The sequence below is a fragment of the Corynebacterium sp. UMB10119B genome (genome assembly GCF_030228125.1).
Classification (GTDB): Bacteria; Actinomycetota; Actinomycetes; order Mycobacteriales; family Mycobacteriaceae; genus Corynebacterium; species Corynebacterium pseudogenitalium.
The window spans coordinates 343,563-401,233 of record NZ_JASPBG010000001.1; the positions used below are offsets into that span (position 1 = coordinate 343,563).

Genomic DNA, 57,671 nt, shown 5'->3' on the forward strand with positions numbered 1-57,671 from the left:
AGGATTTACCGCTGCGGGTGCAGGTTGACCCTCTGCATATTGGATAGTGTTGCGCCCGTGGAGCCGAGAGGTGGGTAGACTATCGATCCATGACAGTTCGCAGGCTTCGATTGCTCGGGGATCCTGTGCTCAATGAAGTAGCTCAAGAGGTTACTGAGTTTGGCGCTCGGATTCGCACGCTGGTCAATGACATGTTCGACACAATGGATAACGCAGGTGGTGTTGGCTTGGCTGCAAATCAGATTGGCCACAGCCAGAGGGTGTTCGTCTTCGATTGCCAGGGGCTTCGGGGACACATTGTGAACCCGTCGTGGTCGCCGCTTTCTGGGGATAGTCAGCTGGGTACTGAAGGGTGTCTGTCCATTCCCGGTGTTAGGGCCGATGTGGAGCGATATCGCTCCGTAGTCTGCAACGGTGTCGACGCAGAGGGACATCCGTTGTCGATCCTGGGAACAGGACTCCTCGCGCGGTGCATTCAGCACGAGACTGACCACCTTGACGGCGTTGTGTTCTTGGAGCGTCTGTCTGCGGAAGAAAAGAAACAAGCTATGTCACAAGTTCGAACATCAACGTGGTGGAAGGAACGGTAATGCGTATTGTGTTTGCTGGGACGCCAGAACCTGCAGTCGTGGCGCTGGAGGCGTTGCTTCATTCAGAGCATGAAGTAGTTGCGGTGCTCACGCGCCCTGACGCGCCGAAGGGGAGGGGGCGGACGCTTCACCCGTCGCCCGTTAAGAAAGTTGCGCTTGAGCATGGCATTGAAGTACTTGAGCCGAAGACATTGCGTGGTAATGCAGAAATCGTCGAACGTCTACGTGCGATTGCTCCAGATGCGATTCCCGTCGTAGCGTACGGCAACCTTGTTCCGCCTGAGCTGCTCGACTTGCCTCAGCACGGGTGGGTGAACCTCCACTTCTCGCTTTTGCCTGAGCTCCGGGGAGCGGCTCCAGTCCAGGCTGCAATCTTGTCGGGATTGACGACGACCGGTGCCACGACATTCCGCATCGATGAGGGACTCGATACAGGTCCAGTTCTGGCTACGTTTGAGGAAGCGATTTTGCCTACCGATACCGCGGACGATCTCTTGACCAGGCTTGCGTACAAGGGTGCTGACTTGCTTGTTGCCACGATGGATGGTCTCGCCAGTGGCAGCATAGTACCGGAACCCCAGCCCGTGGATGGCACATATGCCCCGAAAATTCAGAGCAAGGATGCTCGGATTCAGTGGGATTGTGACGCCGAAGTAGTTGATCGTACGATCCGCGCATACACGCCAGGACCTGGTGCGTGGACAATGCTCGGTGAGCAGCGTGTCAAAATCGGGCCGGTGTCGATTGGTGACTCGGATACGCTTGGCGCGGGCGAAGTGGCCGTCGAAAAGAATCGGGTGCGAGTTGGGACTGGGACAGTCGATGTGATCTTGCAAGAGATACAACCGCCTGGGAAGAAGCGTATGGCTGCAGATGCGTGGGGGCGCGGGCTCGCAACCGAGACTATTGAGGCAGGGGTGAAGTTTGTATGAGCGGAGGGTTCCGATCCCGGTCTGCGGGGCGTCGTAAGCCTGCCGCGGTAAGCAAGAAGACGGCGAAGGTTGCGCAAAAGCGAACCAACCAGCAAGCGCCAAAGGTTGATATTGGTGACCCTGCTCGTGAGGCAGCGTGGTCGACGCTGATGCGCGTCGACATAGACGGGGCGTTCGCGAACTTGGTCTTGCCAGGAATACTCCGTGAACACAAGGTGCGCGGCAAGGATGCTGCATTTGCCACGGAGCTGACGTATGGAGCACTGCGATCGCTCGGAGTGATTGATGCAGTTCTTCAGGAGTGCTCGAGCCGCGCTATTGCTGATCTCGATGCTGAGGTACGCGCAGCTCTGCGATTAGGCGCTTACCAGTTGCTGTACACCAGAGTCGGGCAGCATGCCGCGGTTGATACTTCTGTGCGCTTGGTTATCGGCGCTGGGAAACAGGGCGCGAAAGGTTTTGTTAATGCGGTGCTGCGAACGATGAGTCGGCAACCCTCGAAGCACTGGATAGACACCTGCAAGCCCAATGAGCCACTGGAGCGCATCGCGTTCGAGCACGCGCATCCTGTTTGGATTGCTCGTTCTTTTGCAACGGCGTTAGGGGTTGAAGCAGATGATCCGGAGCTGGCCGAGGCCCTCGAAGCTGACTCGGAGCGTCCCATCGTGCATCTTGTCGCACGGCCCGGCGAGATCTCCGCGGAGGAGTTGGCACTCATCACTGGTGGCGACATTGGCAAGTACTCCCCGTATGCCGTGTATTTGCCTGAGGGGAACCCAGGTGAGCTGCAGCCGGTACGTGATGGTTTCGCAGCGGTACAAGACGAAGGCTCTCAGTTGATAGCACGGGCACTTGTCCAAGCGACCGTCGCTGACGACCAGGGACGCTGGTTGGACCTCTGCGCAGGCCCGGGTGGCAAGGCTGCATTCATCGGTTCCTTGGCGGCAATTGATGGTGCACGCGTTGATGCAGTCGAGGTTGCGCCTCACCGTGCGGAGCTTGTGCAGAAGGCGACGAAAGGTTTGCCGGTCAGTGTTCGCACAGGGGACGCGACAACCATTGAGCTCGAGTCTGGATACGACCGAGTGCTTGTCGACGCCCCCTGTTCCGGCCTCGGATCGTTGAGGCGTCGGCCTGAAGCACGCTGGACGAAGCACGAGTCAGATATCGCTTCGCTCACCCAGCTACAGCTCAGGCTGCTCAACACAGCCATTACTGCGACAAAACCTGGTGGCGTAATCGTGTACTCGACATGTTCGCCAGATATTCGGGAGACCAGAGGCATCGTTGACGCTGTGCTGGCCACAGGCAAAGTCGAGGAGTGTGACGCACAGCAACTTGTTGCGCCAATGGAAAACGTCGGACCACATCGTAGTGTGCAGATGTGGCCACACCGCCACGGAACTGACGCGATGTTCTTCGCAGTTCTTCGCAAGAAAACACTAGGGTAGAGACATGATTTATATTGCGCCGTCCATCCTTGCCGCGAACTATGCAGCTCTCGGTGAAGATGTTGAGAAAGTTCCGAACGCCGACATGCTCCACGTAGACATCATGGACGGTCATTTTGTGCCGAACCTTTCCTTCGGTCCGGATGTGACGAAAGCTGTCAACGGGGTGACCGACCAGTTTCTCGACATGCACCTCATGATCGAGAAACCGGAGCGGTGGTTCGAGACCTATGCCAACGCTGGTGGTGATCGAATGATTTTCCACGTCGAGGCAACGAATGACCACGTCGCTGCTGCGAACCAGTGCCGTGAATTAGGCGTGCAGGCGGGATTTGCTATTAAACCGGGCACACCAATCGAGCCATACCTCGACGATCTTGAGCATTTCGAGGAAGTGCTCGTGATGAGTGTGGAGCCCGGTTTTGGCGGACAGAAGTTCATGCCGGAAGTGCTCTCGAAGGTGTTTACCCTGCGTGACCGCATTCGCGCTGCTGGCTTGTCCACGGTAATTGGGATCGATGGTGGCATCGCCAACTCCACAATTGCTCAGGCGGCCGAGGCCGGTGTGGACGCCTTCGTGGCTGGATCCGCAGTATTCGGCGCAGATAATCCCGCTGAGGCAGTAGATACGCTGCGTCGGATGGCAAAGGAAGCGGCTGGCGTCGCGTGATCGAAGCAGCTATCGCAGCAGGGGATGCAGTCCGCGGGACTACGAGTCCCAATCCACCAGTTGGATGTGCGTTGTATAGCCCAGACGGAGTTCTAGTCGCTACCGGTGCGACGGCCCCCGTCGGCGGGCCACATGCGGAGGTTCAAGCACTTCGTAAGGCAGGAGCTCGTGCAGAAGGCGCTACAGCCGTTGTCACGTTGGAGCCGTGTAACCACACTGGACGAACTGGCCCGTGCACAGAGGCACTGATTTCTGCGGGTGTTGCCAAGGTTGTGTATCTCACGGCTGACCCGAATCCTCTCGCTACAGGCGGTGCTCAGCGGCTTGAAGCCGCGGGTATCGACGTCCGCTTCGAGCCTTACCGCGTTGAAGCCCTTCAGCCTTGGATTTCCTCCATACGCCACAATCGGGTCAGCGTGACCGCGAAGTTTGCGATGACGTTGGATGGGTTCACCGCAGCGATTGACGGCTCCAGCAAGTGGATTACCGGACCTGAGGCGCGCCAGTTCGTGCACCGTGACCGCGCTCAACGCGACGCCATCATCGTTGGGACCGGAACCGCGATCACTGACAATCCTTCGCTCACCGCGCGTAGACCGGATGGAAGCCTGTATCCGCACCAGCCTCGCCGCGTTGTAATCGGCACGAGAGAAGTGCCCGAAGGAAACTTACGCGAGCTAGGCTTTTTGCAGTATCCGACCCCTGAGGCAGCATGCGCAGAACTTTGGGAACTTGGCTGCCGTGACGTACTTGTTGAGGGTGGAGCGAATCTCCTCAGCAGCTTCTTTACCCGCGGTGTTGTCGACCGGGTGCAAGCATATATTGCGCCAAAACTGCTAGGCCAAGGTCGCTCGGTGCTGGACGCTGCACTGGCGCGTACGATAGGCGACGCATTCGAATTTAAGATCTGCGACGTGCACCAACTTGGCGAGGACGTATTGATAGAAATGGAGACTGCATAGTGTTTACAGGACTGGTTGAGGAAGTTGGTTCGGTGGCGTCAATCGAGCCACTCGACGACGCAGTTCGGATCCGTATCGGCGCAGAGACCGTACTTGCAGGAGTGGAACTTGGAGACTCGATTGCTGTCGACGGGGTGTGTCTCACAGTAGTTGAGGCCACAGAAAATTCTTTTACTGCAGACGTCATGCTTGAAACTTTGCGTCGTTCCCGTATCGGTGAATACAAGGAAGCAACCCTGGTCAATCTTGAGCGCGCACTAGCAGTGGGAGACCGACTTGGTGGTCACATTGTGCAGGGGCACGTCGATGCAGTGGCGACACTTCAACATCGCTCGCCTGGTGAGCACTGGGACGTACTGCGGTTTTCGCTCCCTGAAAAAGTACGAAAGTACGTGGTGGAAAAGGGCTCTATCACGATCAGCGGGATCTCGTTGACCGTCTCTGCAGTAGGAGATGGTTGGTTTGAAGTTTCGCTCATCCCTGCGACCCTACAGGCGACAACCGCAGGCTCATGGAAATCAGGTGATTCGGTCAACATCGAAGTCGATATCATTGCCAAATACGTTGAGAACATGGTGAGGCACTAACATTGGGTTCCATGAATGCTCCTCAGGACTCCGTTGGACGTAATTCGCAGCTAGACACCGTCGAAGATGCAGTAGCAGCTATTGCTCGCGGTGAAGCAGTCGTTGTTGTTGACAACGAGGATAGGGAGAACGAGGGGGACCTCATCTTCGCCGCCGAGTTCGCAACCCCAGAGCTCGTAGCGTTTATGGTGCGATACACCTCCGGATACATTTGCGTCCCGCTCGAGGACGAGCGCGCAGATGAACTGCAGTTGCCACCGATGGTGGCGCACAACGAAGATGCACGAGGTACCGCCTATACGGTCACTGTCGATGCAGCGACAGGATCGACAGGTATTTCCGCAACATCGAGAGCTGAGACTATTCGACGCCTCGTCGATACGAAGTACGGGCCGCACGACTTCACTCGTCCGGGCCATATCGTGCCTCTGCGCGCACGCAAGGGAGGGGTGCTCACGCGGGATGGACATACCGAGGCCTCAATCGATCTCGCGCGCTTGGCAGGACTTACTCCGTGCGGTGTGCTCTGCGAAATTGTGTCCGAGGAGGATCCGACGGATATGGCGCGGTTTGATGAACTGCGCAAGTTCAGCGACCGGCACGGTCTCAAGATGATCTCCATCGAGCAGCTTATTGCTTATCGACGCCGCCATGAGATGACAGTCGAGCGCACTGTCGAAACCAAGTTGCCGACCGAGTTCGGTACGTTTGCCGCGTACGGTTATCGCAATCGCATCGATGGTTCCGAGCACATCGCATTGGTAGTCGGGGACGTCGCGAACTGTGACGATGTACTTGTGCGGGTTCACTCCGAGTGCTTGACGGGGGATGCCTTTGCGTCGAAGCGGTGCGACTGTGGTCCGCAGCTCCACGAGTCGATGCGTCGGATTCAAGAAAAGGGTTGTGGTGTGCTCGTGTATGTTCGCGGGCACGAAGGTCGCGGTATCGGTCTCCTCGCCAAGCTCGAGGCCTATCGCCTGCAAGACCAGGGCCTTGACACCGTTGATGCCAACCTTGAGCAGGGGCTGCCCGTCGATGCCCGCGAGTATTCGGTTGCCGGACAGATTTTGAAAGACCTTGGTATCATTTCGCTTACACTGTTATCCAATAATCCGGAAAAGGTGGAAGCGCTCAGCGGCTTCGGTCCGATCGTGAAAGAGCGGGCTCGAATCGAAATTGTGCCTACTCACGAGAACATCCGGTATTTACGAACCAAGCAGTTGCGCATGGGGCATGATCTCCCGTTGGCTGCTTCGTGGACTGAGCAGGAGGACGATTAGATGGCAAGTGTCGGTGCACCTGATGCGCAGACGATAAGTGGCGAGGGCTATACAGTCGCCATTGTTTCGACACTGTGGAACCAGAAAATCGTGGAGCGTCTCCGGGACCGGGCGATCTCGACTGCCCGAGAAATGGGTGCTAAGTATGCGGAATTTACCGTCGCTGGCGCGTTAGAATTGCCGGTTGTGGTGCAGGCCTGTGCTCAGCGCTACGACGCTGTCGTAGCGCTAGGGTGCGTAATTCGAGGTGAGACGGCGCACTTTGAGTACGTTTGTGACTCGGTGACCGCAGGGTTGACCCGCATCGCACTCGACGAATCAACGCCCGTCGGAAACGGAGTACTCACCGTCGAAGAAGAAGACCAGGCCTACGAGCGTGCTGGTGGAGAGGACGCGAAGGAAGACAAGGGCGCGGAAGCCGTGCAGGCAGCAATCGGTGCCCTCATCGAGCTTGAAAAAGTCCGAGCAACCCCGAAGAAACATTCATAACTGAAAGAACGTAGCGTGTGCTACGGCAGCGAGGAGTAAAGAGTAGTGAGCGAAGAACAGTCGGTTGCACGCAAGATTGATGAAGCGGAGCTTGCATACCTCAACGCACTAGACCCACACGCTTCGATCTCGACTAAGCCGTGGGAGCTGACGATTCGGTCCCCATTTCTGAAGAAAGTCGCAGCTGTATGCATACTTGTGCTGATGGCCGTGCACATCTTCATGGCCGCCGTCGTTGACGTGGAATTTTCGGGCCTCACAATTACGTGGCTCGACAAGTTTGCTTTCGTTGGAGTCGGTATCATCCTCTCGATTCTGACCTGGCTCGTGTTGACGCGGCCGTGCGTCCAGGTCAATGAGGATGGTGTCGAGGTAGCCAACATTATCGGGACGCGATTTTACCCCTGGCTAGTTATCTATGGGCTTTCGTTCCCAAAGGGCGCCCGAATGGCCAGGCTAGAGCTTCCGAACTTTGAATACGTTCCACTGTGGGCGATTCAGGCTGCAGATAAAGAGCTAGCGTTGCATGCAGTTGCGGAGTTCCGCGAGCTCGAAGCTAAGTACATGCCGTCAGAATAGGGAGCGCGGAGCGTTTTGGCTGATCCCACTTCCTACCGTCCGGCTCCAGGGACGATCCCCACCGACCCAGGTGTTTATAAGTTTCGCGACCCTCATGGTCGCGTCGTCTACGTCGGTAAGGCGAAGAACCTGCGAGCTCGACTCAGCAACTATTTCCAGCCACCGGCGCAGCTCCATCCGCGAACGCGCCAGATGGTATTTACCGCCAGCTCCGTGGAGTGGACGGTTGTAGCGAGCGAAGTTGAGGCGCTGCAGCTTGAGTACACGTGGATCAAGAAATTCGATCCCTGGTTCAACGTCATGTACCGGGATGACAAGACGTATCCCATGCTCGCTGTGAGCGTGAAAGAGCGCTACCCCCGGGCATTCTTCTACCGGGGGCCGAAACGAAAAGGTGTCCGCTACTTTGGGCCGTTCTCGCACGCGTGGGCCGTACGCGAAACGCTTGATCTATTGACGAGAGTGTTTCCGATTCGTACCTGTTCGAACGGTGTGTTTAATCGACATGAGTCGCTCGGGAGACCATGCCTGTTGGGCTACATCGATAAGTGTTCGGCACCGTGCGTACAACGTGTTGATCAACAGGAATATGACGAGATTGTTGCCGGGTTCCTCTCGTTTATGGGCGGACGAACAGAGCACGTTGTCAGATCCCTCAAGCAGCAAATGGCTACTGCGGCAGAAGAACTCGAGTTTGAAAAGGCAGCGCGTCTTCGCGATGACCTTGGCGCACTGGACAAAGTGATGGAGCGCCAAGCCGTAGTGCTCAGCAGCGATACGGATGCTGACATCATTGCTATCGACAGCGATGAGCTGGAAGCAGCTGTGCAAATCTTTAACGTTCGTGGTGGTCGCATTCGTGCCCAGCGAGGCTGGGTCGTTGAGAAGACCGGCGACGAACCCGGCAGTTTGGACCGGTTAGAAGAGGGGGAAAAGGACCCTGCAGTTCCCACACTGATGCAGGACTTTCTGGTTCAGTACTACTCAGATGCCGTTGAGCGTGACGCCCAGGAGCGAAAAGAAGACCTACAGATTACAGAGCAATTCCGACGAAGGGGCGTCGATAAGCAATCGCATCGCGAAGCGGTGCCGAGTATTCCGGTGCCGCGTGAAATCCTTGTTGCGGAACTTCCAGAAGAGTTGGCCGACGTCTCTACGCTATTGACACAGCTTCGAGGTGCGCAGGTTGACATCCGCGTGCCGCAACGTGGCGACAAAGCAGCGTTGCTGGAGACAGTCCACCGCAATGCCGCTGAAGCACTCCATCAGCACAAGCTGAAACGCGTAGGCGATCTCACTGCCCGTTCACAGGCATTGCAGGATATTCAGTCGGCGCTTGGCATGGATGAAGCTCCGTTACGAATTGAGTGCACCGACATTTCTCATATTCAGGGCACAGACGTTGTGGCGTCGCTGGTTGTGTTTGAAGATGGTCTGCCGAAGAAGAACGATTACCGGCGATACCAAATTAAAGAAGCAGCCGGCGATGGGCGCTCCGATGATGTTGGATCGATAGCTGAGGTCACTCGACGGAGGTTTAAGCGCTACCACGAGGACAAACTCGCCAATCCCGACGAAGAAGTAAGCAAGATGATGTTTGCGGAGGAGGCGAGTGAGGTTGCTTCCACCGGCAATCAACGATTTGCCTATCCACCACAATTGTTTATCGTCGACGGCGGAAAACCACAGGTAAACGCAGCACAGGCGGTATTCGATGAGCTTGGTATCGTGGATGTACAGCTCATCGGGCTGGCAAAGCGACTAGAAGAAATCTGGGTTGCCGATGACGATGAACCAATCATTTTGCCCAGAAACTGCGAGGGTATGTACCTGCTGCAACAGATACGAGACGAGGCTCACCGCTTCGCGATCACCTATCACAGACAGCAGCGTTCGAAACGGATGAGAGCATCAGTACTGGACAACGTACCGGGGCTGGGGCCTGCTCGGCGAAAAGAACTGGTGAAGCATTTCGGCAGTGTCAAACAGATTCGCAAGGCTTCGCTTGAGCAATTGCAGGAGGTAGCGGGGGTCGGGCCGAAGTTGGCAGAGACGATTTACAAGCACCTACACAAGGACATCGAAGCCTAGCTAGTATGGGCCTATGACTTCGCCTTTATTACCTGCATCCGAATCTCGTCGCCCTGTGATAATCACCGGGCTTTCTGGTGGTGGTTTGTCGACTGCCGCGAAAGTTTTTGAAGATAAGGGATACTTCGTTTCCCAGAATCTGCCTCCGCAGCTCATTCTCGATCTTGTCGAGATGTCAACTGCGGACGATTCCCCCGTTGACCATCTCGCTGTAGTCACTGATGTACGTGCCAGGATGTTCAATGGCTCGTTAATGGAGACGATTGAGGCGATTGAGGCAAAAGGCCTATCTCCGTTCATCTTATTTCTCGACGCCCGCGATGAAGTCCTTATCCGCCGATTCGACAGTGTGCGACGTACGCACCCGTTGCAGGGCAATGACACGCTGAAAGAGGGGATCGAACGGGAGCGAAAGGAGATCGCCCCGGTTCGGGAGCGTGCAGATCTCATTATTGATACGACACACCTCTCAGTTCACGACCTGCGTCGGTCGATTGAGGCCTCTGTTGGCGACCTCTCTGCACCGAAACAGCACGTCACCGTGGAGTCGTTTGGGTTTAAACACGGGACCCCTCGTGATGCGGATTTAGTGTTGGACGTACGGTTTTTGCCAAATCCGTTTTGGATCCCCGAGCTTCGGGAGTTTCGAGGTATCGATGCACCAGTCGCAGACTATGTTCTGTCGCAGCCTGGAGCGAAGGCATTCGTCGATAACTTCTTGACAATGCTGAAGGATATGCTCAAGGGCTACCGTCATGAAGGTAAGGACTTTATCACTGTTGGGATCGGCTGTACTGGCGGGCACCACCGGTCAGTCGCAATTTCGGAGGAGATTGTACGCAGGCTTCGGGAGTCCGATGACGTGGACGTCAACGTCTTGCACCGTGACTTGGAACGCAACTAGCTGCTCTTTATCGTTGGAAAGAAGCACTGATTAAATTATGGGACCTGCATTTACTTGCCTTGGGGGAGGGCACGGTTTATACCAAACACTATTGGCGGCGCGGGCGGCTGAGGCTCGAGCCATCCACGCCGTGGTAACAGTTGCTGACGACGGAGGCTCATCCGGTCGGCTACGCCGTGAGATGGATATCATTCCGCCTGGTGACCTGCGGATGGCGCTCTCAGCCCTGACCGCGGATGACGAAGATGGCGCTCTGTGGAGAGATACATTACAACACCGATTTGGCGGAAATGGAGCGATGGCAGGGCACGCAGTTGGCAATCTGCTCCTTGCCGGACTAAGCGAGGAACTCGGCGATATTCAGCAAGCGTTGGACGTCATCGGCTCATGGACAGGCGCACAGGGCAGGGTTGTTCCTATGAGTCCTATGCCTCTCGACATTGAGGCCGATGTCGCGGGGTTAGACGACGACCCCCGTGTTTTGCGTTCTGTTCGCGGTCAAGTTGCCGTTGCCACCACACCCGGAACTGTGCGACGCGTCCGCCTTTTGCCCCACAATCCTCCCGCAACCGACGAAGCAGTGCAGGCGATCATGGACGCAGAAGTGGTGACAATCGGGCCTGGATCGTGGTTTTCGTCGGTGATTCCGCATCTACTCGTTCCGGACATTGTCCGCGCGTTGAATGAGACGTCCGCGTTGGTAGTTGTAGTGCTGAATCTTTCTCCGGAGGCAGGAGAGACACCGGGATTTAGCACGGAACGCCATATTCATGTCTTCGAGCAGCACGCTCCGAACCTGCATGTTGATGTGTTCCTGGCTGATAACTCAATTAGCCCGACGGAGGGCGAACGCGTTCATCTCGGGCGAGCCGCGGATCGCGTGGGTGCAACTGTATTGTTCCGAGATATTCATGAAGTTGATGATCAGTACCGCAACACAAACCGGCATGATCCACGCAAGCTTGCACATGAGCTGCTATCTCTCGTTCGTGATTTTCACGCATAACGTGCGCTACACTAATCCACCGATGTTTTTGTAGAAAGGATCACTCGGTGTCGCTGACCGCCAAAACCAAAGAAGAGCTGCTTCGAACTCCAATAGGAGCGAAGTCTGCCGCGGCCGCCGAGGCATCCGCGTTAGTTCGGTTTGCAGGAAAACTTGACGCCTCAATCCACGGGGTAACTATGATTGCGGATTTCGCGGAAGAGGCGGTGGCACGTCGCTTAATCCTGATTCTTGAAACTCTTTTCATGAGCTCACCAAAGTTCGCCGTGGTTTCACCTGGCTCGGCGACAAAGGAAACGAAATACGAAGTACGTCTAGATACTGGTGTTGAAGCGCTGTATCGGCGTCTAAATCTTCGGACGCAGTCTGGTCATCTCGTGGTAGGTATGCCCCCGCAAATCGTTTCGGGAGAAATTGCTGAAGTTGAAGCCGCGTGGCGGGGTGCGTTCCTCGCTAGGGGAGCGCTCACAGAGCCGGGCCGAACTGCCGCTTTAGAGGTCGAGTGCCCATGCGAGGAGGCTGGGCTTGCCCTAGTGGGGTTAGCGCGTCGTCTTGGGTGCCACATCAGAATGCGGGAGACTCGCGGTGTTGAGCGTGTACATGTCCGTGATGCGGAGGCGATAGGGGTGCTTCTCAGTCGAATGGGTGCGCCTCTTGCTCGCCTGGAGTGGGACGCAAAACTTCGGGAGAAGCAAGCGCAGATGCGTGGCGGTCAACGGTTGGCAACTTTTGACGACGCCAACACCCGCAGAAGCGTACATGCTGCGACGGTCGCCGCTCAGCGTGTGGAACGTGCGATGGAGATCCTCGGCGACGATGTGCCTGAGCATCTCGCCGAAGCCGGATACCTGCGTGTTGAGCACCGGCAAGCCTCGCTTGAAGAACTTGGCCGGTTGGCTGACCCACAGATGACGAAGGATGCGGTCGCTGGGCGAATTCGTCGGCTGTTGTCCCTTGCTGACAAGCGGGCTGCTGAGCTCGGTATAGCGAACACTCGCGGTAAAGACACGAAGGCAACATAGAGCGTTCTGGGGCGCTCCCAGACCGCCCTGTGTGCAACATCACAATTCCGGGGGATAGCGCACAAGCAGCTTCGCCAGATACGCCCCGCGGGGGTAAAAGAGATTACCTTTGTCGTTGTTTGAGTCGCATTAGGTGTGGCTTTGGCGGTAAACAGACATTCATGCTTGGTGAAATTATGAGACGATACCCCCGGTTTCGCCGTCTCTTTGGTGATGCACCTTTAGGGCGTCTCTTGCGGCATCGTGGCCATGCACATGTTGAAATCTCTCGCTAAACTGATGAGCAACGGGCTGAACCAAGGAGCTCACCGAGAACGGAAAGAGATTGGTACCGGCCCATCAGCAAGTCTCAACAATTTCCGACATAGAGGAGTAAAGACTGTGACTATTCGTATTGGCATTAATGGCTTTGGTCGTATCGGCCGCTCGGCATTCCGCATCATCCTGGATCAGTACTCGAGCGACCTTGAGGTCGTGAAGATTAATGACCTGACCGACAACAAGACTTTGGCCCACCTTGTCAAGTACGACACAGCGTATGGCCAGCTCGGCCGCGACGTTGAGTACGACGAGTCCTCCATCACCGTTGATGGTCACCGCATCGAGGTTACCGAAGAGAAGGACCCATCCAAGCTCGCATGGGGCGACGCAAACGTCGACATCGTCCTTGACTGCACCGGCCGCTTCACCGATGGCAATGACGCAAAGGCTCACATCGAGGCTGGCGCTAAGAAGGTCATCATCTCCGCACCGGGTAAGAACGTCGATGGCACCTACGTCTGGGGCGTCAACCACACCGACTACAGCAATGATCAGCAGATTATCTCCGCTGCATCTTGCACCACGAACTCCCTTGCACCAGTCGCGAAGATTCTGGAAGAGCAGTTCGGCATCAAGTCCGGTCTGATGACCACCATTCACGCTTACACTGGCGACCAGCGCATTCAGGACGCACCTCACAAGGACCTGCGTCGTGCCCGTGCAGCAGCTCAGAACATCGTCCCAACCACGACGGGTGCTGCTAAGGCAGTTGCCCTGGTTCTGCCTGCACTTGAGGGCAAGCTGGATGGCTTCGCAATGCGCGTGCCAACGATCACCGGTTCCGCAACCGACCTGACCGTCGAGCTGAACAAGGACGTCACCGTTGATGAGGTGAACGCAGCAATCAAGAAGGCTGCTCAGGACCCAGAGTTTGGCAAGGCGCTTGAGTACACCGAGGATCCAATCGTTTCCTCCGACATCATCGGCAACACCCATGGTTCCATCTTCGATGCTGGGATGACCCGCGTCATCGACGGCAACCTGGTCAAGCTGATTGCTTGGTACGACAACGAGTGGTCCTACACCTCTCAGTTCGTCCGCATGACGAAGCACGTCGCGGATAACTTGGCATAAGACCTAGAACGGCCCGGGTGTGCAGTACGCACACTTCGGGCCATTTCTTTCGCTACTGTTTGAAAAGAAAACTACTGCAAACAACAGTCAACTGAGGAGAGTCCCATGACAATGAAAACGCTGCAACAGCTTCTGGATGAAGGCGTCGAAGATCGCCACATCCTGGTCCGTTCTGACTTCAACGTTCCGCTTGATGAGGACGGCAATATTACCGATGCTGGTCGTATCGACGCATCACTGCCAACTTTGAAGGCGCTCTTGGAAGGTGGCGCGAAAGTCATTGTCATGGCTCACCTCGGCCGCCCAAAGGGGGAAGTGAACCCTAAGTTCTCCTTGAAGCCAGTGGCTGAAGCCCTAAGTGAGCGCCTAGGTCAGTTCGTAGCGCTCGCCGGTGATGTTTCTGGTGAGGATGCACATGAGCGGGCAAATGGGCTTACCGGTGGCGAGATTCTGCTTCTCGAGAATGTACGCTTTGACCCACGCGAGACCTCGAAGGACGAGGCTGAGCGCACTGAGTTCGCAGCTGAGCTTGTAGCACTAGCTGCGGACAACGGCGCGTTTGTTTCTGACGGTTTCGGTGTAGTACACCGCGCACAAACCTCCGTCTACGACGTTGCTAAGAAGCTTCCTGCCTACGCTGGTTACCTCGTCGAGAAGGAAGTCAAGACTCTGAGCAAGGTGAAGGATGCTCCAGATCATCCATACGTTGTTGTGCTTGGCGGTTCGAAGGTTTCCGACAAGTTGGGAGTCATCGAGGCACTTGCGGCGAAGGCTGACAAGGTAATTATCGGTGGCGGCATGTGCTACACCTTCCTGGCTGCACAGGGCTACAACGTTCAAAACTCTTTGTTGCAGGAAGACATGATTGAGACCTGCAAGGACCTCATCGGCCGTTTCGGCGACAAGCTGCTATTGCCTGAGGACCTGATCGCAGCGTCTGAGTTTGCAAAGGATGCAGAGAAGCAGACCGTCGCGGCCGACGCTATTCCGGAAGGCTGGATGTCTCTCGACATTGGCCCGAAGACTGCCGCGCGTTATGGTGAGGCGCTGAAGAGCTCGAAGACCGTGTTCTGGAACGGGCCAATGGGCGTCTTCGAGTTTCCAGCGTTCGCCTCTGGCACAAAAGCCGTTGCTGAAGCAATGATCGCTGCTACGAAGGACAACGGGTCCTTCACGGTGGTCGGTGGCGGCGATTCCGCAGCATCTGTTCGCATTCTGGGCCTCGATGAGGCTGGGTTCTCCCACATCTCTACGGGCGGTGGCGCATCGCTCGAGCTGATCGAGGGCAAAGAGCTGCCCGGCGTTGCTGTACTTGGACAGTAGTCGTTGTTGAAAAGGAGTATGAATATGTCTCGCAAACCACTGATTGCTGGTAACTGGAAGATGAACCACGACCATCTCGAAGCAATCGCTTCGGCCCAGAAACTCGCGTTCGCTTTCCCGAAGGACGGCTATGAGTTCGTGGACGTTGCATTGACCGTGCCGTTTACCGACCTTCGTTCTATCCAGACTCTCGTTGAAGGCGACAAGCTGCAGATCACATATGGTGCACAGGACGTGTCAGCGCACGATGCTGGTGCCTACACTGGTGAAGTTTCGGCCACAATGCTGGAGAAGCTTGGCTGCACGTGGGTAGTTGTCGGCCACTCAGAACGCCGTGAGTACCACGGTGAGGACGATGAGCTAGTTTCCCGCAAGGCAAAGAAGGCACTTGAGCACGGCATGAACCCAATCGTGTGTGTCGGTGAGCCGCTAGACATTCGCGAACAAGGCACCCATGTCGACTACGTCGTAGAGCAGACGAAGAAATCCCTGGACGGTTTGAGCAACGAGGAGTTGGAGAAGACCGTCATTGCATATGAGCCGGTATGGGCTATCGGCACTGGCAAGGTTGCCTCTGCCTCCGATGCGCAGGAAGTGTGCCAGGCTATTCGCGGCCTGATCCGTGACTTGGCCGGTGATGCGGTTGCTGATGGCATCCGTATTTTGTACGGCGGATCCGTAAAGACGGAAACTGTCGGTGAGATCATCGCTCAGCCTGATGTTGACGGTGGTCTTGTCGGAGGTGCGTCTCTTGACGGCCAGGATTTCGCGAAATTGGCTGCTGCGGCTGCCCAGGCAGTACAGTAGATTTGCAAGATATGTCGCTCGGACCAGAGCGCGTCGAATAACACCATTCGGTGACTTCGTGTAGTCTGGTCCGAGTTACATCAATGTAGGTTTTATAGTGAGGATTTACCACCATGACGTTGGCTCTTGAGATCGTGCTCGTAATCGCTGCGGTCTTGATGACAGTGTTCGTGCTGCTTCACAAAGGCAAGGGAGGCGGGCTTTCGAGCCTGTTCGGTGGTGGCGTGCAGGCTAACCTGTCCGGCTCCACTATCGTGGAGAAGAACCTCGACCGTTACACGGTTATCATTACGCTCATCTGGCTTGTATGCATCGTGGGCCTGAATCTAATTCAGACTTTTGCTGCCTAGCCGCTAGCAAAAGGCCCGCCTGGAGCAATAAGCTTCCGGCGGGCCTTTTCGTTGGTCAAAAATCCGAATCTGCGGGAATCTAACGTGGTGCCGCGTCTTCGGTGACCCACAAGATCGTTTCTTCCTTGCCGACAGCACCGGCCGCTGGCCAGTCAAGATACTCTGCCCGGTTTGCAACTGCGGACGCAGCTTCTGCCTTCTCTGCACCAGAAACAAGAAGCCAGACCTTTTGTGCTTTCCAAACAGCAGGTAGTGTCAACGAAACACGTTCCGCAGGTGGTTTTGGCGAATCCGTCACAGCAACAACCAGAGCGGCGTCCTCTCTCACAGCAGGCGTATGTGGGAATAGCGAATTAATGTGGCCTTCACCGCCCATTCCCAGTAGGTGGAGGTCGAACCCCTCAGGCGCCTCAACTTTCAGGTGCGCTTCATAACGAGTGACAGCGGGCTCCATCGTCCCTCCGTCCAACCCATACCCGAAAATGTTTCCTTCTGGGATATCTATATGATCGAGCAACGCTGCCCGGGCCTGGCCTTCATTCGAATCAGGATGGCTGACGGCTACGTTGCGCTCGTCGCCAAAGAATAGCTTCACCCTGGACCAGTCGATATCTGATGAAACAAGCGATTCAAGGAACCGGATTCCGGCTGTTCCGCCAGTAAGCACAACACGTGCGGTTCCGTCGCCGTTTACGCCACCGGTAGGGGAGCTGTGGATCTCTGAAATCAACGTTTGGAATGCGGAGGTGGAGACGTCGATAAGCTGTTCGAGGTTTGTAAAGATGTTGGTCTTGACTGTATTGGACATCCGTCGACCCTCTTTCGGTGCGAAGTTAAGGGAGGTTATGTAACAAAGCCCGAGCATACATGGCGTCAGGATCGAGGTGGCGTAGCTCCTCAGCGAGGCATTCTGCGTCCGAGCGTGCACTCAGTGCAACAAACGCATCAGGGTATCCCGGTACGGAAACTCGCACGGTGTGCTCATCAACAATTTGTACCTGCACAGAGCCTTGTTCGCAGTCCAGCGATAGGTGTTGGATTGGGGAGCCAGGAATGGCGTCGGCGCCTGCTACGTTTTGCACGGTTACCTCAACGCCAAAGCAGGCATCGAGCCAAGAGGCTGCGATTTGTACGCTTGGATGCTCGGTAATACCGCTGAGCAAGATCCGGCGTGGTTGCTGTTTATAGCGGTCGAAAGCTGAGGCGACAACGCCGCGCCATGGCGTGATTTTAGACCACATCATGTCCGAATCACCTGGGACGTACGCCTTAGCCAGCTGCTCTATGCATTCTGCCCCCATAGTGCGCCACGCATTCGTGATTCTGCGGTGCGCGATATTACCCAGCTCTGCTTCTGCAGGAACATCTGGCACAGTTGTGGGCCACCAAGCAACGATAGGGGTATCGGGCAGCAACAGCGGGGTGACCACCGCGTCAAGATGCTGGGTAAGTTCACCGTGGAGAGTCATGACAACCATCTCAGAGGCGCCAGCGTCCGCCGCGACGATTACCTCTGCATCCATCCAGGTTTGCTCGCTCTGGCAGTCGAGCAACAAGACGAGAACTCGAGCCGGGTGCTCCATGGTCGCGTTCCGGACCGTCTCCAGAATAGAATCGACATCATCCTCGGCATGTGCAGCGACCAAGAGTGTGAGCACGCGCCCAGTCGCCAACGAGTAATTTTCACGAGCCTCTAGGAGCGCTGTGGACACATCGCGGGTGGTCGTGTCGGGAAGAGTGACAATCAAGGATTAAGCCTCACGTTCGTTGTTTGCACACATTATGGACGACGCCATTGGCGGCCGTCCTTGGCCAGCATCGCGTCTGCTGATGCGGGCCCCCAAGTGCCCGCACGATATTCATCTGGATGTCCGTGCGACTCCCAGTAGTTGAGAATTGGATCGAGGATTTCCCAGCTCCGCTCGACTTCCGCATTGGTTGGAAACAAGCTAGATTCGTCGAGTAGTGCATCGAGGATGAGCCGCTCGTATGCTTCGGGAGACTGTTCCGTAAATGCCTCCGCGTACGAGAAATCCATGTTGACATCCCTAACTTCAAATGCAGTTCCAGGCACCTTGGAACCAAAGCGCATCAGCACGCCTTCGTCCGGCTGCACGCGGATAACGACTGCATTGTTCGTAAGTAGTTTTGTCTGATCGTCTTCGAACGGCTGGTACGGAGGACGCTTAAAGACCAGGGCAATCTCAGTCACTCGACGCCCGAGGCGCTTACCAGTGCGAAGGTAGAAAGGAACACCTGCCCAGCGACGCGAGTTTATCTCTAACGTACAGGCCGCATAGGTTTCGGTTGCAGAGTTGGGGTCAAACCCGGACTCCTCCCGGAGCCCGATTACGCGTTCAGAACCTTGCCAGCCCGCTACGTATTGGCCGCGTGCGGTCGTCTCATCGAACGGCTCGACGGGAGTCGTAGCGCGGAGGACCTTGAGTTTCTCCGCACGAAGACGCCCCGGGGAGAACGACGTCGGCTCCTCCATAGCGATCAAGGCGAGCAGCTGAATCAGGTGGTTTTGGATGACGTCTCGTGCTGCACCAATACCGTCGTAATAGCCTGCGCGGCCGCCGAGCCCAATATCTTCAGCCATCGTGATTTGTACGTGGTCGATGTAGTGCGAATTCCACACTGGTTCAAACATCTGGTTTGCGAAACGCAGAGCCATAATGTTCTGCACGGTTTCTTTGCCGAGATAGTGATCGATTCGGAATACGGATCGCTCAGGGAACACTGAATTCACTACTCGGTTTAGCTCTTTGGCGGATTCCAGATCATGCCCGAATGGCTTCTCGATGATCACTCGGCGCCAGCCGTGATCTTGAGGCTGTGCCATTCCACTGCGGTCCAGCTGGTGGACAACGCTCGAAAAGTGCTCGGGCGGCACAGAAAGGTAAAAGGCCCAGTTTCCGTTCGTCCCCCGTGTTTCATCGGTCGAGCGCAGTGTATTGGCTAGGGCGTCGAACGCGGCGTCGTCATTAAACGAGCCCGAGACGAACTGCATACCTTCTGCGAGCCGGTCCCAAACGTTCGTATTAAACGCGGTGCGGGAAGATGCTTCAACGGCTTCACGCACATAGTCCTCAAAATCTTGTTTAGACCAGTTTCGACGCCCAAACCCGACGAGAGCAAAGCCCGGTGGGAGGAGACCCCGGTTCGCGAGGTCGTAAATTGCCGGCAGGAGCTTTTTCCGAGCTAGATCTCCAGTTACACCGAAGATCACCATCCCAGACGGACCCGCAATGCGGGGAAGCCGCTTATCCTCGGGGGACCGAAGCGGGTTCACCCAATGCGTGCTCTCGTCACTCACATGTACTCCTTTTTATTGCAGCTTTTCCGACATGGAATTTAGCAATTCTTGCCACGCATCAACAAACTTATCGACGCCCTCCTGCTCGAGGACTCGCACGACATCAGACAAGTCGATTCCTGCAGCGGTGATAGCGTCAAACGTCTTCTGCGCGTCGTCAGCACTGGCAGACAAAGTATCGCCGTGAAGACTGTCGCTAGCCAGGGTGGCGTCGATAGTTGATTCCGGCATGGTGTTGACCGTGTTTGGGCCAGCCAGCTCAGACACATACAACGTGGCAGGGTACTCAGGGTTCTTTACACCAGTCGAGGCCCACAGCGGGCGTTGAACGTTGGCACCAGCTGGAAGGTCATCCAACGAAGAAAATTCCTCAAGGAACAAGCGGTATGCCAGTTGAGCGTTTGCCACGCCTGCTTTGCCTCGCAACGCAAGTGCTTCAGAAGTAGCAATTTGCTCAAGGCGAGCATCGACTTCGGTGTCCATGCGAGACACGAAGAATGAGGCAACAGAATGAATGGTTGAGACATCGTGGCCGTTGGCTGCAGCCTGCCGAATACCTTCCTTGTACGCGCGAATGACCTCGCGGTAGCGCTCCACAGAGAAGATCAGCGTGACATTCACTGAAATACCAGCTGCCAGTGCTGCTGTGACTGCTGGCAACGAGGCGTCTGTGGCTGGAATCTTGATCATTGCATTCGGTTTACCCACGCGTGCCCACAGCTCTTTCGCTTGAGCGATCGTCTTCGCTTCGTCGTGAGCATAGCGGGGGTCAACCTCGATGGAAACGCGACCATCAAGGCCGTCGGTCGCATCGTAGATGTCCTGGAAGATGTCGCACGCGTCGCGGACGTCGTCAATGCTCATCACGTAAACCGCCTCGTCGGGGCTGGCACCTGACGCTCTCAACTGTTGGATTTGCTCGTCGTACGCGCTTCCAGTCGACATTGCTGAAGCAAAAATTGCAGGGTTGGTTGTCACGCCAACGACCGACTTCTCACGTTTGACTGCTTCTAGATTGCCAGTGGCGATGCGCTGGCGAGAGAGATCATCCAGCCAAGTGGACGTGCCGAGCTCCCGAAGCCTTTCAACTGTGTTCATGCTCAGATTCCTTTCTAAAAAATGGGCCTGGCCAAGCTAGGGGAGGGCTTGACCAGGACAACTCTTCAACTATCGCTGCACCGCTGCTACAGACGCGCGTCCGGCTGCTGCAACGTTGTCTGCTGTAAAGCCGAACCGCTCGAAGAGCTCTGGACCTGGTGCGGAGGCACCAAAGTGCTCCAAGGAAACACACTGACCGGCGTCGCCTACAAAACGATGCCATGGCATGGACAGACCGGCCTCGACAGAGACCCTTGCTCGAACCTCTGCAGGAAGTACCGATTCAATGTACTCCGGCGATTGCTGCGTAAACCACTCCATGCAAGGCACCGAGACAACTCGAGTTCCGATACCTTCGGCTTCCAAGGACTTCGCAGCCTCAACAGCAAGCTGCACTTCCGAGCCAGAAGCCATCAGAATCAAATCAGGCGTCGGGGTAGAGGAGTCCACGAGTACGTACGCACCGCGAGCAACACCTTCGAATGCCTTTTCCTTTGTGCCCTCAAGCACAGGGAGGTTCTGACGGGAAAGCGCCAGTGCCTTCGGCATCGGCTTAGCCTCCAGCGCAGACTTCCACGCAGCAGACGTTTCATTCGCGTCGGCCGGTCGGATCACCGCCATATCCGGGATGGCTCGAAGCGCAGTGAGCGTTTCAACCGGCTGGTGGGTCGGACCGTCTTCGCCCAGGCCGATCGAGTCGTGCGTGAAGACGTAGTAGCCGTCGATACCTGAAAGTGCTGCGACGCGAATTGCCGGGTAGAGATACTCGGAGAAAATCAGGAACGTACCGCCGTAAACTCGTGTGTTGCCGTGCAGTGCAATGCCGTTCATGATCGCGCCCATGGCATGTTCGCGGATGCCGAAGTGCAAATTGCGACCGTACGGCTCAGCGCTGAACATATCGGTAGAAATCGCCTGAGGCCCGAACGATGCAGCCCCCTTGATAAGGGTGTTATTGGAGCCTGCAAGGTCTGCGGAGCCACCCCAAAGCTCTGGAAGGGCCGCAGCCGCAGCCTGGATTACTGCTTCAGAAGCCTTACGGGTAGCAAGGCCCTTTTCGTCAGCGTCCCAAGTTGGGAAGTCCTGCGACCAGTTGGATGGGAGCTCTCGAGCCGTCAATCGGTCAAACAGGGCCTTCTTCTCTGGGTTGGCCTCAGCCCAAACAGCAAACGTCTCGTCCCACTGTTTACGCTTCGCAGCACCACGGTCCCGGAGCTTTCGAGTATGGGTGATAACGGACTCTTCCTCCGGGAAGTGAATCTCCGGATCAAAGCCGAGAATGTTTTTGACAGCTGCGATTTCTTCCGCGCCGAGAGCTGCGCCGTGTACTGCACCCGTGTTTTGCAGTGTAGGAGCAGGGAAGCCGATGACCGTCTTTACCTGAATGATCGTTGGGCGATTGGTGTCGGACTGTGCTTCCTTGATCGCTTTCTCAATCGCGACGACGTCCTCGCCGGACTCAACCGTTAGTGTTTGCCAGCCGTAGGCCTCGTAGCGCTTCATAACGTCTTCAGTGAACGCGATCTGGGTATCATCCTCGATCGAAATCCTGTTGTCATCCCAGAATACAATCAGGTTTCCGAGCTGCTGCGTCCCTGCGAGAGATGAAGCCTCCGAAGTGACACCTTCTTGAAGGCAACCGTCTCCAGCCACGACGTAGATGAAATGATCGAACGGCGATTCGCCAGCCGGAGCCTCAGGGTCAAACAGGCCACGTTCCCGGCGCGAAGCCATCGCCATACCAACTGCTGATGCCAACCCCTGGCCGAGTGGGCCAGTTGTAATCTCTACGTGGTCCGTGTGGTTGTACTCAGGGTGGCCGGGAGTCTTAGCACCCCAGGTACGAAGCTGCTGGAGGTCTTTGAGCTCAAGTCCCATGCCCCCCAGGTAGAGCTGAACATACTGTGTCAGGGAAGAGTGGCCGTTTGACAATACGAAGCGATCGCGCCCTGCCCAATGTGGGTCAGCGGGGTCTACATTCATCACCCGCTGGTAGAGCGTATATGCAAGAGGGGCGAGCGACATCGCGGTGCCTGGGTGCCCAGAGCCGCAGTTTTCCACGGCGTCAGCCGCGAGGATTCGGGCCGTATCAACTGCCCGCGTATCCACGTCGGTCCAGTCTTCGGGATAGTTACGTACAGTTTTTGCTTGAAGTTCAGCTGAAAGCGTCACAGAATCCTCGATTCATGCTATGGAAACAGAACAGGACCCAGCCTAGTGTAAAACTCGCTTTGTGGTGGTGACACCCAACGGTGTTGTGCGAAGAAAACTCGCGGGTGTAGCCGCCACGTTAATTCTGACAAATTGGTGAGCGGAGGCTAACATCACCGGGAGGGTCAAAGTATTAAGAGGGCTGAAAAGATCATCGTGTAATGCGTTGCGGTACCATATCAGCCGAAATGCTCGACACCTGAACGCGAACCTATGTTGCGTAAGAGTTCTAGCCGAACGGTTGAAGTTTGATGTGGAGGAGAAGTATTGGAGACCATCAAGGCATACTTCGCGCTTACGAAGCCCAGGGTCATTGAACTTCTTCTAGTAGCAGCTATCCCCGCAATGTTGCAAGCAGACCGTGGCACTGTGCACGTGTGGCTCATTCTTGCAACGCTGTTCGGTGGTTGGATGGGGGCCGGTGCGGCAAATGCATTTAACATGGTCGCCGACTACGACATTGACCAGAAAATGGGGCGAACGCGTGCACGGCCACTTGTCCGGGCAAAGGTCACCAAACAGAAAGCCGCCGTATTTGCTTGGGCGCTTCTCGTCGCGAGTGTGCTTTGGCTTGGATTCCTGTGTAAGTCGTGGCTCGCGGCGTTCTTTATCATTCTGACCAACTTCTTCTATATCTATGTGTATACAAAGTGGCTGAAGAGGCGAACTTGGCAGAACGTCATCTGGGGCGGCGCAGCAGGTTGTATGCCCGTGATGGTCGGTTGGGCGGCAATTAGAGACAATGTCACCGACGGCTCCAAGGATGCGTGGTGGCAGGCGATCGTGATGTTCATGATCATCTTCTTCTGGACGCCACCGCACACCTGGGCGCTGGCAATGAAGTACCGAGCGGATTACGCCCGCGCTAATGTCCCGATGCTGCCGGTGGTAGCTTCCCCGGCGGAGACAACCCGCCAGATTCTCATTTACTCATGGTGGACCGTCGGGGTGTCCCTGCTCCTGGTTCCCGCCACCTCGTGGATCTATCTTGCAACCGCGGTGATTTCGGGTGCATTGTTCCTCGCCGTTGCCACACAGCTGCATGCTGGGGTAAAGCGCGGGGAGAAGGTGAAACCCCTCAAGCTGTTTATCCTCTCCAACAACTATCTTGCGGCGTTGTTCTTGGGGCTTTCCGTTGATGCGGTACTCGGTTGGACTCCACTATTCGCTACCTTCTTCTAGCTCGTTGATCCTTGGAGCTTGATGGCTCCAAGGTCATTGTCACAAACCTCCGAAGTTTCGGAACCCAGTAGCGAGCTGGCGTCATCTATTGATTCACACACGTGAACTGGCGGTTCCCATCGTGTTTCTTCGAGCACTCTGGTAACAGTCTGTGCATGCTTACGGAAGCCGTTGGCATCCATTCGTATCGACGCCAAGTCCTCATAGCAACACGTACGCGCAGAGCTGCGCCCAACTTCGTGCGCAAAGCCATTTTTGAAGTCAGAGCGTGCCAGCACAACTGCATCCACCCCGATCCCATCATTGAGCGCTTTGATCTGTGCAGCAGTACCTGGCTGGCCACTGAATACGGCTGTGGCTCCAGCCTCATCTGCTGCTACTCGGCCTTCCTCGCTATCCGAAACGGCATACACGATGATGTCCTTCTCTCGAGCGATTGCAATCATGTACAACCCAATTGCGGAACCTGCATTCGTGACGACGACAGCTTCACCTTGCACAAGCTTCAAAATTTCGAATAGCGAATAACTTGCGGCCATTCCCGGCCGCAACATTGAAGCACCAATGTGTGGGGCGATCAGGTCCGATACAGCGACTACCCGGCTTCGGTCAACGACAACCTGCTCGGCGATGGGGCCGGTGGCATCGCTCCACGCAACCACAGTTCCTGGCGCAACCTCGTCGAGGGGGTCTTTCAGGACACGACCGCATCCTTGGTTGCCGAAGGAGGTGTCGTGAAGAAAAAACCCAGCGTAGAGGACTTCGACTAGAAGTTCTCTATCGCTGGGGAACGGTGAAGCGATATCAATGCAACGCACCTGCTGCGCGTCGAACTCAATCGCTTTCATACTTTCTCAGGCTACATGGTGTTTGCGTCTAGCGATACAGCAACTCACGACGCACAGCGTGCGCGTACAAGAACGCCGTGAACGCTACAACTAGAGAAGACAGCCCAATATGGATCGGAATCGTCCAACGCGGCACGCCCATGTAGTACTGGCTTAAACCTACTGCCCACTGGACCACGATGAGTCCAAGAAGAATCCAGGACGTTTTCTGCGCCGCATGCGGGGCCTTCGCTCTACGTAGTAGGAAAAATGTGATCACTGTAAGAAGTAGATACGCGTACATGCACCCTGCGTGAATATATGCCAACAACGCTGTGTCAATCGCAAGCCGGCCTTCCATACCGACGCTTGCGTCACCCGAGTGCGGGCCGGACCCTGTCACCATCGTTCCTGTCACAAGTACACAGCTCAACGCAACGGCAGCGATTACGGCGATCACTCGGATGTGCCCGGGGTAGCGGTCTTGAGCAACCGTGGACTCGTCTTCTGCCAAGCGCATGTACAGCAATGCAGCGACCCACACGAGCACCATCGAAGGCAAGAAGTGCACGGCGACCGCCCACCACTGCAAATCAAGGCGAACAGAAATACCGCCGATAATCGCCTGGACAACGACGCCGACGAGGGAGAACCATGCCAAGAATTGGGCATCTCGACCGCGGGATGCGCGGTAGACAGCCCAAAGCACGGCGATCGCGGCAGCCGCGACCACGAAAGCAAGCAGGCGGTTTCCAAACTCAATGGCTTGGTGAATCCAAGGTGCGGCACCAGCGACGGGGACAAGCGAACCTTCATGGCAAAGTGGCCACGTATTGCAACCAAGCCCCGAACCGGTCACTCGCACCAACGACCCTGTTACGGTGATCCCGCCTTGGCAGAGCAAGAGAATCATGGCTAGAGTTCGTTGCAACTTCAGACTGGGGGCTTGCTTTTTATCCTGATGCGTCATCGGCGCACCGGTCTGTTGTAAAGTCATGCACTTTCCTTGGACGTATAAAACACGTTCGACTATTCAGGCTCGAATCTTAGTCGATGAGCGCATGGCCTTAATCATCGAAACGGAAGAAGCGAACGCTTGAGCCAACGCCGACGATGAGCCACGCTAGCAAGCTAAGCAACGCAGGACCATTCGCAGTCAGCGCGAGTGCATCAGAAATACCAGCTGCCAGCGAAACCGTGGGTACTAGGTTCCACCAACCAGCGTGGCTAAGGTCGCCAGAATAGACGACCCAACCCACGATTCCCATCATGATCACCCACATTAAATTCGAAATGGCAAGGACCATCTCGGAACTTAGCGAGCCGCCCATGAGCAAGCCCAAGGAAGTAAAGCAAGCAACCCCCAGGAACAAGACGCAGGCACCAAGCACCGCGCCAACGACTGAGGGGCGCCAGCCAAGGAAACCTGCAACAGCTCCTAGCACCGCAATCTGGACGCAGACCATCGCGACCACGCCAAGGATTTTTCCGACGATGATCGTCCACGGTGGGACTCCGGAAGCACCGGTCCGCTTCAGCGCACCGTATCGGCGGTCAAAGGCGAGCGAAATCGCCTGGCCCGTAAATCCAGAGCTGGTCGCCGCGACGGCAAACACCATCGGCACCAGGGTGTCGAGGCTGTAGTCATCCCCAAAAACAGGCAAATATACTGATGCGATGAGCAACGCTGCCGGGATGAAGATGCTGAGCACCAACTGTTCGCCGTGACGGAGCATCAGCTTGCTTTCGATGAGTCCCTGAGCGCTGGCCATCGCAAACTTCGAAGACCGTTGCGGGGCGGGCGTAAAGGTTCCTTCCTTGATGTGCACCGCTAGCTCCTTAATTCCTTACCGGTGATGTTCAAAAACACTTCTTCCAACGCCATGTGGCTTACTTGCATATCCCGAATCAGCACGGATTGGCGAAGTGCTTCTTCGGTAATACAGGCGACGAGTTCAGGAGAAACCGAACCGTTGACTACGTAGCGCATTGGGCGAACTTGGGCCACAGCTGTATCGATCTGACACAAAGCCACGTGCTGCTTCAGCTTCTCGAGGTCGAGTGGTTGCGCCGTACCAAACGTGATTTGCTGCTCAAATGATCCGCTGGTCAGGTCCGCCGGTGAACCTTCGGCGACAACCTTTCCATGATCCATGATCACAATGTCATCGGCGAGCGACTCCGCCTCGTCCATCAGGTGCGTAGTCAGGACGATCGTGGTTCCGTCACGTTTTAGTGCAGAAACAATATCCCACACAGCGTTGCGTGACTGTGCGTCCATGCCAGCGGTTGGCTCATCAAGAAAAACCAGCTCCGGACGACCTATAAGTGCAAGCGCCAGGGACAAGCGTTGCTTTTGCCCTCCGGAGAGGCGTCGATACGTGGTATTGGCGACTCCCTCGAGCCCTAGGAGGGCCATGAGCCACTCAGGGTCGTGAGGATTTGCGTTGTATGAAGCCGAAAGCTTCAGCATTTCTCTGACTTTGACGCCCGAATATGATCCGCCACCCTGCAGCATGATCCCAATTCGGTCTCGCACACGCTGAGGGTGGGTTGCAGGGTTTTCGCCTAGTACCGTGATTGTCCCTGAGGTTGGCCGGGTGAATCCTTCACACATCTCGATGGTCGTTGTCTTGCCGGCTCCATTCGGACCGAGCAAAGCCAGCACGGTTCCTTCTTTTGCGGCAAACGATGCTCCATCTACAGCAGTAACGTCCCCAAAAGTTTTCTTCACATTGTCAACTGAAAGAACAGGCGCGTTCATGGATAGCTAGTGTAGCCTGCCGGCACCAAAGCGCCGATACAACAGGAAACTGAGCCCAACAAATACGACAAAACAACAGGCTGCGACACCGTAAATAGTGAAAACTGTCTTTGCTTGCAGGCCGAGACCACGCGGTAGTACCAGAAAACTAAATACAGCAGAGTACACAGCCACCCCGGCGCGGAAAAAGAACCTATTTGCCCATGCAGCAAGGGGATAAATAGCCCACAGAGGGTACCAAGGGTGTACAACTGGGAAGAATATAACAAGCACGAGCGTTGCGACGCCAAGTCCACCTGCAGGGTGAATGGCTCCCCGCAACGTAGCCCACAGTAGGCGAACCAGAAACGCCACCGCGATGGCCACTCCAATCCCGCGGGTGACAATGAGAACTGCGTCAATGTGGTCGCCGAGACCAAGCAGCATTCCTAGAAAGCCGCTGATTACGCCCACGTCTGTTGAGATCGAGAGCCAGCTACGAATCGATGCTGCTCCGCCTTGACCAGTGACCCATCCGAGCCCAATGCTTGTTATAAGTGAAACGGCGGCAGTAGTGACAATGAGAATAACTGTCTGAAAAAGCACCGCGATGCTAAGGGCTGTAGCTTTGCGCTGGCGTTGCCCAAGCACACGAGCGATTGCCATGCCTATAAAACCGAGACCGAGAAAGCCTGTCACTTTGACTAGTCCTCCGCAGGTAATGGTGATCGCGGAGAGAGCCAGGTAACCCCACGCTTGCGCTGAACTGATGGTCCTCAACCTGTCGGCCCCGCGAAGTCCTAGCTCAAACCCGACTAACACCAATCCGAGCATGATCGCTTCATTATGGATGCCACCAATGAGATGCAGAATCGTTAGCGGATTGAGCACCCCGAGCCACAGTGCGGCAGTCTCTGGTACGCCACAGCGGCCGGCAATCTTTCGGATCCCCCACGCTGCGGCGAGCACTCCGACGAGTGATACGACGCGGTGCGCAATCACCCCGAGCACAATAGAGTCAGCAGTAATACGAGAAATTGCCGCTGCAATACCTAACGCGACAGGCCCGTAGGGGCTTGGAGAATGCGCCCAAATAAACGGGACCGAGCGCGCTAGATGGTGTTCTGGCCCGAGAAGCTCGACTGGTCCAGCGGAGTACGGGTCAAGACCAAACCGGACAATTGCACCATTAGCTAAGTATGAATAGATGTCTTGGGTAAAGAGGGGAGCGGTAATCACCAGAGGAGCAACCCATACAACGAATGTTCGCATGAGAAGCGGCGTCGAAACGCGGGGCCTCTGGCCACTTACGCCAACGAAGGGGCCCATACACAGCCAAGCGGAGACCAAGAGTCCTACTCCGAACAGAACTATGGAAGACGACGCTTGCATCATTCGGCCAAGCAAGGCCCCGCCAGGCAGAGAGAACCAAGGATTATCGACGACCGGCAAGGCCCCGCCCCCGAGGCCTCCCAAGCCAATGAGAAGTGTGCCGACCAAACCCAGCCATCTAAGTACGGCGAACCGGTTCTGCTCAGCGTAGTTGGTTGAACGAAAGTCTTGTCCTCGCCAAACCTCTTTAGAGACTCGGTGGAGCCCAGCCGACCGTGATCCAGGCTTGCCGATGCGAGGAAACGCATCAAGCAAAGACTTTATCGGTGAATCCTGGAACAACACAGGCAAGATTGTAGCCGAACGACCGGGTTAAACGTGCACATTGAATTAGGACACAGTAGTGTTGTGTAAAGGCCGGTCGGTGTACAGCCAATCGGTTGGAAAGTCAGAGATCAAAGCAGATCGAAGCGAGGTGAGCCAGTGCTGAACCAAGCGCGGTCAGTTGACGGTGGCACTCGCAAGCGAGTGATGGCGCTCTTGCTGAAAAGCGGACCGGTGACTGCATCAACACTTGGTGAGCAAACTGGAATTTCAGCTGCCGGTATCCGTCGGCACCTGGATAAGCTCACTGAGGCTGGACTCATTGAGACGTGTGAGCCACTGCCGGTTGCTGGAGAAGAGCCACCGCGAGGCCGTCCCGCGAAGCACTACTGCTTGACGGAAGAAGGCCGAGAAAGCTTCGGTAGCAACTATGAGAATATGGCGCTTGATGCAATCGAAGCTCTTGAAGAACTTGGCGGCCATGAAGCAGTCAAAGCGTTCGCCAAAACTAGGATTGAACGCATCCTTGAAGAAGTGGAGCCGATTTCGGAGCGATCAAGCAGTGGCGACCTTGAATCAGTCGTGCTCGAAGTCGTGTCCGTTTTAGAGCGTCACGGCTATGTTGCCTCGGTGACTCAGGCAGGAACTGGAATTCAAATTTGTCAGCATCACTGCCCGGTGTCACAAGTAGCGTCTGCGCATCCCGAAATTTGCGAAGCAGAGCAAGAAATGATCGCTAAGATCGTAGGCCGACACATCCAACCACTTGCCTCCATTACAGAGGGCAATGGTGTCTGCACAACAAACATTCCACTCGCTGCTGTTCACGGGCCGAAAAATAACGTATCTGAAAGGAGCGGAAAATAATGACGAAAGCTAATCCCGCACCCGGTTTAGAGAAACCAATGAACGACGAAGAGATTATCGAGTCAATCGGTAGCTACAACTACGGGTGGCACGACCCAGACGCTGCCGGGCAGGCAGCAAAGCGTGGTCTTAACGCTGGGGTAGTCAAGGACATTTCTGGCATTAAGGAAGAGCCAGAATGGATGCTGGAACAGCGCCTCAAGGCTTTGGACATTTTTGAAAAGAAGCCACTGCCGACTTGGGGCGCAGACCTGAGTGGCATCGACTTTGACAACATTAAGTACTATGTCCGCTCTACGGAGCAACCAGCTACGAGCTGGGATGACCTTCCTGAAGACATTAAGAATACGTACGACAAGCTTGGCATTCCTGAGGCAGAAAAGCAGCGCCTAGTCGCTGGTGTTGCTGCGCAGTACGAATCTGAGGTTGTCTACCACCAGATTCGTGAGGATCTCGAAAAGAAGGGTGTCATCTTCGTAGACACTGACACCGCGCTTCGCGAGCACGAGGACATCTTTAAGGAGTACTTCGGCTCGGTCATCCCCGCTGGCGATAACAAGTTCTCAGCTCTGAATACGGCAGTATGGTCAGGCGGTTCGTTTATCTATGTTCCGCCGGGCGTCCACGTCGATATCCCGCTCCAGGCATACTTCCGTATTAATACCGAGAACATGGGCCAGTTCGAGCGCACGCTCATCATCGTTGATGAGGACGCCTACGTCCACTACGTAGAAGGATGCACCGCCCCGATTTACAAGTCCGACTCGCTTCACTCCGCGGTCGTTGAAATCATCGTGAAGAAAGGTGGCCGCTGCCGGTACACCACGATCCAGAACTGGTCGAACAACGTTTACAACCTCGTCACCAAGCGCGCTAAGGCCGAAGAGGGCGCAGTGATGGAGTGGGTCGACGGCAATATCGGTTCAAAGGTGACGATGAAGTACCCAGCAGTCTGGATGACTGGCGAGTATGCCCGTGGCGAAGTGCTTTCCGTCGCATTTGCTGGTGAAGGACAGTTCCAGGACACCGGTGCCAAGATGACACACATGGCTCCGCACACCTCGAGTTCAATCGTTTCAAAGTCAGTTGCGCGCAGTGGCGGACGCGCGGCCTACCGTGGCCTGGTACAGATCAACGCAAACGCGCATGATTCCGCCTCGAACGTTGAGTGCGACGCGTTGCTTGTCGATGACATTTCTCGTTCTGACACTTACCCGTACAACGACATTAGGAACGATCGGGTTACGCTCGGACACGAGGCGAAAGTCTCCAAGGTCTCTGAAGAGCAGCTGTTCTACCTGATGTCCCGCGGTATTGCCGAAGAAGAAGCTATGGCGATGATTGTCCGTGGCTTCGTCGAGCCTATTGCCAAGGAGCTCCCGATGGAGTACGCCCTGGAGCTCAACCGTCTGATTGAATTGCAAATGGAAGGATCAGTGGGCTAATCACCATGACTTCAACGATTAATCCCGTATCGAATGCAACTCCTCACAACAACAAGGGAGATCTGTTTTCGTCGTTCAATGTTGAGGATTTTCCCGTTCCACGTGGACGTGACGAAGTCTGGCGGTTCATTCCACTTCGCCGCATCCGAGGTCTGCACAACGGGGAGTTCCCGCAACAGGCTGACGCCCAGATCACGATTGATGCGCCAGATGAGGTCGTCGTCACGGAGCTTGACGCAGCTGACGATCAGCTCAAAGTAGCCGGCGCGCCCGTAGACCGCGTTGCTGCACAAGCATGGTCGAGCGCGAAAACCGGCACCTTGATTACCGTGCCTGGTAACAGCAAGTTGTCCAAGCCCATCACCGTCACCATCACTGGTGCCGGCGCCGACGTGACATCCTTTGCAACGATCCTTTTTGAAGTTGGGACCCATGCAGAGGCTGACATCGTTGTCAAGTACACCGGCACAGGTGTGCATGCAGACAACGTCAATTGGCATATCGGCGCAGGCGCGCACGTACGCGCAGTCGTAGATACGGACTGGGACTTGGACGCAGTGCACATTGGTCAACAGTCCATCTTGATGGAGCGCGATTCGGTACTGCGCCACAACGTCGCAGCTTTCGGTGGCGAGATCGTGCGCATCACCCCACGCGTAAAGTTCCAAGCTCCGGGTGCAGACGTCGAGCTCAACGGCGTTTACTTTGCGGACGCGGGTCAGTACATCGAAAACCGTATGCTGGTCGACCACAGCGTTCCGAACTGCCGGTCGAACGTGCTGTACAAGGGTGCGTTGCAAGGCGACAAGGCGTCGGATCTGCCAGAAGCACGAACCTGCTGGGTCGGTGATGTGCTGATTCGCGCAGGCGCGCACGGCACAGATACATATGAAACGAACCGGAACCTGGTCTTGACGGATGGTGCTCGCGCTGACGCAATTCCAAACCTCGAGATCGAGACTGGTGAAATCGCTGGAGCCGGCCATGCCGCAACCGTTGGTCGGTTCGATGACGAGCAAGTGTTTTATCTCCGGTCCAGGGGCATCCCTGAGGACGAAGCCACGCGCTTGATCATTCGCGGATTCTTTAACGAGGTCCTCAATCAGGTCCCGCTCGAAGACCTCCGTGAAGAACTCGTTGCACGTGTGGCCGGAGAGCTCGAGCAAACGAACCAGTAAAACGAAAAGGAATCAGTAAAAAATGTCTACCCTGGAAATCAAGAACCTCCACGCAAACGTCCTGCCGACCGAGGAAGGTCAAGAGCCAACGCCGATTCTCAAGGGCGTAAACCTCACTATTAAGGGCGGAGAGACTCACGCCATCATGGGGCCGAATGGTTCCGGTAAGTCCACGCTTGCCTACACGCTCGCTGGTCATCCACGCTACGAAGTTACTGAAGGCGAAGTACTCCTCGATGGTGAGAACATCCTCGAGATGGATATCGACGAACGCGCTCGCGCCGGACTCTTCCTGGCAATGCAGTACCCAGTTGAGGTGCCGGGCGTCTCTTCTTCGAACTTTATGCGCTCTGCTGTGACTGCTGTTCGTGGGGAAGCGCCGAAGCTTCGCGATTGGGTTCGTGAACTCAATGATGCTCGCGACTTGTTGAAGATGGACTCTTCTTTCACTGAGCGTTCGGTCAACGAAGGCTTTTCTGGCGGTGAGAAGAAGCGACATGAGGTCATGCAGTTGTCGTTGCTCAAGCCGAAGTTTGCTGTGATGGACGAAACGGACTCCGGCCTTGACGTCGATGCGCTGCGAATCGTATCCGAGGGGATCAACCGCTACCAGGAAGAAACCAACGGCGGTGTCCTAATGATCACCCACTACAAGCGGATCCTGGAGTATGTGAAGCCTGACTTCATTCACATCTTCTCGGATGGCAAGGTCATCCAGACTGGCGACGCCTCGTTGGCTGATGTTCTCGAGGCAGAGGGATACGAAAAGTTCATCTAATGGGATACTTACATTCCGATGGAACACTGAACACAGACGCGATTCGCGCAGAGTTCCCGATCCTGAGTCGGACCGTGCGCGATGGGAAGCCCCTCGTCTATTTGGACTCCGGGGCTACGTCCCAGCGTCCGCAGTCTGTGTGGAACGCTGAGCAAGAATTCGTCCTGAACACATTTGCACCAGTCCATCGTGGCTCCTACCAACTGGCTGAGGAGGCGACAGACGCTTATGAAACTGCCCGTGAGCGTATCGCTAACTTTGTTGGTGCTGACGGGGAGGAGATTGCATTCACGAAGAACGCTACTGAGGCTCTGAACCTCGTCGCATATGTTCTTGGTGATGATCGTGCCGGTAAGCACCAGATCAAACGCGGAGACACGATTGTTGTCACTGAACTGGAGCACCACGCGAACCTCGTGCCTTGGCAAGAACTGGCCCGCCGCACTGGAGCAACGCTCAAGTGGTACTCGATGACTGCTGATGGACGCATCGACCTTGACAGCTTGGAACTCGACGATACTGTAAAAGTTGTTGCGTTCACGCACCAATCAAACGTAACTGGTGCAGTAGCGGACGTCGATGAAATCGTGAGGCGTGCTCGCGCAGTAGGAGCACTCACGGTCCTTGATGCGTGCCAATCTGTTCCGCATATGCCTGTTAACTTTCACGAGCTTGACGTCGACTTTGCAGCGTTCTCAGGGCATAAGATGTGTGGACCTTCTGGTGTGGGCGCCGTATACGCGAGAAAGTCGATCTTCAGGGAACTTCCACCATTTTTGACAGGTGGATCCATGATCGAGATCGTCAAGATGGACTCTTCGACGTATGCGCCGACGCCCCAACGGTTCGAAGCTGGCACGCAGATGACAAGCCAGGTCGTTGGCCTTGGTGCTGCCGTCGAGTTCTTGGAATCCATCGGAATGGAAAATGTCCAACGCCACGAGCATATGTTGACGGAGTATGCCCTGGAAAGAATGCAAGAGATTCCAGGATTAGTTATCGCTGGTCCTGCGGTGGCTGAACAGCGCGGCGGTGCGATCGCTTTTACCGTCGATGGCGTGCATCCGCATGATTTAGGACAGGTGCTTGATGCTCACGGTGTCGCTATCCGCACCGGCCACCACTGCGCGTGGCCCGCTCACAGAGAACTCGAGGTGCAGGCAACCTCTCGAGCAAGTTTCTACCTGTACAACACCAAAGAGGAAGTAGACGCCTTGGTTGAAGCCATTCGCGAAGCGCGCCGCTTCTTCGGAGTCGAGGAGGATTCCTAGACGATGAACCTAGAGTCGATGTACCAAGAAGTAATCTTGGACCATTACAAGAACCCACGGCATAAGGGGTTGCGCGAACCGTACGAAGCGGAGGTGCACCACGTCAACCCATCTTGCGGTGATGAGCTGACGCTGCGTGTGCACCTGTCTGCCGACGGAAAGACGGTTGAAGACGTCTCTTACGATGCTCAAGGTTGCTCGATCTCCCAAGCCTCAACCAGTGTGATGACAGAAGAACTGGTGGGGCTACCTGTTGCGGATGCGATGGAAAAGTTGCACTCGTTTGAGGAAATGATCACCTCTCGCGGGACCAAAGAAGGGGATCCGGAAGCCATCGGCGATGGCATTGCGTTCGCAGGTGTTTCTAAGTTCCCAGCTCGCGTCAAGTGTGCGTTGTTGGGCTGGAAAGCATTTGAAGCCGCCACGTCCGAGGCGATAGACAAATAGAAAGGCGAAAATATGGTGGATAACGATCACACTTCGAACCTTGGCGATGGCGACGAGCGGCCAGCACAGACCGAGGAACAGCTCAAAATCTGTGGTGAAGTAGAGGAGTACCTACACGACGTCATTGACCCCGAGTTGGGTATCAATGTTGTTGACCTTGGACTTGTCTATGACGTGTGGGTAGAAACTAACGATAATGTCCACCGAGCAGTCGTCAACATGACGTTGACTTCGCCGGCTTGCCCGCTTACCGATGTCATCGAAGAACAAGCTGATCACGCTATCACGACGAATACTGTGTGTGATGAAGTCGTCATCAATTGGGTGTGGATGCCACCATGGGGACCGCAGATGATTACGGAAGAAGGGCGCGAGCAGTTGCGTGCACTAGGTTTCGCTGTTTAGACCACGTTTTCGTCTACTCACGCGGCCTTGTAGAGTAACCCTTTGTGATTGTTACTAATGATCTCGAAGTCCGTGTAGGAGCCCGGACGCTTCTCGAAGCGCCTGGGCAGCATCTCCGTGTTCAACCTGGTGACAGAATCGGTCTCGTCGGCCGAAATGGTGCCGGGAAGACCACTACGATGCGAATCCTCGCAGGAGAAACAGAACCCTACGCGGGCACGGTTACTCGTACTGGCGAGATCGGATACCTGCCACAAGACTCCAAAGAAGGCAATATCGAGCAGAGTGCCCGAGATCGCGTTCTTTCGGCGCGAGGCCTTGATCAGATCCAACGCTCGATGGATCGGCAGCGTTCCATCATGGAAGAGTCAGATGGTGCGACCCGTGATAAAGCAATCGAGAAGTTTTCCCGGCTCGAAGAGCAGTACCACGCGCTAGGCGGTTACGAGGCGAACGCAGAGGCTGCGCAGATATGTGACAACCTCGGGCTTCCAGCACGAGTGCTCGACCAACAGCTCAGTACCCTCAGCGGTGGTCAACGCCGTCGCGTGGAGTTGGCACAGATCCTTTTCGCCTCTCGGGCGGGTTCTGGAAAGTCCCAAACCACACTGCTTCTCGACGAGCCCACTAACCACCTCGACGCGGACTCTATTACATGGCTGCGTTCGTTCTTGAGCAAGCACGATGGTGGCTTGATCATGATTTCGCACGATGTTGAGTTGCTTGAGGCAGTATGCAATAAGATTTGGTTCCTTGATGCAGTGCGCGCTGAGGCTGATGTCTACAACATGGGCTTCAAGAAGTACCAGGATGCCAGGGCACTCGATGAAGCACGACGCCGCCGTGAACGCGCTAATGCGGAAAAGAAAGCTGCCGCACTGCAAAAACAAGCGGCCAAACTCGGAGCGAAGGCGACGAAGGCTGCAGCTGCTAAACAGATGCTTGCTCGCGCTGAGCGCATGATGGGTGAGCTTGATGACATTCGTGTAGCGGATAAAGTAGCGTCTATTTCCTTTCCGAAGCCAGCACCATGCGGCAAGACACCCTTGTTTGGCAAGGGCCTTACCAAAATGTATGGCTCCCTCGAAGTGTTCGCTGGCGTCGATCTAGCTGTTGATAAAGGATCCCGAGTTGTAGTGCTTGGCACCAATGGTGCAGGCAAGACGACGCTGCTCAAGTTACTTGCTGGCGTTGAACGCACGGATGGGGAAGGCGGAATCGTGTCAGGGCATGGCCTCAAGATCGGGTACTTCGCCCAGGAGCACGACACGATCGACGGTAACAAAACAGTCTGGGAGAACACGATCGAAGCCTGCCCCGATGCAGGGCAGCAGGATCTACGCGGTCTACTCGGGGCGTTCATGTTCTCGGGAGACAAGCTAGACCAGCCAGCTGGAACACTGTCTGGTGGTGAGAAAACGAGGTTAGCGCTGGCAACGCTCGTTTCCTCGCGCGCAAATGTCCTTCTTCTTGACGAGCCGACAAACAACTTGGATCCGCAGTCCCGACAGCAAGTATTGGATGCGCTGAAAACCTATACCGGCGCTGTCGTTCTCGTCACGCACGACCCTGGAGCTGTCGAAGCACTCGAGCCAGAGCGAGTGATCATCATGCCTGAAGGCGATGAAGACCTGTGGAGCGACGAGTATATGGAGATCGTCGAATTGGCGTAGTCGACTCAGTGTAACGTGGAGGTCGTGAATACGACACGATTCGAAACACTGTTACTTGACGTACGTAATAGCTGGAGCGGCATGTCCGCGCAGGAGCGCAGGCTCATTGCATCGCTCGCCTCCATCGATTTACTGGGCAAAATTACGGCGCTAGTTCATTTGGCCAGGACTGATAACCGGAAAATCCGCGGCTCGAAGTGGGTATGGGGCCCTGCCGTGGGCGGCGTGAATATGTTTGGATGGATTGCTTACTTCCTCTTCGGGAGGAAGTAAGCCCCACCGCTGGGGTGTTTAATTCCGGAACCCGTGGACCGGCGCAGGGATGAAGCCACCGCGCTGAATAAACTCCGTATTTCGTTTTGTACCTACCTCGATTACAGGGGCGTAGCCGAGGAGGCCACCGAAGTTCACCTCGTCGCCCGGCTTGGTGCCCGGTACGGGGATGAGGCGCGCTGCGGTGGTCTTATGGTTCATGACGCCGATTGCAGCCTCATCAGCGATCATCCCCGCGATCGTTTCCGCCGAGGTGTCGCCGGGGATGGCGATCATGTCAAACCCGACAGAGCAGATCGACGTCATCGCTTCGAGCTTGTCCATACTGATGGATCCAGCGCGGACCGCGTCGATCATGCCCTTATCTTCCGAAACCGGAATAAAGGATCCAGAAAGCCCTCCGACACGGGAGCAGGCCATCATGCCGCCTTTTTTGACGGCGTCGTTAAGAAGCGCGAGCGCAGCCGTCGTGCCGTGCGTGCCAACCTGCTCTAGCCCCATGTGTTCGAGGATATGCGCAACGGAGTCACCAACCTCAGCGGTCGGTGCCAAGGAGAGATCGACGATGCCAAATGGCACTCCGAGACGTTCTGAAGCAAGGTTGCCAACCAGCTGGCCTGCGCGGGTGATCTTGAACGCAGCCTTCTTGATCTCTTCAGCTACCTCGTTCAAGCTGGCTTTTCCGAGCCGCTGGATCGCATTGTCGACGACACCAGGGCCTGATACACCAACTGAAACAACCGCGTCAGGCTCCTCAATGCCATGGAACGCTCCGGCCATAAATGGGTTATCACCCACAGCATTTGCGAACACAACAAGCTTTGCGCACGCAATCGAAGAACGGTCTTTGGTCAGCTCCGCTGCCTCTTTCACGACGCGCCCCATCTTCGCGACAGCATCCATGTTGATACCAGCACGGGAAGTAGCGATGTTCACCGAGCCACACACGTTCTCCGTGACGGTCAATGCCTCCGGAATGGACTCGATGAGACGCATATCAGAGGTGGTTGCCCCCTTTTCAACGAGCGCCGAGTAACCACCTACGAAGTTGACTCCCAGCTCACCCGCCGCTTTGTCAAGCGCTTTTGCAATGTCGACCGGATTGCCGTCCACCCCAGCTGCGACCAAAGCAATGGGAGAAACGGAGACTCGCTTGTTCACAATGGGAATACCGAGTTCGCGTTCAATGTCCTGGCAAACTTCTACCAGACGGGCTGCCTTCGTCGTCACTCTGTCGTAGACCGCCTGGCACGTTGCATCCATAGTGGGACGTGTACAACCGATGAGTGAGATTCCCATTGTTACAGTACGAATGTCCAGCCGGTAGTCCTCAATCATCTTGATGACGTCAAGAATGTGTTGGGACTTGAAATCAAAATCAACAGCCACAGCAACCCCTCCCTAGATTTCGTTCATGGCGGTGAAAAGGTCCTCGGACTGGATCCGAACAATGACCCCCAAAGATTCACCAGCTGCTGAAAGGTGAGTTTGCAGTGATTCCATGTTTACATCGCCTTCGGGAAGTTCCACACGCATGATCATGGTGAAGAAGTCATCCATGAGAGTTTGGGAAACATCTACGATATTGAGGTTTACCTCAGCCGCGGCGATCGCAACTCCTGCGATGATGCCTACACGGTCTTTACCTGTGGTTGTGATGATTGCATGCATAAGTAGGAATTCTAGCTACCAGAAACAAGTTGTTTCTACTCAACCCACGCAGTATTGCGTAAATGATTGTAAAATTCTGTTTGCCCACGAAACATCGTGAAGAGGCAGCCCCTTTACGATCTTGTCGTAGTCTTCCGGAGAGAAGTACCCATAGTTAGCGAAGAAGTCCATACGAGTCTGCATTGCTTTGGCATCCATCTCCGCATGAAATTGCGTCGCCCAAACATGATCACCGTACCGAATCATCTGAACCGGACAACTATTCCCAACTGCCAATATCTCAAGTGAGGGCGGGAGGGTGGACTCGTCAGGATTCTCGGTATGTCCGGTCAGCGCTGTGAAGTTCCCTGGGAACCCCTGAAGCAGTACGTCACGTTTACCGGCGTCTGAAAGCGAAACCTGTGTCGGGCCAGAGTCCTCTGGATGCGTGTGAACGATGTTTCCTCCGAGGTAGTGCACCAGCCAGCTCGTTCCGAAACAAACGAAGAACACGGGTTTTCCAGATTCCACAACCTCAGTGAGCACAGCATCTACATGCTGCGCCCACGCTGAGGTATGTGCATCTGAAACGTTTAAAGAACAACCTCCAACGATCACGCCTTCAACTGAATCCAGTGACTTCAGCTGGGCGTGCTCGTCAGAGATATGACAGAGCTCTATAGCTGTCTGATCCATCTTCGTCGCTTTGAGTACGTCGTTGTACTCGGCGTGAGCAACGTCAGCACCGATCTCACCATTTCGCAGCGACACCATAAGCAACTTAGACATGACGAACAGTCTATATCGCCCGGTAGCTAGCTAGAAACCGAAGATCGAACAGACTGCTCGACAACGTCTAGCATTGCTTCCAGCTGCTCTGGTGGCTCACCTGCGGCCAATTTGATTATGAACCCTTCCAGAACTGTCTCTAGATAGGTCTGCATTACTTCAATTGGCACATCTTGCCGCATCGCCGTATTCGATTCCAGCCTTTTCCGCACGGCCTCATCAAGTACTTCCTGGTGCTTCCTCCACCGAGCCTCAAATGCAGGATCCGTGCGGAGCTTTCGAACAATCTCAGAACGCGTCACGAACCAGTCATTTTCTTCCGGATGTTGCAAGAGGTCGTGCATAACTTCTACGAGCCCCTGTCGGCTAACTACCTCAGCTTGGCGTTCAGCGTCCTCGCTGGCGATGGCGAGAAACAACGTTTCCTTGTCTACGAAGTGATGAAAAATAGCACCACGCGTTTTGCCAGTGGCCTTTTCCAAACGAGCTACGGTAGCTCCTTCAAACCCATACTTGGCGAAGCATGCTCTCGACGCATCCAAGATTTCTTTGCGACGCCGCGCGAGCTCTGCATCACTAATGATCGGCATAGTCAGGCGCCCAACCTTTCGAGCTACTTAATAATTGCATTGGAGAAAAAGAAAGACTTAAGGGGTCACCACATACCGCGGAGACCCCTCAAGCGTGTTACGTAACTACGGTGTTAGTTCTTGACCATCTGGCGAAGAACGTACTGCAAAATACCGCCGTGACGGTAGTATTCAGCCTCACCTGGTGTATCTACGCGGACTACAGCGTCGAATTCTACGGTCTCGCCGGAATCCTTCGTTGCGGATACACGGACGGTCTCAGGGATCGTTCCGTTCTCATTGAACGCTGTGATGCCGCTAATGGAGATCGTCTCTGTGCCGTCGAGCCCGAGCGATGCGTGAGACTTTCCTTCTGGGAACTGCAGTGGAAGCACGCCCATGCCGATGAGGTTCGAACGGTGAATACGCTCGAAGGACTCAGCGATGACAGCGCGGACGCCGAGCAGCTTCGTGCCCTTTGCGGCCCAGTCGCGGGAAGAACCAGTGCCGTATTCCTTGCCTGCCAGGACGACAAGCGGAATACCAGCGGCCTGGTAGTTCTGTGCAGCATCGTAGATGAATGCCTGCGGTGCACCTTCCTGGGTGAAGTCGCGAGTGTAGCCACCAGCGTCTTCAACAAGCTCGTTGCGGAGACGGATGTTGGCAAAGGTACCGCGAACCATGACCTCGTGGTTACCACGACGTGAGCCGAAGGAGTTGTAGTCCTGGCGCTTGACGCCGTTTGCATCGAGGTAGTTTGCTGCCGGCGTACCTGGCTTGATGGACGAAGCAGGGGAGATGTGGTCCGTCGTTACAGAGTCACCCAACTTGGCAAGGATGCGAGCACCATCGATGTCCGAAACGTCGTTTGGCTCAGCTGGCATTCCGTCAAAGTACGGGGCCTTGCGGATGTACGTGGAATCGTCGTTCCACTCGAATGTCTTGCCGGTTGGGATATCCAGATCCTGCCACTGCTTGTCACCTTTGAAGACGTCGGCGTAGTCAGCCTCGTACATCTCACGGGAGATTGTGCCAGCAATGGTGGATTCAATCTCCTCAGTTGATGGCCATACATCCTTCAGGAAGACGTCGTTGCCATCCTGGTCCTGGCCGAGTGGCTGGGTCTCGAAATCGAAGTCCATCGTGCCAGCGATGGAGTAGGCGATGACGAGCAGAGGCGAAGCCAAGTAGTTCATCTTGACGTCAGGAGAAATGCGGCCCTCGAAGTTACGGTTGCCAGACAGGACTGCGGTCGCGGTCAGGTCGTACTCGTTGATAGCGTCGGAGACCTCTGTTGGCAGAGGACCAGAGTTACCGATGCAGGATGCACAGCCGAAGCCGGTGAGGTAGAAGCCAACAGCCTCGAGATCCTTCCAGAGATCGGCGCGTTCGTAGTAGCCGTCGACAACCTGGGAACCCGGTGCCATGATTGTCTTAACCCATGGCTTCGCCTTCAGACCCTTTTCCGCAGCCTTGCGTGCGAGCAGAGCAGCGCCAACCATGACCGATGGGTTGGAAGTGTTGGTGCAGGAAGTAATAGCTGCAATCGCAACCATGCCGTGATCCAGGGTGTACTCGCCACCCTGCGGCGACTCAACGATAACGGGCTTCGAAGCACGACCCTCTGCGCCGACCGCTGCAGATTCTCCATTTGCAGGCCAGGACTGATTGAAGTCAACTGTCTCAACCTTCGCCGCACGAACTGGCTCAAAGGTCTCGTTGCCAGCATCGTTGTAGTCCGGCAGCTGCTTACGGAAGGTGTCCTTGGATTCGGACAGGAGGATGCGGTCCTGCGGACGCTTCGGGCCAGCGATAGACGGAACGACCGTTGAGAGATCAAGCTCCAAGTATTCGGAGTACTTCGCCTCTGGAGCGTCCTGCTCAAGCCACATGCCCTGAGCCTTCGCGTATGCCTCCACACGGTCGATGTCCTCCTGGGAACGACCGGTGAGGTGCAGATAGTTGATGGTCTCTTCATCGATTGGGAAGATCGCACAGGTGGAGCCGAACTCAGGCGACATGTTGCCGATCGTCGCACGGTTTGCAAGCGGGATCTGCTTTACACCATTGCCGTAGAACTCGACGAACTTCTGAACCACGCCATGCTCGCGCAGCATCTCGGTAATCGTCAACACAACATCGGTAGCGGTGACGCCGGCAGGAATCTCACCGGTGAGCTTGAATCCGACAACGCGTGGGATCAACATCGAAACTGGCTGGCCAAGCATTGCAGCCTCAGCCTCAATACCGCCAACGCCCCAGCCCAGGATGCCAAGGCCATTTTCCATGGTGGTGTGGGAGTCGGTACCAATACAGGTGTCTGGGTATGCAACGCCATCGTTATCGAATACAACACGGGAGAGGTACTCAATGTTGACCTGGTGAACGATACCGGTCCCCGGTGGCACAACGCGGAAGTTCGAGAAGTTCTCAGCACCCCAACGCAGGAACTGGTAGCGCTCCTCGTTGCGTTGGTACTCGATTGCGACGTTCTTGTCGAGAGCGTTGGTGGAACCGAACGCCTCGATGATCACAGAGTGGTCGATGACCATCTCGGCTGGGTTCAGCGGGTTGACCTGATCAGGATCACCGCCGAGTGTGGAAACTGCCTCACGCATGGTGGCCAGGTCCACGACACAAGGAACACCGGTAAAGTCCTGCATAAGGACGCGGGCAGGGGTGAACTGAATTTCTACAGATGGCTCGGCATCTGGATCCCAGTTCGCAATAGCCTCGATGTGTTTCTTGGTCACGTTCTTGCCATCCTCAGTGCGGAGGAGGTTTTCACCAAGAACCTTGAGGGAGTATGGAAGCTTCTCCATGCCTTCAACCGCATCAAGTGCGAAGTAGTCATAAGACTTCTCGCCGACCTGAAGCGACTTCTTGGCGTTAAAGGAGTTCTTGCTTTCGGTCACAGTAAGCTCCGTTTCTCGTCGTAAACCAGATAAATTGGAACAAGGTCCAAACGGTCAACCTCAAAGATATGCGATTAACCGCCTATGCATAGCAATGATAACAGTACGGATGTAATGTTTGTTGTCCAACAGGGAAGATTTGAGAAAAAATGGAGCTAAACCCCCCCATTTGGGGCACAACCCAACAATCTCCGCAGTTAAGGCGAACTGTACGGGGGAGTACAAGGTGATTATCGCCATACAGGATAGAATGAGGGGCCCATCGACCACAGAGGAATGTAGCCGCGACATGCAATACCAAAATCCAGACCCACGATTCGATAGCCTTGTAGATCAGCTCAATATTGACGGTATCGCATTCGAGACTGCCAATGAAGGCACCGGCAGCCTGGAACAGTCACTATCTTCCACCTTGTCGAGCGCGCATGATCATTCTGGCCTTAATGTGGGGCTCGTTTTTCTCGACTCGACGCCTCCCCGCCTTCCTGAGTTAAGAGATCTGGCGCAAGACCTCAATCTTGCCACCGGAATCGAAACTATCTATATCCGAACGCCCGATGTCGCCATTGCTACATCAGAAAAGTTTCCACGGTCCTCAATCGAGGCTGGCCAGCTCGCCTCTGTACGGGCCTCAAGCTACGAAGATGGGGTGGCGCAGTTTCTGCAAGAGGCATCCTCTAGGCAGCTTGATTGGATTTCGGTATTGATTGCGGTTGCAGTAGTCCTCATCGTCACGTGTGGAGCCACCGCTATCCAGAATTGGCGTCAGGCGTAGAGCCTTGACGTTTCGATTAGCGACTTTTAAGTGACAATAATCACACTGCCACTTTTGTGCCTACATAATCCAAGGTTAGAGCTCTCGTCGTCAAGTGAAAATCCTTAACTTCTGTTACTGAAGATAAAGTTTGTGTAACAAATCAGTTAAGTGTCGTATGGTTTGTTTGTTGCCTCATGAGCTGAGGTGTGTTGCAAACGTGCCAGAGCTTTCCTCTAGTCAAGGAAGTTGCACTGACTTTTGACACGTGTGGTCCAGTCAAACCACGTCTATGTTTGCGTCGTACACAACCGTGAGGCTGTTTTCAGTAGTCGATTTAACAGAGCCGTACTCGTCTCAGCACGCGGAGTCTTCACAGGTCGGGTTTGCCTGACAGCGAGCTAGTCACTCGCTTGCTTGCCCGGCGTGAGACTTTGCATGAGTTGATGTTGGGTGCGGCGTGAGGAGCACCTTCGTGGTTACCCCGTCGAAGAGCACGCGAACGCGTGCTCGCCAGGTTTGGTCCAGCACCCTTGCTTGTTCAACCAGTTTCGCGTTGGCTTTTTCATTGAGCTCTCCTGTGGGCCCTGCTGTTGCTGCTCCCGCAGCGCAGTCAACTGCGTCTGCTCTAGTAGCCAAGCTTTCAGCATCGCAAGCTGAGATCGCCGAACTAGACCTGAAAATTGGTCAACTACGGGAAGCGGCAAATCGTGCTTTTGTAGACCTCCATGATGCTCAGTCTCGTTCTGAGCAGGCACGCCGCGGTGCTGAGGAGGCGAAGCGTCGTCTGGAGGAATCGCAGGCGGCAGTTGAGAAAGCTCGTGCTGAGCTATCCGCAGTGACTCGGTCGCAGTATCGCAACTCCGCTGGTGGAAGCCCGATTCAGGCACTCGGTGGAGAGCAATCGCAAAAGGATGTACTTGACCGTTCACTCTTTCTCCGTCAACGAAGCGAGGAAAAACAGCAAAAGCTCGCCGAAGTTGAGCAAGCACGCCTCGAGGCTGCGAACGATGAATCTCTGCAGCGCCAGGCCAGTGAAGTTGCGCAGCAGGCTGCGGACGAAGCTGCGGCCGCAGAATCCGCTACGCGTGATGAGCTTGCCTCTCTGTCTTCACAACTAGACGATGTCATTGAGCAGCGCGAGGCTGCATCTGCGGAGTTGAACAGCATCGAGAGCGACGTCGCGCAGGAACGTGGCATCTCAAATAACCCTGCGCCGCAGTCAGCTGAGGTTCAGGAGACTCCAGCTGAAACGTATGAGGTTTCGCCTGAGCTTCTTGACGCCGTCGAAGAACGAATGAACGAAATTGCCCCCGGAGCTGAGGTTCCAAATGAACAAGCACTAGTACAAGCCGTGAATACGGCGCAGCGTACAGGTGGATATGTGGAGGTCTCCAACCAGGCAGATACGCCGCGGCTCGAGTACTCCGAGGGGAGCGATGTCACTGACTTGCTGACCCAAGCGGCAACCATCGTCGCTTCTGAAGCCCTCGTTGGTTCCTCTCAGCCTGATCACAACGAAACAGCGAACCCCTATGGAGGCTCGAGCACAAGTGACGTCATTGCTGCTTTCGCACAGGGGCTAAATAGTGTTCTGGCTGCTGATTCCTCCGCTGGTCAGCCTGACTCTGCTACTTCCGATCTGTCGCAGGTCGTTCCTGCAGTTGGCACTTTCGAGTCGATTACGAATGAAGTTCGGTCTGCCTTAGCGCCGTCGGCAAATTCTTCGTCTGTAGAGACAGTAATCGCACGTGCCGAAGCGATGATCGGTACGCCGTATGTTTGGGGCGGTGGTGACGCGAATGGTCCAACCGTGGGTGTGAATGGCGGGAGCATGTCTGGATTCGATTGCTCTGGGCTTGTACTCTACGCCTTTGCTGGCGTAGGAATTTCGCTGCCGCACTACACGGGCTACCAGTACCAGCGAGGAACTCCAGTTGCGCCGAGTGAAGCACAACGTGGCGATCTCTTGTTCTGGGGCCCTGGCGGCAGTCAGCACGTGGCAATTTACCTCGGCGACGGCATGATGATCGAGGCTCCCCAAGCTGGCCAGAATGTTCAGATTGCTCCAGTTCGTTGGTCTGGTATGTCAGCGAATGCAGTCCGTCTGCTTTAGTTCATTAGAATCATTCCCCATGGCATTCAAAAATTTCGATGCGTTGCTCGTGCTCTCTTTCGGTGGACCAGAAGGGGAGGACGAAGTAATTCCATTCCTCGAAAATGTCACACGCGGCAGGGGCATCCCGAAAGAGCGGTTGAAAGTAGTTGGTGAGCACTATTTCCACTTCGGTGGAGTGAGCCCAATTAATGGCCAAAATCTAGAAATCATCGAGCAGCTTCGTGCCGAGCTGAGTAGGCGGGGGCATAATCTTCCGGTCTATTTCGGAAATCGGAATTGGCATCCTTTCGCAGAAGATACCGCACGCGAAATCTCAGAAGCTGGGCATCGGGACATCCTCGTTTTCGCTACGAGCGCTTGGGGCGGTTACTCCGCTTGCCGTCAGTATGATGAGGATATTGCTCGGTTGCACCAGGCACACCCTGAGCTGCATTTCACAAAACTGTGGCAGTTCTACGGGCACCCAACGTTTGTCCGGCTCATGGGCGATTCGTTGAAGCAAGCAATGGAGTCACTTGATGACAAGGCTTTGCGAACGACCCGGATCCTCTTCTCGGCGCACTCAATTCCCACAGCTGCAGATGCCGCCGCTGGCGGCCACGAGGACGCACATCTTTACTCGCGACAGGTCCTTGAGGCTTCGCGCCTCGTCGCCGAGCATGCAGGAGTAGAGACTTACGAAAACGTTTGGCAATCGCGTTCCGGCAACCCGCAGACTCCGTGGCTAGAGCCCGATATTATCGACCGCGTCAAGGAGCTCCATCAACAGGGAGTCACTCACATCGTTTGCGTGCCGATCGGGTTCTTGACTGACCATATGGAGGTTGTGTGGGATCTCGATACCGAATTGAAGGCTGAGTGCGACAAGCTCGGCGTTGAATTCACCAGGGTCCCGACTATCGGTCTCGAGCCGCGGTTCGCATCGATGATCGTTGACATTGCAGAATGCATTAGCCGCGGCACGACGCCTCCTACGCTGTCCACGATTTCGGTGCAGGGCTGCACCGAAAATGGTGTTCCTTGCCACACTGATTGCTGCGCTCCGATTCGTCCGCGCGTTACCGAGTAGCCCGAAAATCGCGAACGGCTTCCGCAACGCCTGCTGTTCGCGCTCTTCGGATGCTCCTTCCCAATACGAGCAAGTGCTGATCAAAAGAGTGATCTCCCAGCCGATCTGTCACCGTCTCGACGATCGCCGAGACTCTATCCGCGCGCGCAAAAATCTGAGCTGCCCTTGGCGTGGTGGCAATTGGCAATCCTGGGGTGTCATAGAAATCGGTGATATGGCCGACCGTCAGTCGGGGTGAGGACAGCGTTTCGTTGGGCTGGGCGACGGCCTCAATCATCATCGCAGCTTGATCTGTTGCGCTTCTCAGCATTTGGTCGGCCTCACCAGGAGATAGCCAGTCTGGTTCTGGTGGGCGTCGATAATCCTCGAACCACCGCCAGTGCACGCCGTCTGTTTCGAAGCTCGGAATGAGAATGTGATAGAGCCCTTCTGCCCCGATGATGATCAAGGCTCCTGCATCCGTCATTGCTTCCGCCGCTGCTGTGTGCGCCCACAGCGCAGGAGTGTCGCCCGCTCCACCTAGGACTAGCCGCACGACCGGCTCGCGGGACTCAAGATTAGCTACCCTGCGAATTTCGGTGAGCAATTCTACGCCCCCACCGGTGCCATAATGGTGGCCTCCACCGAGCTCGTCAAGTGCTGCGAGCGTTTCGTCTGTCGACGTCACGTGATACAACCACGCTGCGATCCACACCGCAGTGTTTTGCAGTGGCGAGTAAACATGCGCGCGAAGATTCATTCGTCTGATGGTAACCGATAGACTAGTGCCACTATGACACCGGATAATCGTTACAGCGGAGATATTTTCCAAGGGCATTCGCGCAACAAGAAGCCCAAGTATCCCAGCATCCCCGCAGAGCCAGGCATCATCGTTGAGATTGTGGGCGACGAATTCGTGGGAGCCGTGGTTGGTTTTGAGCGTACGTACGACGGTGATTTCGTTCGTCTCGAGGACAGGCACGGACAACAACGCCTTTTTAAGATGCTTCCCGGAGCGTTCGAAGTAGAGGGACAGCGAGTCTCCTTACACCGCTATGTTGCTCCGCAGCAGGAATCGAGCACCCACTCAAACTCCGGTTCACGAAAAGTAGCTAACGCGAAAGCGAAAGTTGCGCAGCCAAGCCGAATTTGGGTGGAAGGTATTCACGACGCCGCTATCGTGCAGAAGGTATGGGGGCACGACCTCAAAGTCGAAGGTGTCGTCGTTGAGTATCTTGAGGGGCTTGACAACTTGAGCGACAGGCTGGAGGAGTTCCACCCGGGACCGGGGCGACGCATCGGTGTGCTTGCTGACCACCTCATCGACGGCACAAAAGAGTCTCGCCTCGTCGAGGGGGTAGGTCCACACGTACTTGTCACAGGCCACCCATACATCGACATCTGGGAAGCCGTAAAGCCGGAACGACTTGGGTTGAAGAACTGGCCAAAGGTGCCTTACGGAGAGGATTGGAAGACAGGGGTTTGCCAACGTGCCGGGTGGGGCAGCCCGAAGGATGGCTGGCGGCGTGTCTACGATGCTGTCGAGACATACCGAGATCTTGATTCCACCCTTATCGGCGCAGTTGAGCGACTCGTGGATTTTGTCACCAATCCGCAGCTTAAGAAATCCGACTGCTGACCGAATCGTTTTTGTATAGTGAAGCCGTGGGTAGTCTTATTTGGCTAGGCATTGCCGTAGCATTCGCAGTTGCTGAACTCGCCGTAGGGGAGTTCACGTTCCTCATGATTGCAGCAGGGGCGCTTACTACGTCTGCTATTGCGCTTGCCGGGGTGCCTTTGGGGGTTGAAATCGGGGCGTTTGTAGTTGCTTCGGCCGGTTTCTGGTTCCTCCTCCGGCCTTACTTGCACAGGCGCTTGCGCCGCCCATCTGCGGTGGGGGAGCTTGGCCAATCACTCATTGGCGCGAGTGCACAAGTGGTTGAGGAGATCACGCCGAGCAGCGGTCAGATTCAACTGGACGGATCGCTTTGGTCCGCGAGAGCAATTGATCCAAGCCACACCATTAAGTCTGGTTCCACAGTCATCGTTTCAGATATTGACGGCCCAATCGCCGTCGTATGGAAGGAGTCGCCATAATGGCCTTGGTAATACTGGGGCTGCTGCTCATCTTGGTAATCGCGGTGCTGCTCGCATCTGTGAAGCTAATCCCGCAAGGTGAGTCAGCAGTTATTGAACGTCTGGGGTCCTATACACGGACCGTTTCCGGTGGGCTAACACTACTGGTGCCGTTTATTGATCGTGTTAGAGCGCGCGTTGATACGCGCGAGAGGGTCGTTTCGTTTCCTCCGCAGGCAGTAATTACGCAGGACAACCTCACCGTCGCAATTGATATTGTGGTGACGTTTCAGATTAACGATCCGGCAAAGGCTATTTACGGCGTCGATAATTATTTGGTAGGTGTTGAGCAAATATCCGTCGCGACGTTGCGTGATGTCGTCGGCGGGATGACACTTGAGGAAACGCTGACCTCGAGAGAAACTATTAACAGGCGCCTGAGGGGTGAGCTTGACGCTGCTACCGCCAAGTGGGGACTGCGTATTAGCCGCGTTGAGCTGAAAGCGATTGATCCGCCACCATCGATTCAGCAATCGATGGAAATGCAGATGAAAGCCGACCGCGAAAAGCGCGCCATGATTCTTACCGCTGAAGGTAAGCGCGAGTCGGACATCAAAACTGCCGAAGGTGAGAAGCAGGCGCGAATCCTCTCTGCTGAAGGCGAGAAGCACGCCGCTATTCTCGCGGCTGAAGCTGAGCGCCAGGCGATGATTCTACGCGCGGAAGGCGAGCGTGCGGCGAAATATCTTGAGTCGCAAGGTGAAGCGCGAGCCATTCAGAAAGTCAACGCGGCGATCAAGTCCTCAGAGGTGACGCCGGAGATGCTTGCGTACCAGTACCTGGAGAAGCTGCCTAAGATCGCGGCCAATGAAGCATCAACGATGTGGATGATTCCGAACAGCTTTGGCGATTCTTTGGAGCAGTTCGCCAAGGCGTTCGCTGGCAAGGACAGCGACGGAGTGTTCCGCTACGAACCCCAGCGTGCAGATTCACAAACGCGCGCTATGGCCGGCGAAGACGACAGCACGGACCAGTGGTTTGATACCTCCACTGATCCTGAACTTGCTCGGGCACTTGCAGAGGCGCGTGCCGTCGCGAACAAGCACGTCGACGACCCGGATCCGACAAGCGCATTCGACGAAGTCTCTACCCCGACCGAAACGCCGCAAGTTGCCCAAAAGGGCGAGCACCGGGCAATTGAATCTAATGACTCGCCCGACGCATAAGGTGTAGCGCGAGTTTCCAGCCAGCCTGCTCGGCCTGCCACCCGGCGGCCTGCAGGCGCTGGCTCATTGCCTGTTTAGAAATACCTAGTTGCGCTGCGGCTTCATTTTGGTTGAGCCCAGAGCGCACGAGCGATGTGGCTTCGCGGCCTTCAAACGTTCGCTTATGCAGAATGTGCGCCAGCAGGGCAAACGTCGCTGAGATATCTTCTGCCTCGGTATCAGGCGCATGAGCATCCGTGATAACTTTCACTTGCGCTGCACGTGTGCCGACAGCCTCAGTGGCGGCAAACTCTGCTCGTCGCCTGCGCGTGATTCCCAGGCCGACAGCCCAATTACCATCTGACAGCAGCGCCATAATGAGGTTAAGTGCTGTCTCCGGCCCATCCACTGTTGTGCGGATATCCTCAACGCCAATGACTTCGAACGGCGAAACACCCGGAAGCGTCGAGAGCGCGTGAGCCGAGGACTCGACGAACGCGGCGCGCCCTTTTTCGCGACCACGGTAACGTGCATGCACAGCAATCATGCGTACATACTAGCGTGCTTCAAGAAAGTACACGCTCGAGCCTTTACTCTTCTATTCGACGCGGCTTAGCCGGGTGGCGCGCGTCGATAATCAGTCCTGTCACGCCAAGAACAGACAGTGCAAACACGGCGCCGAGAAGCACTGGGTTTGCATCTCCGCTCAACGTGTCTCCGAACAATGCAACGAGAATCGTGTTAGGAGCCGAGCCGATGAGCGTTGCCCCCATGAACGGCAAAAGCCGGACTCGACTTAGCGCTGAAGCGTAGTTCATGACCGAGAAAGGGATACCGGGGATGAGTCGCAGGCTCATTACAGCCAGCCAACCGCGCTGTTCCAACCGTTCATTAATCATGTGCAGCTTGGGGTGAGAAATTTTGCTCTCAACCCAGTCACGTAAAAGAAACCGCACAACAGTTAGCGAAAGACCTGCTGAGGCCGTCGTTGCGGTAATAGCGAGCAGAATCCCGAACCAACCACCGAACAGAACACCGGAGGAAATGGTGAGCAACGTACGGGGGATCGGGAACTGCGTGATGAGTACGTAGAGCAGCCAAAAAACGACTGGGAACCAGGTTCCCGTACTATCAGCCCATTCGCGAAACGTCGACAGCGAAGGTATTTCAAAGAAGCGCCAGACCCACAGTGCAATTGCGAGAAGTACCAAAATGACCATCACGCGTAGTGGTGACTGTTGGCGCATCCGTTTGCCCTTCGTTTTAACTTGCGGCCTAAACAAAAAACCGGCTTCCTGGAGGAAGCCGGTCTTTGTGCCCGGAGGGGGACTTGAACCCCCACGTCCGTTAATAGGACACTAGCACCTCAAGCTAGCGCGTCTGCCATTCCGCCACCCGGGCTGGGTGTTTTGCTTTCAACCTCTCGGCTGGGCACTTGCACTACTATAGAGTGACGTTGATTCAAGATGCAAATCGCCAGTACAAATGCCCAAACGTAGGTCACTAGGCTAGTCGGAGCTCAAGGCGATCCAGGGGAGTTCGGAGCCAACAGCATCTGTAATATTGGAAAGTCCATGGGCTTTAAGTTGCTTCTGTAAGCCCTTGTGAATTCGGTAGATCCACCCCGGACCACCGTAAATAAACGGCGTATACCCCTGGAGAAGGCTTGCGCCGGATGTAATGCGCTCCCATGCCTGCTCTGGTGTCGATATGCCACCGGAACTGACAAGTACGAGTTGGTCGCCGACTCGCGCATGGAGACGTCGCAAAACCTCCAGTGCGCGGCTGTTGAGTGGCGCGCCGGAAATACCACCCGCCCCCATGGCTTCCACTTCGGCAGCATCGGTTCGAAGGCCTTCGCGGGAGATGGTCGTATTGGTCGCCACGATGCCGGCAAGGTTCATTTCGACGGCCAGGTCTGCAACTGCGTCGATATCCTCGTCGCTGAGATCAGGAGCAATTTTTACTAGCACAGGCGTCGTAGTTGCCGTAGTAACCACGTCAAGGATTGGCCTCAACGATTCAACTGACTGAAGGTTGCGAAGCCCAGGGGTGTTTGGGGAAGAAACATTGACCACAAGGTAGTCCGCCAGAGGGCCGAGCACAGTCGCGGTAGCTCGGTAGTCGCCAACCGCGTCCTCGGAGAGCTTATTTTTCCCGATGTTGATTCCAACGATCTCAGGAGTCTTCCGGGCTCGGAGACGCTCTGCAATGCTCAGCGCGCCATCGTTGTTGAAGCCCATTCGGTTGAGGATCGCTTTGTCTTTCGGCAAGCGATAGAGCCGTGGACGTTCGTTTCCGGGCTGCGCCTTCGGGGTCACAGTTCCTAATTCCGCATAACCGAAGCCGATCGCCGACCACGTGTCCGGTGCTTCCGCGTTCTTATCGAATCCTGCAGCGAGACCCACCGGGGCGGGGAAACGCACGCCGAACAACGTCTGCTCGAGAAGCGGGCCGTCGACACGTACGACACGAGTCATAGCTCGGGTGAGGGGAGTTAGGCGTTGTAGGGTTTTCAGCCCGCCCATGATGATGTCGTGGATGCGCTCAGGCGGAATTGTAAACATTCCCCGAAGTGCGAGCCCATATACCGTGTCGTACAAATTGCGTTGATTCATTTCTATTTGGCCTCAATGCTTTCAGTGGAGACTATTTGCAGGCCACTACCTGACGCAGAGCCGATAATGAGTGTTCCGTCAGAGAGCGCTGCAATACTTTGTGCATCTGGAACTGTACTGACCTGAGCACGTTCAACGGGGACGCCGTGGGAAATGTCATAGGCAGTCGCCAGGTTCCTTTCGGTTGAAGTCACCCACGCGAGCTTATTAGCGCTATCCCACGCGACGTCCCACGCTCCGGAGGGCACCGGCACACTCTGCTGGAGACGAATGACTTCATTGGTGGTGTACACGAGTAGCTGGCTACCCGTCGCATCCGCAGCGAGCACCAGACCGTGCTCTCCAGCAGCAACCTTGCCGACGCCAAGCCCAGCGCGCAACGTTGCCCCCTGACGTCCAGTGCCCCAATCAAGATCCTGAATGGTGGTGTCAAATGTGTTCACGCGTACCACGGAATCGGCACCACCATCTACCGGAACAGCCTGCAGCTGGTCAGTTTCGCGCGCGACAGAAAACTCCTTTTTGAGCTCACCGTTGCTATACAACCACACTGACTTCGCACTGTCGCTTCCGGCTAAAACACTGCCGTCCGAGGCGACAGTTGCCACAGTCACCGGGTGGTCGGTAGCAACTTTTTGAAGCCCCTCTTTGTTAATGATGGCAATGAAGTCCCTGCACCCTACCGCAAACTGACCAGCGTTTGCCGAGACCTCACCGCAAGCATCCTCCAACTTGAACTCTTCTACTCGGTTTTCTTCGAATTGTGCGCTGGTCCCAACGTAAAGGGCATCCGGGGTGCGCACACCAATCAAGTCGTTCGTTTGATCCACATCGACGATGGTGCCAAATTGAAGCAACTGGCCGTCAGGATGTGCCGAAGGGGGTGACGCAACTGGTTGAGCGCTACCCATACTTATGGCGTCATTTGGGTCAACGACATCAGGAGTACACGCCGCAACAGCCAAAGCTACGGCCATAATGGGCAGCATTAAGGCGACTTTTCGTTTTGTTCTCACGGAGGTCAACCTTATCAATGCTGTACGCATGTGGGGATTTTTCTCTGCACGGGTAAGGTTTTCCAACATGATTGCCGCCTCTCAGTTAGCAGAGTCAATGACATGGGCTCAAGTGATTGTCCTCTCGGTCGTCCAAGGCTTAACCGAGTTCCTTCCAGTCTCATCGTCAGGCCACCTCCGCATTGTGTCCGAGCTTTTGTGGGGCGAGGACGCTGGCGCGAGTTTTACCGCTGTCATTCAGCTCGGCACCGAACTCGCTGTGCTGGTCTTCTTTGCGAAGGATATTTGGAGGTTCCTCTCTGGATGGTGTGTCGGACTGTTTGATAAGACGAAGCGCGGGTTCGATTACCGGATGGGGTGGATGGTCATCGCTGGCACTATTCCAGTCGGGGTGCTTGGCTTTGCTCTGAAAGACTTGATCCGTGAGAACTTCCGTAACCTTTGGATTACTGCAACGGTTCTCATTTTGTTTTCGTTCGTGTTCATCTTGGCGGAAAAGCGCGGGACGAAAAAGCGTAGCTTCGAGCAGCTGACAGTAAAAGATGCCATCGTGATGGGCCTGTGGCAGTGTTTAGCTCTCATTCCGGGTGTTTCGCGTTCAGGCGGCACTATTTCGGGCGGTCTCTTTTTGAACCTTGAGCGGGAAGTAGCAACTCGTTTTTCGTTCCTCTTAGCTATCCCGGCTGTGCTCGCATCAGGCATCTTCTCACTACCGGATGCGTTTGACCCGCAAGCAGGGCAAGCAGCAACAGGTCTGCAGTTGCTCGTCGGAAGCGCTATCGCATTTGTTTTGGGTTATATTTCCATTGCTTGGCTGCTGAAGTTTGTTTCGCACCACTCATTCTCCTGGTTTGCTGCGTACCGCATACCTCTTGGCATCATCGTGATGGTGCTGCTGGCTACCGGAGTTATGCAACCGGTGTAGGCAACGCTTGCCTATGAACGCCGGTAACCGCGCATGATGAGCGTGCCGCGGTATGGTGGTCACTATGCATTCTTGGCCACAACCTGTAGTCCCTGCTGTCTCTGGTACTCCGGTGCCGCTGTCTCTGTACGACACCGCAGATAGGGTGGTAAAGCCCGTTAACACAGCTGCTCATCACTCGGGGAAGGTGGGGATGTACGTCTGCGGCATCACCCCATACGACTCCACTCACCTTGGACACGCAGCTACGTACCTCTCCTTTGATCTCATCTACCGTCAGCTCCTTGCTAACGGCCACGACGTTCATTACGTGCAGAACATCACCGATGTCGACGATCCATTGTTCGAGCGCGCGGAGCGAGACGGCGTCGATTGGCGCGAGCTGGGAACCGAACAGATCAACCTTTTCCGCAGCGACATGGAACTGCTCTCAGTCATCCCGCCTCAGGACTATGTTGGCGCGATGGAGACTGTCGATGAGGTCATTGAGATGGTGCAGCGCTTGCTCGACGTCGGCGCAGCGTACCGCCTAGACCACGGTGATATTTACGCTGATATCACCGCAACCAAACAGTTTGGATACGAGTCAAACATGACGCGCGAGCAGATGGAGCATTTCTTTGCCGAGCGCGGGGGAGACCCTGACCGTGAGGGGAAACGAGACTCACTCGATGCGCTGGTGTGGCGTGGACACAGGGAAGGGGAGCCCGCGTGGGATTCTCCCTTCGGCCCCGGCCGCCCAGGTTGGCACGTCGAGTGCTCTGCCATCGCTGCGAACCGTCTCGGCGTACCGTTTGCAATCCAAGGCGGAGGCTCGGACCTAGCGTTTCCACATCACGAGTTTTCTGCCGCGCATGCTGAGGCTGCGACTGGAGAACAACGGATGGCACACCACTATGTGCACGCGGGAATGATCGCGCTTGAGGGAGTGAAGATGTCGAAATCTCTCGGCAATCTCGTCTTTGTGCACAAGCTAACGGAACAGGGACACTCAGCGTCTGCGATTCGCCTTGCCGTTTTCTCCGGCCACTATCGCCAAGACCGTGATTTTTCCTACGAGGCACTCGATCAAGCAGAGCATCGACTCAAGTCGTGGCACACAATTCTTTCTCAGTCAGATGAGCAGTCTCGCGTGGAGCAGACAATTCAAGATTTGCGCCAGGCCCTTGCTGACGACCTCGACACACCAACTGCGATTCAAATTATCGACGCCGCCAAAGGCGATTACAACGGGTTACTTCGACAAGCTATCGAGGGCTTACTCGGTGTAAAGGTAGGCAGCAACGATGAGTAGTCTCCGATCCACATTCCAATCCGATGTCGACGAGTTCATCGAGGATTTGAGGGTGTTTGCATCCGGTGAATATTTGCAAGAGCAGGACCTCGAACTCTGGGAAGCCCCATTTGACCCTGCCGTACTACCTGAGCTCCGTGAAATCCTCGAGATTTTCCTCGACACTGCGTCGCTCGTCGCACAGCCGGTTGACGACGCCACCATCAGAGACCTCTACACGGGCCTCATTGCCAATCTTGAAGAGTTCAACGCTAAGCATCAATATGCCGTGCTCGAGCCAGAGGAGATGTCGGACATCGAGGGAATTTTCGCGAAGGTTTCGGCACAGATTGGCGCGGATCCATCCGTTGTCCAGGAGCTGTTCAATCGTGAGTAGGGTTCGCGCTCCCCAAGCTGTGCTGTGGGATATGGATGGGACGCTCATCAATACCGAGCCACTTTGGGCGCAAGCAACCTTTGAGCTGTCTGAGCTTTTGGGCAAGAGGCTTTCTGCGGAGGAGCGTCGAAAAGCGGAGGGCGTCAGTTTCCCCACAGCGTTGAGCATCATCACTACTTGGACCGGGTATTCCTTGCAGCCCGGAGATACAGAGCGGCTGAAGCGGTGGATGCAAGAACGGATGCAGCAACTCCTAGGGCAAGGTATTGAGCTGAACCCGGGAATACGCCACGTCCTTGACATGTTGCGGGACCATGGAATTCCGATGGCCATTGCGACGAACACAGAACGCGCGCTCGCTCAAACCTGCATTGATTTCATCGGCAACGATTACTTTCAAGCAACCGTGACTGGAGATGAGGTATCCAACCCAAAACCAGCTCCGGATATGTATCTGAAAGCAGCGCAATTGGTTGGTGCTGAGCCGTCGCGCTGTATCGCAGTTG

At 55.5% G+C, this 57,671-nt stretch carries 58 protein-coding genes and 1 tRNA gene (2 of these 59 cut by a window edge); 38 read left to right on the plus strand and 21 right to left on the minus strand.

The window, feature by feature from the left end; all coding sequences use genetic code 11:
- The 18 genes from QP802_RS01640 to secG all read left to right on the plus strand — a co-directional run.
- A protein-coding gene (locus QP802_RS01640) for a primosomal protein N' (protein ID WP_284817477.1) crosses the window boundary here: on the plus strand, window positions 1-47 show its final stretch. The gene continues 1,963 nt to the left of window position 1, outside the view; the window shows 47 of its 2,010 coding nt (coding positions 1,964-2,010); its start codon lies beyond the left edge, outside the window; its stop codon occupies window positions 45-47.
- A gap of 42 nt (window positions 48-89) precedes the next feature.
- A complete protein-coding gene (gene def, locus QP802_RS01645; protein ID WP_070477062.1) occupies window positions 90-590 on the plus strand; it encodes a peptide deformylase in 501 nt (166 codons plus the stop codon).
- Window positions 590-1,522, plus strand: coding sequence for a methionyl-tRNA formyltransferase (fmt, locus tag QP802_RS01650; RefSeq protein ID WP_070362411.1), 933 nt, complete (start codon window positions 590-592; stop codon window positions 1,520-1,522). The genes def and fmt overlap by 1 nt, the downstream gene beginning before the upstream one ends.
- Complete coding sequence (locus tag QP802_RS01655) at window positions 1,519-2,973, plus strand: RsmB/NOP family class I SAM-dependent RNA methyltransferase (protein ID WP_284817478.1); 1,455 nt, start codon at window positions 1,519-1,521, stop codon at window positions 2,971-2,973. The genes fmt and QP802_RS01655 overlap by 4 nt, the downstream gene beginning before the upstream one ends.
- A gap of 4 nt (window positions 2,974-2,977) precedes the next feature.
- Window positions 2,978-3,643: a ribulose-phosphate 3-epimerase gene (gene rpe, locus QP802_RS01660; protein ID WP_284817479.1), complete on the plus strand. Its 666-nt coding sequence runs from the start codon at window positions 2,978-2,980 to the stop codon at window positions 3,641-3,643.
- A complete protein-coding gene (gene ribD, locus QP802_RS01665; protein ID WP_143000882.1) occupies window positions 3,643-4,605 on the plus strand; it encodes a bifunctional diaminohydroxyphosphoribosylaminopyrimidine deaminase/5-amino-6-(5-phosphoribosylamino)uracil reductase RibD in 963 nt (320 codons plus the stop codon). Before rpe ends, ribD begins: the two co-directional genes overlap by 1 nt.
- Window positions 4,605-5,192 (plus strand): riboflavin synthase, encoded by a 588-nt coding sequence (locus QP802_RS01670; protein WP_070362415.1) that lies wholly within the window; start codon window positions 4,605-4,607, stop codon window positions 5,190-5,192. The genes ribD and QP802_RS01670 overlap by 1 nt, the downstream gene beginning before the upstream one ends.
- Before the next feature lie 11 nt (window positions 5,193-5,203).
- Window positions 5,204-6,472 carry a bifunctional 3,4-dihydroxy-2-butanone-4-phosphate synthase/GTP cyclohydrolase II gene (locus QP802_RS01675; RefSeq protein WP_284817480.1) on the plus strand — a complete coding sequence of 423 codons (1,269 nt, stop codon included), beginning with the start codon at window positions 5,204-5,206 and terminating at the stop codon, window positions 6,470-6,472.
- The gene (gene ribH, locus QP802_RS01680; protein WP_070362416.1) at window positions 6,473-6,961 is read left to right on the plus strand and encodes a 6,7-dimethyl-8-ribityllumazine synthase; all 489 of its coding nucleotides are present in this window, start codon (window positions 6,473-6,475) and stop codon (window positions 6,959-6,961) included.
- 45 nt (window positions 6,962-7,006) lie between these two features.
- Complete coding sequence (locus tag QP802_RS01685) at window positions 7,007-7,540, plus strand: PH domain-containing protein (protein ID WP_284817481.1); 534 nt, start codon at window positions 7,007-7,009, stop codon at window positions 7,538-7,540.
- Window positions 7,541-7,555: 15 nt separating this feature from the next.
- Window positions 7,556-9,631: an excinuclease ABC subunit UvrC gene (gene uvrC / locus QP802_RS01690; RefSeq protein ID WP_070976861.1), complete on the plus strand. Its 2,076-nt coding sequence runs from the start codon at window positions 7,556-7,558 to the stop codon at window positions 9,629-9,631.
- Window positions 9,632-9,644: 13 nt separating this feature from the next.
- A complete protein-coding gene (rapZ, locus tag QP802_RS01695) occupies window positions 9,645-10,535 on the plus strand; it encodes an RNase adapter RapZ (protein WP_070477070.1) in 891 nt (296 codons plus the stop codon).
- A 37-nt stretch (window positions 10,536-10,572) separates the two neighbouring features.
- Window positions 10,573-11,541 (plus strand): gluconeogenesis factor YvcK family protein, encoded by a 969-nt coding sequence (locus tag QP802_RS01700; RefSeq protein ID WP_070976866.1) that lies wholly within the window; start codon window positions 10,573-10,575, stop codon window positions 11,539-11,541.
- 47 nt (window positions 11,542-11,588) lie between these two features.
- Complete coding sequence (gene whiA / locus QP802_RS01705; RefSeq protein ID WP_284817482.1) at window positions 11,589-12,563, plus strand: DNA-binding protein WhiA; 975 nt, start codon at window positions 11,589-11,591, stop codon at window positions 12,561-12,563.
- A 381-nt stretch (window positions 12,564-12,944) separates the two neighbouring features.
- A complete protein-coding gene (gene gap, locus QP802_RS01710; RefSeq protein WP_070976869.1) occupies window positions 12,945-13,958 on the plus strand; it encodes a type I glyceraldehyde-3-phosphate dehydrogenase in 1,014 nt (337 codons plus the stop codon).
- 105 nt (window positions 13,959-14,063) lie between these two features.
- Entirely contained in the window at window positions 14,064-15,281 is a 1,218-nt protein-coding gene (locus QP802_RS01715; protein ID WP_070362423.1) for a phosphoglycerate kinase, read from the plus strand.
- Window positions 15,282-15,305: 24 nt separating this feature from the next.
- The gene (tpiA, locus tag QP802_RS01720) at window positions 15,306-16,088 is read left to right on the plus strand and encodes a triose-phosphate isomerase (protein WP_070976872.1); all 783 of its coding nucleotides are present in this window, start codon (window positions 15,306-15,308) and stop codon (window positions 16,086-16,088) included.
- 113 nt (window positions 16,089-16,201) lie between these two features.
- Window positions 16,202-16,438: a preprotein translocase subunit SecG gene (secG, locus tag QP802_RS01725; protein ID WP_070362425.1), complete on the plus strand. Its 237-nt coding sequence runs from the start codon at window positions 16,202-16,204 to the stop codon at window positions 16,436-16,438.
- Between the two features lie 79 nt (window positions 16,439-16,517).
- On the opposite strand, the gene pgl is transcribed toward secG, so the two are convergent.
- The 5 genes from pgl to tkt form a co-directional block, all read right to left on the minus strand.
- On the minus strand, window positions 16,518-17,246 hold the full coding sequence (gene pgl / locus QP802_RS01730) for a 6-phosphogluconolactonase (protein ID WP_284804680.1): 729 nt from the start codon (window positions 17,244-17,246) through the stop codon (window positions 16,518-16,520).
- Between the two features lie 25 nt (window positions 17,247-17,271).
- Window positions 17,272-18,186 (minus strand): glucose-6-phosphate dehydrogenase assembly protein OpcA, encoded by a 915-nt coding sequence (locus QP802_RS01735; RefSeq protein WP_070362427.1) that lies wholly within the window; start codon window positions 18,184-18,186, stop codon window positions 17,272-17,274.
- Window positions 18,187-18,218: 32 nt separating this feature from the next.
- On the minus strand, window positions 18,219-19,757 hold the full coding sequence (gene zwf, locus QP802_RS01740; RefSeq protein ID WP_070362428.1) for a glucose-6-phosphate dehydrogenase: 1,539 nt from the start codon (window positions 19,755-19,757) through the stop codon (window positions 18,219-18,221).
- A gap of 12 nt (window positions 19,758-19,769) precedes the next feature.
- Complete coding sequence (tal, locus tag QP802_RS01745) at window positions 19,770-20,855, minus strand: transaldolase (RefSeq protein ID WP_256008155.1); 1,086 nt, start codon at window positions 20,853-20,855, stop codon at window positions 19,770-19,772.
- 69 nt (window positions 20,856-20,924) lie between these two features.
- Window positions 20,925-23,027, minus strand: coding sequence for a transketolase (tkt, locus tag QP802_RS01750; protein WP_284817483.1), 2,103 nt, complete (start codon window positions 23,025-23,027; stop codon window positions 20,925-20,927).
- A 306-nt stretch (window positions 23,028-23,333) separates the two neighbouring features.
- Between tkt and QP802_RS01755 the strand changes: the two genes are divergently transcribed.
- Entirely contained in the window at window positions 23,334-24,248 is a 915-nt protein-coding gene (locus tag QP802_RS01755; protein WP_071572606.1) for a heme o synthase, read from the plus strand.
- Here the strand turns inward: QP802_RS01755 and QP802_RS01760 are convergent.
- The 5 genes from QP802_RS01760 to mptB all read right to left on the minus strand — a co-directional run bounded on the left by QP802_RS01760 (window position 24,245) and on the right by mptB (window position 29,495).
- Window positions 24,245-25,096 carry an MDR/zinc-dependent alcohol dehydrogenase-like family protein gene (locus tag QP802_RS01760; protein WP_284817484.1) on the minus strand — a complete coding sequence of 284 codons (852 nt, stop codon included), beginning with the start codon at window positions 25,094-25,096 and terminating at the stop codon, window positions 24,245-24,247. The two genes, QP802_RS01755 and QP802_RS01760, sit on opposite strands and share 4 nt — an antisense overlap.
- Window positions 25,097-25,124: 28 nt before the next feature.
- The gene (locus QP802_RS01765) at window positions 25,125-26,072 is read right to left on the minus strand and encodes a COX15/CtaA family protein (protein WP_284817485.1); all 948 of its coding nucleotides are present in this window, start codon (window positions 26,070-26,072) and stop codon (window positions 25,125-25,127) included.
- Window positions 26,073-26,142: 70 nt separating this feature from the next.
- Window positions 26,143-26,904, minus strand: coding sequence for an ABC transporter permease (locus QP802_RS01770; protein WP_369822163.1), 762 nt, complete (start codon window positions 26,902-26,904; stop codon window positions 26,143-26,145).
- Between the two features lie 2 nt (window positions 26,905-26,906).
- Window positions 26,907-27,839, minus strand: coding sequence for an ABC transporter ATP-binding protein (locus QP802_RS01775; RefSeq protein ID WP_070477084.1), 933 nt, complete (start codon window positions 27,837-27,839; stop codon window positions 26,907-26,909).
- A gap of 6 nt (window positions 27,840-27,845) precedes the next feature.
- On the minus strand, window positions 27,846-29,495 hold the full coding sequence (gene mptB / locus QP802_RS01780) for a polyprenol phosphomannose-dependent alpha 1,6 mannosyltransferase MptB (protein ID WP_369822090.1): 1,650 nt from the start codon (window positions 29,493-29,495) through the stop codon (window positions 27,846-27,848).
- Between the two features lie 138 nt (window positions 29,496-29,633).
- On the opposite strand from mptB, the gene QP802_RS01785 reads away from it, so the two are divergent.
- From QP802_RS01785 to QP802_RS01825, 9 genes are read left to right on the plus strand one after another with little or no spacing between them, the layout of a single operon-like run.
- A complete protein-coding gene (locus QP802_RS01785; RefSeq protein ID WP_070362435.1) occupies window positions 29,634-30,341 on the plus strand; it encodes a helix-turn-helix transcriptional regulator in 708 nt (235 codons plus the stop codon).
- The gene (gene sufB, locus QP802_RS01790) at window positions 30,341-31,786 is read left to right on the plus strand and encodes a Fe-S cluster assembly protein SufB (RefSeq protein WP_070362436.1); all 1,446 of its coding nucleotides are present in this window, start codon (window positions 30,341-30,343) and stop codon (window positions 31,784-31,786) included. Before QP802_RS01785 ends, sufB begins: the two co-directional genes overlap by 1 nt.
- A gap of 5 nt (window positions 31,787-31,791) precedes the next feature.
- Window positions 31,792-32,964 carry a Fe-S cluster assembly protein SufD gene (gene sufD / locus QP802_RS01795; protein WP_070362437.1) on the plus strand — a complete coding sequence of 391 codons (1,173 nt, stop codon included), beginning with the start codon at window positions 31,792-31,794 and terminating at the stop codon, window positions 32,962-32,964.
- 22 nt (window positions 32,965-32,986) lie between these two features.
- The gene (gene sufC, locus QP802_RS01800; protein WP_070362438.1) at window positions 32,987-33,742 is read left to right on the plus strand and encodes a Fe-S cluster assembly ATPase SufC; all 756 of its coding nucleotides are present in this window, start codon (window positions 32,987-32,989) and stop codon (window positions 33,740-33,742) included.
- On the plus strand, window positions 33,742-35,013 hold the full coding sequence (locus tag QP802_RS01805; protein ID WP_252930870.1) for a cysteine desulfurase: 1,272 nt from the start codon (window positions 33,742-33,744) through the stop codon (window positions 35,011-35,013). Before sufC ends, QP802_RS01805 begins: the two co-directional genes overlap by 1 nt.
- Window positions 35,014-35,016: 3 nt before the next feature.
- The gene (sufU, locus tag QP802_RS01810) at window positions 35,017-35,460 is read left to right on the plus strand and encodes a Fe-S cluster assembly sulfur transfer protein SufU (protein WP_071572613.1); all 444 of its coding nucleotides are present in this window, start codon (window positions 35,017-35,019) and stop codon (window positions 35,458-35,460) included.
- Window positions 35,461-35,472: 12 nt separating this feature from the next.
- A complete protein-coding gene (locus QP802_RS01815; protein ID WP_070362441.1) occupies window positions 35,473-35,865 on the plus strand; it encodes a metal-sulfur cluster assembly factor in 393 nt (130 codons plus the stop codon).
- Between the two features lie 44 nt (window positions 35,866-35,909).
- A complete protein-coding gene (locus QP802_RS01820; protein WP_284817486.1) occupies window positions 35,910-37,538 on the plus strand; it encodes an ABC-F family ATP-binding cassette domain-containing protein in 1,629 nt (542 codons plus the stop codon).
- A 24-nt stretch (window positions 37,539-37,562) separates the two neighbouring features.
- The gene (locus tag QP802_RS01825; protein ID WP_143000871.1) at window positions 37,563-37,811 is read left to right on the plus strand and encodes a PLD nuclease N-terminal domain-containing protein; all 249 of its coding nucleotides are present in this window, start codon (window positions 37,563-37,565) and stop codon (window positions 37,809-37,811) included.
- Between the two features lie 18 nt (window positions 37,812-37,829).
- On the opposite strand, the gene QP802_RS01830 is transcribed toward QP802_RS01825, so the two are convergent.
- The 5 genes from QP802_RS01830 to acnA form a co-directional block, all read right to left on the minus strand.
- Window positions 37,830-39,200 (minus strand): PFL family protein, encoded by a 1,371-nt coding sequence (locus tag QP802_RS01830; protein ID WP_284817487.1) that lies wholly within the window; start codon window positions 39,198-39,200, stop codon window positions 37,830-37,832.
- A gap of 12 nt (window positions 39,201-39,212) precedes the next feature.
- Entirely contained in the window at window positions 39,213-39,482 is a 270-nt protein-coding gene (locus tag QP802_RS01835) for an ACT domain-containing protein (RefSeq protein WP_070362444.1), read from the minus strand.
- 39 nt (window positions 39,483-39,521) lie between these two features.
- Window positions 39,522-40,250 (minus strand): glutamine amidotransferase-related protein, encoded by a 729-nt coding sequence (locus tag QP802_RS01840; protein WP_070362445.1) that lies wholly within the window; start codon window positions 40,248-40,250, stop codon window positions 39,522-39,524.
- Window positions 40,251-40,276: 26 nt separating this feature from the next.
- Window positions 40,277-40,840: a TetR/AcrR family transcriptional regulator gene (locus tag QP802_RS01845; RefSeq protein WP_070362446.1), complete on the minus strand. Its 564-nt coding sequence runs from the start codon at window positions 40,838-40,840 to the stop codon at window positions 40,277-40,279.
- A gap of 113 nt (window positions 40,841-40,953) precedes the next feature.
- Window positions 40,954-43,734 (minus strand): aconitate hydratase AcnA, encoded by a 2,781-nt coding sequence (gene acnA / locus QP802_RS01850; protein WP_070362447.1) that lies wholly within the window; start codon window positions 43,732-43,734, stop codon window positions 40,954-40,956.
- Between the two features lie 289 nt (window positions 43,735-44,023).
- On the opposite strand from acnA, the gene QP802_RS01855 reads away from it, so the two are divergent.
- The 3 genes from QP802_RS01855 (at window position 44,024) to QP802_RS01865 (ending at window position 47,676) form a co-directional block, all read left to right on the plus strand.
- A complete protein-coding gene (locus tag QP802_RS01855; protein WP_256000198.1) occupies window positions 44,024-44,509 on the plus strand; it encodes an Rv1476 family membrane protein in 486 nt (161 codons plus the stop codon).
- Window positions 44,510-45,056: 547 nt separating this feature from the next.
- Complete coding sequence (locus QP802_RS01860; protein ID WP_256008163.1) at window positions 45,057-46,604, plus strand: NlpC/P60 family protein; 1,548 nt, start codon at window positions 45,057-45,059, stop codon at window positions 46,602-46,604.
- Window positions 46,605-46,623: 19 nt separating this feature from the next.
- Window positions 46,624-47,676, plus strand: coding sequence for a ferrochelatase (locus tag QP802_RS01865; protein WP_083290777.1), 1,053 nt, complete (start codon window positions 46,624-46,626; stop codon window positions 47,674-47,676).
- Here QP802_RS01865 and QP802_RS01870 read toward each other — a convergent pair.
- Window positions 47,666-48,415 (minus strand): hypothetical protein, encoded by a 750-nt coding sequence (locus QP802_RS01870; protein ID WP_070362450.1) that lies wholly within the window; start codon window positions 48,413-48,415, stop codon window positions 47,666-47,668. The genes QP802_RS01865 and QP802_RS01870 overlap by 11 nt on opposite strands.
- Before the next feature lie 33 nt (window positions 48,416-48,448).
- Here QP802_RS01870 and QP802_RS01875 point away from each other — a divergent pair, with 33 nt between their 5' ends.
- The 3 genes from QP802_RS01875 to QP802_RS01885 are packed head-to-tail and all read left to right on the plus strand — an operon-like array spanning window position 48,449 to window position 50,957.
- Window positions 48,449-49,294, plus strand: coding sequence for a DUF3097 domain-containing protein (locus tag QP802_RS01875; RefSeq protein ID WP_256000195.1), 846 nt, complete (start codon window positions 48,449-48,451; stop codon window positions 49,292-49,294).
- A 26-nt stretch (window positions 49,295-49,320) separates the two neighbouring features.
- The gene (locus tag QP802_RS01880; protein WP_070977209.1) at window positions 49,321-49,752 is read left to right on the plus strand and encodes an NfeD family protein; all 432 of its coding nucleotides are present in this window, start codon (window positions 49,321-49,323) and stop codon (window positions 49,750-49,752) included.
- Window positions 49,752-50,957 carry an SPFH domain-containing protein gene (locus tag QP802_RS01885; protein WP_205634850.1) on the plus strand — a complete coding sequence of 402 codons (1,206 nt, stop codon included), beginning with the start codon at window positions 49,752-49,754 and terminating at the stop codon, window positions 50,955-50,957. Before QP802_RS01880 ends, QP802_RS01885 begins: the two co-directional genes overlap by 1 nt.
- On the opposite strand, the gene QP802_RS01890 is transcribed toward QP802_RS01885, so the two are convergent.
- The 5 genes from QP802_RS01890 to QP802_RS01910 all read right to left on the minus strand — a co-directional run bounded on the left by QP802_RS01890 (window position 50,935) and on the right by QP802_RS01910 (window position 54,639).
- Complete coding sequence (locus tag QP802_RS01890) at window positions 50,935-51,483, minus strand: MarR family transcriptional regulator (RefSeq protein ID WP_070362453.1); 549 nt, start codon at window positions 51,481-51,483, stop codon at window positions 50,935-50,937. The genes QP802_RS01885 and QP802_RS01890 overlap by 23 nt on opposite strands.
- A 43-nt stretch (window positions 51,484-51,526) precedes the next feature.
- Window positions 51,527-52,183, minus strand: coding sequence for a TVP38/TMEM64 family protein (locus QP802_RS01895; RefSeq protein ID WP_070977212.1), 657 nt, complete (start codon window positions 52,181-52,183; stop codon window positions 51,527-51,529).
- Between the two features lie 68 nt (window positions 52,184-52,251).
- Window positions 52,252-52,337, minus strand: a tRNA-Leu gene (locus tag QP802_RS01900).
- Between the two features lie 107 nt (window positions 52,338-52,444).
- Window positions 52,445-53,554 (minus strand): quinone-dependent dihydroorotate dehydrogenase, encoded by a 1,110-nt coding sequence (locus QP802_RS01905; protein ID WP_284817488.1) that lies wholly within the window; start codon window positions 53,552-53,554, stop codon window positions 52,445-52,447.
- Window positions 53,555-53,556: 2 nt separating this feature from the next.
- Window positions 53,557-54,639: a YncE family protein gene (locus QP802_RS01910; RefSeq protein ID WP_284817489.1), complete on the minus strand. Its 1,083-nt coding sequence runs from the start codon at window positions 54,637-54,639 to the stop codon at window positions 53,557-53,559.
- On the opposite strand from QP802_RS01910, the gene QP802_RS01915 reads away from it, so the two are divergent.
- The 4 genes from QP802_RS01915 to QP802_RS01930 form a co-directional block, all read left to right on the plus strand.
- Window positions 54,638-55,495, plus strand: a complete 858-nt coding sequence (locus QP802_RS01915; protein ID WP_070363518.1) for an undecaprenyl-diphosphate phosphatase — start codon at window positions 54,638-54,640, stop codon at window positions 55,493-55,495. The genes QP802_RS01910 and QP802_RS01915 overlap by 2 nt on opposite strands.
- Window positions 55,496-55,559: 64 nt before the next feature.
- Window positions 55,560-56,789: a cysteine--1-D-myo-inosityl 2-amino-2-deoxy-alpha-D-glucopyranoside ligase gene (gene mshC / locus QP802_RS01920; RefSeq protein ID WP_284817490.1), complete on the plus strand. Its 1,230-nt coding sequence runs from the start codon at window positions 55,560-55,562 to the stop codon at window positions 56,787-56,789.
- The gene (locus QP802_RS01925) at window positions 56,782-57,165 is read left to right on the plus strand and encodes a hypothetical protein (protein WP_071572618.1); all 384 of its coding nucleotides are present in this window, start codon (window positions 56,782-56,784) and stop codon (window positions 57,163-57,165) included. Before mshC ends, QP802_RS01925 begins: the two co-directional genes overlap by 8 nt.
- Window positions 57,158-57,671: the 5' portion of an HAD family hydrolase gene (locus tag QP802_RS01930; protein ID WP_256059485.1), read on the plus strand. 155 nt of this gene lie beyond the right edge of the window; 514 of the gene's 669 nt are visible here — the first part of the coding sequence; it begins with the start codon at window positions 57,158-57,160; the stop codon falls past the right edge of the window. The genes QP802_RS01925 and QP802_RS01930 overlap by 8 nt, the downstream gene beginning before the upstream one ends.

What these genes read in the sequence shown, in the direction of transcription:
- def (WP_070477062.1), top strand. Translation starts at nt 90, where the DNA reads ATGACAGTTCGCAGGCTTCGATTGCTCGGGGATCCTGTGCTCAATGAA.
- fmt (WP_070362411.1), top strand. Translation starts at nt 590, where the DNA reads ATGCGTATTGTGTTTGCTGGGACGCCAGAACCTGCAGTCGTGGCGCTG.
- QP802_RS01655 (WP_284817478.1), top strand. Translation starts at nt 1,519, where the DNA reads ATGAGCGGAGGGTTCCGATCCCGGTCTGCGGGGCGTCGTAAGCCTGCC.
- rpe (WP_284817479.1), top strand. Translation starts at nt 2,978, where the DNA reads ATGATTTATATTGCGCCGTCCATCCTTGCCGCGAACTATGCAGCTCTC.
- QP802_RS01675 (WP_284817480.1), top strand. Translation starts at nt 5,204, where the DNA reads ATGAATGCTCCTCAGGACTCCGTTGGACGTAATTCGCAGCTAGACACC.
- ribH (WP_070362416.1), top strand. Translation starts at nt 6,473, where the DNA reads ATGGCAAGTGTCGGTGCACCTGATGCGCAGACGATAAGTGGCGAGGGC.
- rapZ (WP_070477070.1), top strand. Translation starts at nt 9,645, where the DNA reads ATGACTTCGCCTTTATTACCTGCATCCGAATCTCGTCGCCCTGTGATA.
- QP802_RS01700 (WP_070976866.1), top strand. Translation starts at nt 10,573, where the DNA reads ATGGGACCTGCATTTACTTGCCTTGGGGGAGGGCACGGTTTATACCAA.
- QP802_RS01715 (WP_070362423.1), top strand. Translation starts at nt 14,064, where the DNA reads ATGACAATGAAAACGCTGCAACAGCTTCTGGATGAAGGCGTCGAAGAT.
- tpiA (WP_070976872.1), top strand. Translation starts at nt 15,306, where the DNA reads ATGTCTCGCAAACCACTGATTGCTGGTAACTGGAAGATGAACCACGAC.
- secG (WP_070362425.1), top strand. Translation starts at nt 16,202, where the DNA reads ATGACGTTGGCTCTTGAGATCGTGCTCGTAATCGCTGCGGTCTTGATG.
- pgl (WP_284804680.1), bottom strand. Translation starts at nt 17,246, where the DNA reads ATGTCCAATACAGTCAAGACCAACATCTTTACAAACCTCGAACAGCTT.
- tal (WP_256008155.1), bottom strand. Translation starts at nt 20,855, where the DNA reads ATGAACACAGTTGAAAGGCTTCGGGAGCTCGGCACGTCCACTTGGCTG.
- QP802_RS01760 (WP_284817484.1), bottom strand. Translation starts at nt 25,096, where the DNA reads ATGAAAGCGATTGAGTTCGACGCGCAGCAGGTGCGTTGCATTGATATC.
- QP802_RS01765 (WP_284817485.1), bottom strand. Translation starts at nt 26,072, where the DNA reads ATGACTTTACAACAGACCGGTGCGCCGATGACGCATCAGGATAAAAAG.
- QP802_RS01775 (WP_070477084.1), bottom strand. Translation starts at nt 27,839, where the DNA reads ATGAACGCGCCTGTTCTTTCAGTTGACAATGTGAAGAAAACTTTTGGG.
- sufB (WP_070362436.1), top strand. Translation starts at nt 30,341, where the DNA reads ATGACGAAAGCTAATCCCGCACCCGGTTTAGAGAAACCAATGAACGAC.
- sufD (WP_070362437.1), top strand. Translation starts at nt 31,792, where the DNA reads ATGACTTCAACGATTAATCCCGTATCGAATGCAACTCCTCACAACAAC.
- sufC (WP_070362438.1), top strand. Translation starts at nt 32,987, where the DNA reads ATGTCTACCCTGGAAATCAAGAACCTCCACGCAAACGTCCTGCCGACC.
- QP802_RS01805 (WP_252930870.1), top strand. Translation starts at nt 33,742, where the DNA reads ATGGGATACTTACATTCCGATGGAACACTGAACACAGACGCGATTCGC.
- sufU (WP_071572613.1), top strand. Translation starts at nt 35,017, where the DNA reads ATGAACCTAGAGTCGATGTACCAAGAAGTAATCTTGGACCATTACAAG.
- QP802_RS01815 (WP_070362441.1), top strand. Translation starts at nt 35,473, where the DNA reads ATGGTGGATAACGATCACACTTCGAACCTTGGCGATGGCGACGAGCGG.
- QP802_RS01835 (WP_070362444.1), bottom strand. Translation starts at nt 39,482, where the DNA reads ATGCATGCAATCATCACAACCACAGGTAAAGACCGTGTAGGCATCATC.
- QP802_RS01840 (WP_070362445.1), bottom strand. Translation starts at nt 40,250, where the DNA reads ATGTCTAAGTTGCTTATGGTGTCGCTGCGAAATGGTGAGATCGGTGCT.
- QP802_RS01845 (WP_070362446.1), bottom strand. Translation starts at nt 40,840, where the DNA reads ATGCCGATCATTAGTGATGCAGAGCTCGCGCGGCGTCGCAAAGAAATC.
- QP802_RS01855 (WP_256000198.1), top strand. Translation starts at nt 44,024, where the DNA reads ATGCAATACCAAAATCCAGACCCACGATTCGATAGCCTTGTAGATCAG.
- QP802_RS01865 (WP_083290777.1), top strand. Translation starts at nt 46,624, where the DNA reads ATGGCATTCAAAAATTTCGATGCGTTGCTCGTGCTCTCTTTCGGTGGA.
- QP802_RS01870 (WP_070362450.1), bottom strand. Translation starts at nt 48,415, where the DNA reads ATGAATCTTCGCGCGCATGTTTACTCGCCACTGCAAAACACTGCGGTG.
- QP802_RS01875 (WP_256000195.1), top strand. Translation starts at nt 48,449, where the DNA reads ATGACACCGGATAATCGTTACAGCGGAGATATTTTCCAAGGGCATTCG.
- QP802_RS01885 (WP_205634850.1), top strand. Translation starts at nt 49,752, where the DNA reads ATGGCCTTGGTAATACTGGGGCTGCTGCTCATCTTGGTAATCGCGGTG.
- QP802_RS01890 (WP_070362453.1), bottom strand. Translation starts at nt 51,483, where the DNA reads ATGATTGCTGTGCATGCACGTTACCGTGGTCGCGAAAAAGGGCGCGCC.
- QP802_RS01895 (WP_070977212.1), bottom strand. Translation starts at nt 52,183, where the DNA reads ATGCGCCAACAGTCACCACTACGCGTGATGGTCATTTTGGTACTTCTC.
- QP802_RS01905 (WP_284817488.1), bottom strand. Translation starts at nt 53,554, where the DNA reads ATGAATCAACGCAATTTGTACGACACGGTATATGGGCTCGCACTTCGG.
- QP802_RS01915 (WP_070363518.1), top strand. Translation starts at nt 54,638, where the DNA reads ATGATTGCCGCCTCTCAGTTAGCAGAGTCAATGACATGGGCTCAAGTG.
- QP802_RS01910 (WP_284817489.1), bottom strand. Translation starts at nt 54,639, where the DNA reads ATGTTGGAAAACCTTACCCGTGCAGAGAAAAATCCCCACATGCGTACA.
- mshC (WP_284817490.1), top strand. Translation starts at nt 55,560, where the DNA reads ATGCATTCTTGGCCACAACCTGTAGTCCCTGCTGTCTCTGGTACTCCG.
- QP802_RS01925 (WP_071572618.1), top strand. Translation starts at nt 56,782, where the DNA reads ATGAGTAGTCTCCGATCCACATTCCAATCCGATGTCGACGAGTTCATC.